General features: G+C 57.3%; 57 protein-coding genes and 1 pseudogene (2 of these 58 running past the window's edge). 35 read left to right on the forward strand and 23 right to left on the reverse strand.

Translation table 11 applies throughout. The features are described from left to right. The 4 genes in view from ACI7MX_RS04880 to pilG are tightly spaced (at most 47 nt apart) and all read right to left on the reverse strand, a layout consistent with a single transcriptional unit that may run on beyond the window. A protein-coding gene (locus ACI7MX_RS04880) for a methyl-accepting chemotaxis protein (RefSeq protein WP_405584485.1) crosses the window boundary here: on the reverse strand, positions 1 to 894 show its start. It extends 1,161 nt beyond the left edge of the window; 894 of the gene's 2,055 nt are visible here — the first part of the coding sequence; the start codon lies at positions 892 to 894; the stop codon falls past the left edge of the window. Between the two features lie 47 nt (positions 895 to 941). Then, positions 942 to 1,481 carry a chemotaxis protein CheW gene (locus ACI7MX_RS04885; RefSeq protein WP_314486690.1) on the reverse strand — a complete coding sequence of 180 codons (540 nt, stop codon included), beginning with the start codon at positions 1,479 to 1,481 and terminating at the stop codon, positions 942 to 944. A 10-nt stretch (positions 1,482 to 1,491) separates the two neighbouring features. After that, complete coding sequence (pilH, locus tag ACI7MX_RS04890; RefSeq protein WP_314486692.1) at positions 1,492 to 1,863, reverse strand: twitching motility response regulator PilH; 372 nt, start codon at positions 1,861 to 1,863, stop codon at positions 1,492 to 1,494. Positions 1,864 to 1,904: 41 nt separating this feature from the next. After that, entirely contained in the window at positions 1,905 to 2,312 is a 408-nt protein-coding gene (gene pilG, locus ACI7MX_RS04895) for a twitching motility response regulator PilG (protein WP_405584480.1), read from the reverse strand. A 246-nt stretch (positions 2,313 to 2,558) separates the two neighbouring features. Between pilG and gshB the strand changes: the two genes are divergently transcribed. From gshB to ACI7MX_RS04930, 7 genes are all read left to right on the forward strand, one after another. Next, a complete protein-coding gene (gene gshB, locus ACI7MX_RS04900; protein WP_314486697.1) occupies positions 2,559 to 3,524 on the forward strand; it encodes a glutathione synthase in 966 nt (321 codons plus the stop codon). A gap of 123 nt (positions 3,525 to 3,647) precedes the next feature. Continuing rightward, positions 3,648 to 4,547 (forward strand): energy transducer TonB, encoded by a 900-nt coding sequence (locus ACI7MX_RS04905; protein WP_314486699.1) that lies wholly within the window; start codon positions 3,648 to 3,650, stop codon positions 4,545 to 4,547. A gap of 63 nt (positions 4,548 to 4,610) precedes the next feature. Further along, on the forward strand, positions 4,611 to 5,183 hold the full coding sequence (locus ACI7MX_RS04910) for a YqgE/AlgH family protein (protein WP_314486701.1): 573 nt from the start codon (positions 4,611 to 4,613) through the stop codon (positions 5,181 to 5,183). Then, a complete protein-coding gene (gene ruvX, locus ACI7MX_RS04915) occupies positions 5,183 to 5,617 on the forward strand; it encodes a Holliday junction resolvase RuvX (RefSeq protein WP_122785485.1) in 435 nt (144 codons plus the stop codon). The genes ACI7MX_RS04910 and ruvX overlap by 1 nt, the downstream gene beginning before the upstream one ends. Before the next feature lie 89 nt (positions 5,618 to 5,706). Then, positions 5,707 to 6,225: a bifunctional pyr operon transcriptional regulator/uracil phosphoribosyltransferase PyrR gene (pyrR, locus tag ACI7MX_RS04920; protein ID WP_314486704.1), complete on the forward strand. Its 519-nt coding sequence runs from the start codon at positions 5,707 to 5,709 to the stop codon at positions 6,223 to 6,225. Between the two features lie 12 nt (positions 6,226 to 6,237). Beyond that, positions 6,238 to 7,242 carry an aspartate carbamoyltransferase catalytic subunit gene (locus ACI7MX_RS04925; protein ID WP_314486706.1) on the forward strand — a complete coding sequence of 335 codons (1,005 nt, stop codon included), beginning with the start codon at positions 6,238 to 6,240 and terminating at the stop codon, positions 7,240 to 7,242. Continuing rightward, positions 7,239 to 8,510, forward strand: a complete 1,272-nt coding sequence (locus ACI7MX_RS04930; protein WP_314486708.1) for a dihydroorotase — start codon at positions 7,239 to 7,241, stop codon at positions 8,508 to 8,510. Before ACI7MX_RS04925 ends, ACI7MX_RS04930 begins: the two co-directional genes overlap by 4 nt. Positions 8,511 to 9,259: 749 nt before the next feature. On the opposite strand, the gene ACI7MX_RS04935 is transcribed toward ACI7MX_RS04930, so the two are convergent. Then, positions 9,260 to 9,664, reverse strand: coding sequence for an NINE protein (locus ACI7MX_RS04935; protein ID WP_405584473.1), 405 nt, complete (start codon positions 9,662 to 9,664; stop codon positions 9,260 to 9,262). Between the two features lie 251 nt (positions 9,665 to 9,915). On the opposite strand from ACI7MX_RS04935, the gene ACI7MX_RS04940 reads away from it, so the two are divergent. After that, positions 9,916 to 10,575, forward strand: a complete 660-nt coding sequence (locus ACI7MX_RS04940) for a C40 family peptidase (RefSeq protein ID WP_405584470.1) — start codon at positions 9,916 to 9,918, stop codon at positions 10,573 to 10,575. Between the two features lie 85 nt (positions 10,576 to 10,660). On the opposite strand, the gene ACI7MX_RS04945 is transcribed toward ACI7MX_RS04940, so the two are convergent. Continuing rightward, positions 10,661 to 11,659 (reverse strand): type IV pilus twitching motility protein PilT, encoded by a 999-nt coding sequence (locus ACI7MX_RS04945; protein WP_405584467.1) that lies wholly within the window; start codon positions 11,657 to 11,659, stop codon positions 10,661 to 10,663. A gap of 57 nt (positions 11,660 to 11,716) precedes the next feature. On the opposite strand from ACI7MX_RS04945, the gene ACI7MX_RS04950 reads away from it, so the two are divergent. From ACI7MX_RS04950 to ACI7MX_RS04995, 10 genes are all read left to right on the forward strand, one after another. Then, on the forward strand, positions 11,717 to 12,403 hold the full coding sequence (locus ACI7MX_RS04950; protein ID WP_405584464.1) for a YggS family pyridoxal phosphate-dependent enzyme: 687 nt from the start codon (positions 11,717 to 11,719) through the stop codon (positions 12,401 to 12,403). A 35-nt stretch (positions 12,404 to 12,438) separates the two neighbouring features. After that, positions 12,439 to 13,257, forward strand: coding sequence for a pyrroline-5-carboxylate reductase (gene proC, locus ACI7MX_RS04955; RefSeq protein ID WP_405584461.1), 819 nt, complete (start codon positions 12,439 to 12,441; stop codon positions 13,255 to 13,257). A 10-nt stretch (positions 13,258 to 13,267) separates the two neighbouring features. Beyond that, a complete protein-coding gene (locus ACI7MX_RS04960) occupies positions 13,268 to 13,855 on the forward strand; it encodes a YggT family protein (RefSeq protein WP_405584458.1) in 588 nt (195 codons plus the stop codon). Then, complete coding sequence (locus ACI7MX_RS04965; protein WP_405584455.1) at positions 13,855 to 14,154, forward strand: DUF167 domain-containing protein; 300 nt, start codon at positions 13,855 to 13,857, stop codon at positions 14,152 to 14,154. Before ACI7MX_RS04960 ends, ACI7MX_RS04965 begins: the two co-directional genes overlap by 1 nt. Before the next feature lie 121 nt (positions 14,155 to 14,275). Further along, a complete protein-coding gene (locus tag ACI7MX_RS04970; RefSeq protein WP_122785496.1) occupies positions 14,276 to 15,415 on the forward strand; it encodes a homoserine O-acetyltransferase in 1,140 nt (379 codons plus the stop codon). 7 nt (positions 15,416 to 15,422) lie between these two features. Beyond that, on the forward strand, positions 15,423 to 16,043 hold the full coding sequence (gene metW, locus ACI7MX_RS04975) for a methionine biosynthesis protein MetW (RefSeq protein ID WP_314492203.1): 621 nt from the start codon (positions 15,423 to 15,425) through the stop codon (positions 16,041 to 16,043). Positions 16,044 to 16,067: 24 nt separating this feature from the next. Beyond that, positions 16,068 to 16,490, forward strand: coding sequence for a DUF4426 domain-containing protein (locus tag ACI7MX_RS04980; RefSeq protein ID WP_314492200.1), 423 nt, complete (start codon positions 16,068 to 16,070; stop codon positions 16,488 to 16,490). Then, positions 16,487 to 17,083: an RdgB/HAM1 family non-canonical purine NTP pyrophosphatase gene (rdgB, locus tag ACI7MX_RS04985; protein ID WP_314492197.1), complete on the forward strand. Its 597-nt coding sequence runs from the start codon at positions 16,487 to 16,489 to the stop codon at positions 17,081 to 17,083. The genes ACI7MX_RS04980 and rdgB overlap by 4 nt, the downstream gene beginning before the upstream one ends. Further along, positions 17,080 to 18,294 (forward strand): radical SAM family heme chaperone HemW, encoded by a 1,215-nt coding sequence (gene hemW / locus ACI7MX_RS04990; RefSeq protein WP_405584449.1) that lies wholly within the window; start codon positions 17,080 to 17,082, stop codon positions 18,292 to 18,294. Before rdgB ends, hemW begins: the two co-directional genes overlap by 4 nt. A 9-nt stretch (positions 18,295 to 18,303) precedes the next feature. After that, positions 18,304 to 18,630, forward strand: coding sequence for a DUF3392 domain-containing protein (locus ACI7MX_RS04995; protein ID WP_405584446.1), 327 nt, complete (start codon positions 18,304 to 18,306; stop codon positions 18,628 to 18,630). A gap of 167 nt (positions 18,631 to 18,797) precedes the next feature. Here ACI7MX_RS04995 and trmB read toward each other — a convergent pair whose 3' ends face one another. The 4 genes from trmB to ACI7MX_RS05015 form a co-directional block, all read right to left on the reverse strand. After that, positions 18,798 to 19,520 (reverse strand): tRNA (guanosine(46)-N7)-methyltransferase TrmB, encoded by a 723-nt coding sequence (gene trmB, locus ACI7MX_RS05000; RefSeq protein WP_146385846.1) that lies wholly within the window; start codon positions 19,518 to 19,520, stop codon positions 18,798 to 18,800. Between the two features lie 9 nt (positions 19,521 to 19,529). Further along, positions 19,530 to 20,324, reverse strand: coding sequence for a thiazole synthase (locus tag ACI7MX_RS05005; protein ID WP_122785503.1), 795 nt, complete (start codon positions 20,322 to 20,324; stop codon positions 19,530 to 19,532). Between the two features lie 58 nt (positions 20,325 to 20,382). Further along, the gene (gene thiS, locus ACI7MX_RS05010) at positions 20,383 to 20,583 is read right to left on the reverse strand and encodes a sulfur carrier protein ThiS (RefSeq protein WP_405584442.1); all 201 of its coding nucleotides are present in this window, start codon (positions 20,581 to 20,583) and stop codon (positions 20,383 to 20,385) included. Positions 20,584 to 20,663: 80 nt separating this feature from the next. Continuing rightward, complete coding sequence (locus ACI7MX_RS05015) at positions 20,664 to 21,035, reverse strand: DUF423 domain-containing protein (protein WP_314492787.1); 372 nt, start codon at positions 21,033 to 21,035, stop codon at positions 20,664 to 20,666. A 44-nt stretch (positions 21,036 to 21,079) separates the two neighbouring features. On the opposite strand from ACI7MX_RS05015, the gene mtgA reads away from it, so the two are divergent. Next, positions 21,080 to 21,835: a monofunctional biosynthetic peptidoglycan transglycosylase gene (mtgA, locus tag ACI7MX_RS05020; RefSeq protein WP_405584438.1), complete on the forward strand. Its 756-nt coding sequence runs from the start codon at positions 21,080 to 21,082 to the stop codon at positions 21,833 to 21,835. A gap of 305 nt (positions 21,836 to 22,140) precedes the next feature. On the opposite strand, the gene rpoH is transcribed toward mtgA, so the two are convergent. The 4 genes from rpoH to ftsY form a co-directional block, all read right to left on the reverse strand. Beyond that, positions 22,141 to 22,995: an RNA polymerase sigma factor RpoH gene (gene rpoH / locus ACI7MX_RS05025; protein WP_016782598.1), complete on the reverse strand. Its 855-nt coding sequence runs from the start codon at positions 22,993 to 22,995 to the stop codon at positions 22,141 to 22,143. A gap of 114 nt (positions 22,996 to 23,109) precedes the next feature. Further along, entirely contained in the window at positions 23,110 to 24,132 is a 1,023-nt protein-coding gene (ftsX, locus tag ACI7MX_RS05030) for a permease-like cell division protein FtsX (protein WP_314492794.1), read from the reverse strand. Next, on the reverse strand, positions 24,129 to 24,800 hold the full coding sequence (gene ftsE, locus ACI7MX_RS05035) for a cell division ATP-binding protein FtsE (RefSeq protein ID WP_122785508.1): 672 nt from the start codon (positions 24,798 to 24,800) through the stop codon (positions 24,129 to 24,131). The genes ftsX and ftsE overlap by 4 nt, the downstream gene beginning before the upstream one ends. After that, on the reverse strand, positions 24,797 to 26,200 hold the full coding sequence (gene ftsY, locus ACI7MX_RS05040; protein WP_314492803.1) for a signal recognition particle-docking protein FtsY: 1,404 nt from the start codon (positions 26,198 to 26,200) through the stop codon (positions 24,797 to 24,799). Before ftsY ends, ftsE begins: the two co-directional genes overlap by 4 nt. 355 nt (positions 26,201 to 26,555) lie before the next feature. Here ftsY and ACI7MX_RS05045 point away from each other — a divergent pair, with 355 nt between their 5' ends. The 5 genes from ACI7MX_RS05045 to ACI7MX_RS05065 all read left to right on the forward strand — a co-directional run bounded on the left by ACI7MX_RS05045 (position 26,556) and on the right by ACI7MX_RS05065 (position 32,701). Beyond that, positions 26,556 to 27,911 (forward strand): pitrilysin family protein, encoded by a 1,356-nt coding sequence (locus ACI7MX_RS05045; RefSeq protein WP_314486786.1) that lies wholly within the window; start codon positions 26,556 to 26,558, stop codon positions 27,909 to 27,911. After that, positions 27,904 to 29,394 (forward strand): M16 family metallopeptidase, encoded by a 1,491-nt coding sequence (locus ACI7MX_RS05050; protein WP_405584431.1) that lies wholly within the window; start codon positions 27,904 to 27,906, stop codon positions 29,392 to 29,394. The genes ACI7MX_RS05045 and ACI7MX_RS05050 overlap by 8 nt, the downstream gene beginning before the upstream one ends. Next, positions 29,394 to 30,002 carry a 16S rRNA (guanine(966)-N(2))-methyltransferase RsmD gene (gene rsmD / locus ACI7MX_RS05055; RefSeq protein WP_314486784.1) on the forward strand — a complete coding sequence of 203 codons (609 nt, stop codon included), beginning with the start codon at positions 29,394 to 29,396 and terminating at the stop codon, positions 30,000 to 30,002. The genes ACI7MX_RS05050 and rsmD overlap by 1 nt, the downstream gene beginning before the upstream one ends. A gap of 156 nt (positions 30,003 to 30,158) precedes the next feature. After that, positions 30,159 to 31,412, forward strand: coding sequence for a M16 family metallopeptidase (locus ACI7MX_RS05060; protein WP_405584428.1), 1,254 nt, complete (start codon positions 30,159 to 30,161; stop codon positions 31,410 to 31,412). Between the two features lie 266 nt (positions 31,413 to 31,678). Further along, complete coding sequence (locus ACI7MX_RS05065) at positions 31,679 to 32,701, forward strand: hydrolase (protein ID WP_405634555.1); 1,023 nt, start codon at positions 31,679 to 31,681, stop codon at positions 32,699 to 32,701. Positions 32,702 to 32,734: 33 nt separating this feature from the next. On the opposite strand, the gene ACI7MX_RS05070 is transcribed toward ACI7MX_RS05065, so the two are convergent. Further along, entirely contained in the window at positions 32,735 to 33,589 is an 855-nt protein-coding gene (locus tag ACI7MX_RS05070; protein WP_405584422.1) for a sulfurtransferase, read from the reverse strand. A gap of 29 nt (positions 33,590 to 33,618) precedes the next feature. After that, positions 33,619 to 34,287: a TetR/AcrR family transcriptional regulator gene (locus ACI7MX_RS05075; RefSeq protein WP_405584419.1), complete on the reverse strand. Its 669-nt coding sequence runs from the start codon at positions 34,285 to 34,287 to the stop codon at positions 33,619 to 33,621. A 138-nt stretch (positions 34,288 to 34,425) separates the two neighbouring features. Here ACI7MX_RS05075 and ACI7MX_RS05080 point away from each other — a divergent pair, with 138 nt between their 5' ends. The 3 genes from ACI7MX_RS05080 (at position 34,426) to ACI7MX_RS05090 (ending at position 36,862) form a co-directional block, all read left to right on the forward strand. After that, positions 34,426 to 35,856 carry a coniferyl aldehyde dehydrogenase gene (locus ACI7MX_RS05080; RefSeq protein ID WP_314486775.1) on the forward strand — a complete coding sequence of 477 codons (1,431 nt, stop codon included), beginning with the start codon at positions 34,426 to 34,428 and terminating at the stop codon, positions 35,854 to 35,856. 171 nt (positions 35,857 to 36,027) lie between these two features. After that, positions 36,028 to 36,510 (forward strand): pantetheine-phosphate adenylyltransferase, encoded by a 483-nt coding sequence (gene coaD / locus ACI7MX_RS05085; RefSeq protein ID WP_016782612.1) that lies wholly within the window; start codon positions 36,028 to 36,030, stop codon positions 36,508 to 36,510. 100 nt (positions 36,511 to 36,610) lie between these two features. After that, positions 36,611 to 36,862 (forward strand): YfhL family 4Fe-4S dicluster ferredoxin, encoded by a 252-nt coding sequence (locus ACI7MX_RS05090; RefSeq protein WP_122785518.1) that lies wholly within the window; start codon positions 36,611 to 36,613, stop codon positions 36,860 to 36,862. Between the two features lie 165 nt (positions 36,863 to 37,027). Here ACI7MX_RS05090 and mutM read toward each other — a convergent pair whose 3' ends face one another. Continuing rightward, positions 37,028 to 37,840, reverse strand: coding sequence for a bifunctional DNA-formamidopyrimidine glycosylase/DNA-(apurinic or apyrimidinic site) lyase (gene mutM, locus ACI7MX_RS05095; RefSeq protein WP_405584414.1), 813 nt, complete (start codon positions 37,838 to 37,840; stop codon positions 37,028 to 37,030). Beyond that, positions 37,841 to 38,707: an HDOD domain-containing protein gene (locus ACI7MX_RS05100; protein ID WP_314486770.1), complete on the reverse strand. Its 867-nt coding sequence runs from the start codon at positions 38,705 to 38,707 to the stop codon at positions 37,841 to 37,843. It lies immediately after the preceding gene. A 147-nt stretch (positions 38,708 to 38,854) separates the two neighbouring features. Here ACI7MX_RS05100 and ACI7MX_RS05105 point away from each other — a divergent pair, with 147 nt between their 5' ends. After that, positions 38,855 to 40,051, forward strand: a complete 1,197-nt coding sequence (locus ACI7MX_RS05105; RefSeq protein ID WP_314486768.1) for a class I SAM-dependent rRNA methyltransferase — start codon at positions 38,855 to 38,857, stop codon at positions 40,049 to 40,051. Positions 40,052 to 40,189: 138 nt separating this feature from the next. Here the strand turns inward: ACI7MX_RS05105 and ACI7MX_RS05110 are convergent, their stop codons facing one another. Beyond that, entirely contained in the window at positions 40,190 to 41,875 is a 1,686-nt protein-coding gene (locus tag ACI7MX_RS05110) for a DUF4153 domain-containing protein (protein WP_405584409.1), read from the reverse strand. 274 nt (positions 41,876 to 42,149) lie between these two features. Here ACI7MX_RS05110 and ACI7MX_RS05115 point away from each other — a divergent pair, with 274 nt between their 5' ends. The 3 genes from ACI7MX_RS05115 to ACI7MX_RS05125 all read left to right on the forward strand — a co-directional run bounded on the left by ACI7MX_RS05115 (position 42,150) and on the right by ACI7MX_RS05125 (position 46,988). Beyond that, positions 42,150 to 43,295 carry an MFS transporter gene (locus tag ACI7MX_RS05115; protein ID WP_314486764.1) on the forward strand — a complete coding sequence of 382 codons (1,146 nt, stop codon included), beginning with the start codon at positions 42,150 to 42,152 and terminating at the stop codon, positions 43,293 to 43,295. 235 nt (positions 43,296 to 43,530) lie between these two features. Continuing rightward, a complete protein-coding gene (gene ilvD / locus ACI7MX_RS05120; protein ID WP_405584406.1) occupies positions 43,531 to 45,378 on the forward strand; it encodes a dihydroxy-acid dehydratase in 1,848 nt (615 codons plus the stop codon). Positions 45,379 to 45,596: 218 nt separating this feature from the next. Beyond that, entirely contained in the window at positions 45,597 to 46,988 is a 1,392-nt protein-coding gene (locus tag ACI7MX_RS05125; protein ID WP_314486760.1) for an L-cystine transporter, read from the forward strand. A gap of 297 nt (positions 46,989 to 47,285) precedes the next feature. Here ACI7MX_RS05125 and aroE read toward each other — a convergent pair whose 3' ends face one another. Both aroE and hemF read right to left on the reverse strand, forming a co-directional pair. Beyond that, positions 47,286 to 48,119: a shikimate dehydrogenase gene (gene aroE / locus ACI7MX_RS05130; protein ID WP_405584403.1), complete on the reverse strand. Its 834-nt coding sequence runs from the start codon at positions 48,117 to 48,119 to the stop codon at positions 47,286 to 47,288. Next, positions 48,119 to 49,039, reverse strand: a complete 921-nt coding sequence (gene hemF, locus ACI7MX_RS05135; RefSeq protein WP_314486756.1) for an oxygen-dependent coproporphyrinogen oxidase — start codon at positions 49,037 to 49,039, stop codon at positions 48,119 to 48,121. Before hemF ends, aroE begins: the two co-directional genes overlap by 1 nt. A 173-nt stretch (positions 49,040 to 49,212) precedes the next feature. On the opposite strand from hemF, the gene ACI7MX_RS05140 reads away from it, so the two are divergent. Continuing rightward, positions 49,213 to 50,190: an NADPH:quinone reductase gene (locus tag ACI7MX_RS05140; protein WP_405584399.1), complete on the forward strand. Its 978-nt coding sequence runs from the start codon at positions 49,213 to 49,215 to the stop codon at positions 50,188 to 50,190. A gap of 164 nt (positions 50,191 to 50,354) precedes the next feature. Here ACI7MX_RS05140 and ACI7MX_RS05145 read toward each other — a convergent pair whose 3' ends face one another. Together ACI7MX_RS05145 and dprA are read right to left on the reverse strand one after the other, a co-directional pair. Further along, positions 50,355 to 50,912 (reverse strand): L-threonylcarbamoyladenylate synthase, encoded by a 558-nt coding sequence (locus ACI7MX_RS05145; protein ID WP_405584396.1) that lies wholly within the window; start codon positions 50,910 to 50,912, stop codon positions 50,355 to 50,357. Between the two features lie 36 nt (positions 50,913 to 50,948). Next, positions 50,949 to 52,045, reverse strand: a pseudogene (dprA, locus tag ACI7MX_RS05150) (DNA-processing protein DprA). A 397-nt stretch (positions 52,046 to 52,442) separates the two neighbouring features. Between dprA and def the strand changes: the two are divergent. From def to rsmB, 3 genes are all read left to right on the forward strand, one after another. Beyond that, positions 52,443 to 52,949 (forward strand): peptide deformylase, encoded by a 507-nt coding sequence (def, locus tag ACI7MX_RS05155; RefSeq protein ID WP_405584393.1) that lies wholly within the window; start codon positions 52,443 to 52,445, stop codon positions 52,947 to 52,949. A gap of 228 nt (positions 52,950 to 53,177) precedes the next feature. Next, positions 53,178 to 54,128, forward strand: coding sequence for a methionyl-tRNA formyltransferase (gene fmt / locus ACI7MX_RS05160; RefSeq protein ID WP_405584390.1), 951 nt, complete (start codon positions 53,178 to 53,180; stop codon positions 54,126 to 54,128). Further along, a protein-coding gene (rsmB, locus tag ACI7MX_RS05165; RefSeq protein WP_314486745.1) for a 16S rRNA (cytosine(967)-C(5))-methyltransferase RsmB crosses the window boundary here: on the forward strand, positions 54,125 to 55,428 show its 5' portion. 7 nt of this gene lie beyond the right edge of the window; only the first 1,304 of its 1,311 coding nucleotides appear in the window; its start codon is at positions 54,125 to 54,127; its stop codon lies off the right edge, out of view. The genes fmt and rsmB overlap by 4 nt, the downstream gene beginning before the upstream one ends.

The raw sequence follows: 55,428 nt of genomic DNA on the forward strand, positions 1-55,428 counted from the left end.
TCCATTGGCCAGTACCGAGGCTTCATCGAGCAAGGTTTGCGACAGGCTGAAAATCTGGTCGGCGGCGGCGCGCACATGGGACAGCTGCGGCGACGTCTCCAGAATCTCGTCTACCGAGCCTGAGACGAATTGGAACAGCTCTGCAATCTCCAGCAGGCGGGCGCGGGCATCCTTCTCTTCAACTTCGGAAATCCGCAACCCGTCATTGCCCTCCAGCATGCCGTTCAACACTTGGCCAAAACGATTGGCATCCCGGCCAAAAGTACTGGCGGCCTGCGCCGCATTCTCGTCGCCAGCCAGTATGGTATTCACAGCCCCCAGAATTCGCTCGGCCAACAAGGATTGACGCTGCGCCAGCGCCACCTGCCCGGCAGGCGCACCCCGCTGCAGGAGGATTTCTACGACCTTTTCATACTCGACCTGTAACTGCGGGATGGTCTCAGCCAATGTGGCGGCCACCTGATGCAGGGACAACACGGTTTGTTCGCTGGCAAGAATCGCGTTGGTGCTGTTGAGTAATTGCTCCCAGTCCCGCTGTACCGCCTTCATTTCTTTGTGAACAGCTGATGGCGCCGGGGGCAGGCCGGTGGCCGGGTCACCCTCCTTCAAATACCCCCAGCGCTGGCTGAAATCGTTGCGCGCATCGCTCAGTAATTTGAAAGCAGCCGCTTTGCCTGCGGCGGCTTCGGTCGCGTTTTTGGCAATGCGCTGCGACAGCACACGTAACTCACCGGCGTGACTGATGTACTGCTTGTCGTAATTGGACTGGGTATTGAGGTAAGCAAAGTTGGCAAACAGCAGCATGATAAACACGATCAGGGCTACAAATAGCACCATGATCTGCGCACGACTGCGTGAGCCTTCCATGGATTTGGCGCTACTTGTGGTGGTCATCGATCAAGCCCCGAAGGTTGAAACAGAAGGTGAAGCAGGTCGGCCAATCACACGGCCACCGCCCAAAATTGGGGGGCCTGCGCCAAGGCAAACGGGCTGAATACCCACCACGTGTTCTCGCCGGTAAAATGCCCTTTTACATAGGGTGCCAGCAGTGCCGGGGGCAATACCTGCGCATTGGCATCCAGATCGGCCTGTGCAAAATGCTGCATGCCCAGCACCTCATCCACCTGCAAGCCGACAAACACATCTTTGTATTCCAGCACCAGCACGCGACGCTGCTTACGGACAAGTGAGGAGTCAATTGCGAAGAAGCCGCACAAGTCCATGATCGGCAGTAATTGCCCGCGCAAATTGGCCACACCCCGAACCCAGGGTTTGACCCCAGGCAACGCGGTGAAACGCGGCTCATGAAGGATTTCGGCAATTTCAGCGATCGGCGCCACACAGGTGTGCTCGCCGATGCGAAAACCGATGCCGCTCCACGTATTGTCCTGTGCTTGGGCAGGCACCAGGCCAGCGGCCAATGAACGGCAGCGCTGGTCTATCTCAAGCAGCATCTCGTAGGCGGTCAGTGAACCGGGCATAAAGACTAAATCACTCGGTCAGCGATAAAACGCGGTTGATCTCTTTGACCAAGGCCTCTTCTTCGACCGGCTTGGTCAAATAGCCCTTCGCCCCTTGGCGGGTGCCCCACACCTTGTCAGTTTCCTGGTCTTTGGTGGTCACCATAATGACCGGAATGTTTTGGGTCATGGAGTCTTTGGTTAACTGACGCGTAGCCTGAAAACCGTTAAGGCCCGGCATCACAATATCCATCAACACCGCATCCGGTTTTTCCTGTCGCGCCAACGCGACGCCATCGGCACCGTGTTCGGCCTTGAGCACGACATGACCGTGCTTTTCCAGCATGACGGTCAATTTGTACATTTCAGTCGGCGAATCATCGACGATCAGAATGCGAGCCATGGTGTTCCCCATTTATCAGGTGAGCGGCCAGCGGCCGAGGGTCATTGCGTGCCTAGAGCGATGTTAAAGCCGGGTACATGGGCCTTGATGGCACTCAGCAGTTCATCCCGGCTGAAAGGCTTGGTCAAAAATTGATCAGAACCCACTATTCGCCCCTTGGCCTTGTCAAACAATCCGTCTTTGGATGACAGCATAATGACGGGTGTCAGCTTGAACGCCCGATTGTTTTTGATCAGCGCGCAGGTCTGATAACCGTCCAGACGCGGCATCATAATGTCGACAAAAATGATATGTGGATGATGGTCGAAAATCTTGGCCAGCGCATCGAAACCGTCAATGGCTGTAATAACCTCACAACCGACGTTTTTCAGCAGCGTTTCGGCCGTGCGGCGGATGGTTTTCGAGTCGTCAATGACCATCACCTTCAAGATGCTGGAGTGTTTTTCCATATGTGCTCTACCATCGCCACAGCGACCCAATTTGTTACAACTGTTCGGCCAAAAACCCCAACTCCTTGATGGACAAGGGCTGTCAGCACGGTGCGAGCCTTTTTAGCACAGTCTCTACCGGCAATCCATGAACGCGGTCCGACCCGGCTGGAGCAGGCGTTTTTTTCTTGACCGAGCCCGCGCTCAGCGCCACTCTGGCGGCACTTTTAAAGCCTTTGCGCCCACTATTTACTTGAGGAATTTGCCATGAGCGTTCGAGTCGGGATTGTCATGGACCCCATTGCGGGCATCTCCTATAAGAAGGACAGCTCGCTGGCCATGCTACTGGCCGCACAGGACCGCGGCTGGACGTTGTTCTATATGGAGCAGCAAGACCTCTACCTGAACGAAGGTAAGGCCCGGGCGCGGATGAAACCGCTTAACGTGTTCGCCAACCCTGAGAAATGGTTTGAGCTGGGCAACGAGACCGATACCGCCCTGAGCGATCTGGACGTCATCCTGATGCGCAAGGACCCGCCCTTCGACATGGAGTTTGTGTACTCCACCTACTTGCTCGAACAGGCTGAACGCGACGGCGTGCTGATCGTCAACAAGCCGCAGAGTCTGCGTGACTGCAACGAAAAACTGTTCGCCACGCAATTCACCCAGTGCACACCACCGACAGTTGTCAGCCGCCGCGCCGATGTCTTGCGTGAATTCGCCGCCTTGCACGGTGACGTGATCCTCAAGCCGCTGGACGGCATGGGCGGCACCTCGATTTTCCGCCACCGGGTCGGCGATCCGAACCTGTCGGTTATCCTTGAAACCCTGACGGCCAACGGCACGCAACAAATCATGGCGCAGGGCTACTTGCCCGCGATCAAGGACGGCGACAAGCGCATCCTGATGATCGACGGCGAACCGGTGGATTACTGCCTGGCGCGGATTCCGGCGCACGGCGAAACCCGTGGCAACCTGGCGGCAGGTGGTCGTGGAGAAGCCCGGCCACTGAGCGAAAAAGACCGCTGGATCGCTGCACAAGTTGGCCCTACCCTGCGTGAAAAAGGTCTCTTGTTTGTCGGCCTGGACGTGATCGGTGAGCACCTTACCGAAATCAACGTCACCAGCCCGACCTGCATCCGCGAAATCGACAACGCCTTCGGTACCAACATCGGTGCCCTGCTGATGGATGCGATTCAGCGCAAGCTGGAGGGCAGCAGCCGCAAGCGTTAAGACAGATGCTGCACGCTGCAAGCGGACCGCCTTTAACTTGCAGCGTGCAGCTTTCCTCCTTGCCGCTAAAAACCAACATTGCGGTATCATGCCGAACCGTAAAACCTGCGATGTTGGTTTTTTATGCCTCTCCCCAGCGACCTGCCCCCTGAACTGAGCCATAGCGGCGTGCGCGCAGCCGACCGGCTGGGTTTTACCCTGTTTATCGCGGCGTTGATTCACATCGCCGTGATTCTGGGGGTGGGCTTCAGCATGAGCGAGCCTAAACAGATCAGCAAAACCCTAGAAATCACCCTCTCGACCTTTAAAAGCGACAAAGCCCCGGAAAAAGCTGATTTTCTGGCACAGGACAATCAACAAGGCAGCGGCACCCTGGACAAGAAAGCGGTGCCCAAAACCACCGAAATTGCACCGTTCCAGGACAACACCGTAAAAAAAGTTACGCCGCCCCCGGCTGCCAAGCCCGAGCAACCCCAGGCCGCGCCCAAGCCGTCAGTGACCACTGTGGCACCCAAGCCGAAAAAAGCCGCCAGCGAACCGCACAAGGTCAAAACCGAAGCGGCGCCCAAAGCCAACATTCCCACGTTTGACAGCTCGCAACTGTCCAGCGAGATTTCCAGCCTTGAAGCCGAACTGGCCAATGATCAGCAGCTGTATGCCAAGCGTCCCAAGATTTACCGCATGAGTGCGGCATCGACCATGCGCGACAAAGGCGCCTGGTACAAAGAGGACTGGCGCAAAAAAATCGAACGCATCGGCAACCTCAACTACCCGGAACAGGCCCGTCGCGAGAAAATCTACGGCACCTTGCGCTTGCTGGTCTCGATCAATCGCGACGGCTCGCTGCACGAAGTGCTGGTGCTTGAATCCTCCGGGCAACCGTTGCTGGATCAAGCCGCACAACGAATCGTCAGGCTGGCAGCCCCTTTTGCGCCGTTCACCGGCGACTTGGCAGACATTGATCGGCTGGAGATTATCCGCACCTGGAAGTTTACTCAGGGTGATCGATTGTCGAGTAATTAGCCGGCCAGGCTTTTATCATCCGCCAACTTGTCAGTTCACGTTGCCAGCGCCACACTAAGGCTCATGAAAAACCACGCCCCGACTTACCTCAAGCATCAATTTCTGATCGCCATGCCGCACATGGCCGATCCAGACTTTGCCCAGACCTTGACCTACATCGTCGAGCACACGGCCAATGGGGCCATGGGGCTGGTGATCAACCGACCCTCAGACCTCTCGCTGGCCGATATTCTGGAGCAACTGCGCCCGGACAAAGTGCCTTCGCCCTTATGCCAGCATGTACCGATCTACATTGGCGGGCCGGTGATGGTTGACCGTGGCTTTGTGCTGCATCCTGCCGGCAACACATTTGATGCGACCGTCGAGCTTGAAGACGGACTGGCCCTCAGCACCTCGGCCGACGTGCTCTCCAGCATTGCTGACGGCCACGGCCCGCAACGCAGCCTGATTTGCCTGGGTTATGCCGGGTGGGATGCCGGTCAGCTTGAGGCCGAGCTTGCCGACAACGCGTGGCTAACCTGCCCGTACGCGGCGCACATCCTCTTTGAAACACCCTGCGAACTGCGCCTTGACGCTGCCGCCAAACACCTCGGAGTCGACCTCAATTTGTTAACCCGTCAAGCAGGCCATTCCTGATGGCCAGCCTTCGTTTACTGCTGGGTTTTGACTACGGCACACGCTCCATCGGCGTTGCTGTCGGCCAGATGATCACCGGCCAGGCACGCGAGTTGTGCAACCTGAAAGCCGAAAATGGCATTCCCAAATGGGAAGAGATCGAAAAGCTCATCAAGGAATGGCAACCCGACGCGCTGGTGGTCGGCATGCCCTTGAACATGGACGGCACACCGAGCGAGTTCTGCGCCCGTGCGCAAAAGTTTGCCAATCGCCTCAATGGCCGTTTCAATTTGCCCGTGTTTACCCACGACGAACGCCTGACCACCTTCGAGGCCAAGGGCGAACGCCGGGCCCAGGGCGGGCAGCGGGGCAGTTACCGCGACAACCCCGTCGATGCCATTGCCGCCAAACTGGTGCTGCAAGGCTGGCTCGACGAGCACCCGGCTGAATCTTGAGTCTGATACTGCGTTTGTCATGATGACGCGGTCCACTGTTTGCGCCCGCCGCGGCCGGTTGTGCCGCGCGCAGCTTTTAAGGAGCCACCATGATCCTGCCTGTCCCGACTGAACTGATCGCTCAGATGGCGCTTGATCTCAAAGCCCATCTGACCCGTCGCAACATCACTGAACCACGCTTTATCGGCATTCGCACCGGCGGCATCTGGGTGGCTCAAGCGCTGCTGGATGCCCTGAACTGCGATGCGCCGCTGGGCACGCTGGATGTGTCCTTTTACCGCGACGACTTCAGCCAGAATGGCCTGCACCCGCAAGTGCGCCCCTCCAATTTGCCTTTCGAAATCGACGGCCAGCATCTGGTGTTGATTGACGACGTGCTGATGAGCGGACGCACCATTCGCGCCGCGCTCAACGAACTATTCGACTATGGTCGTCCGGCCAGCGTCACGCTCGTCAGCCTGCTGGACCTGGACGCTGCAGAATTGCCCATTCGTCCGGACGTCGTGGGCGCCACCTTGGCCCTCAAACCGAACGAGCGGATCAAATTGTCCGGCCCCGCGCCGCTGATTCTGGAACTGCAAGATTCATCCGTAAACCCTGCCCAATAAGAGACCATTGCGATGACGCCTACAGACGCCAAGCGCCCGCTGCAGCTCAATGATCAGGGCCAGTTGCGCCACTTTCTGTCGCTCGACGGCCTGCCCCGCGAACTGCTGACGGAAATCCTCGACACCGCCGACTCGTTCCTTGAAGTCGGCGCAAGAGCGGTGAAAAAAGTACCGTTGTTACGCGGCAAGACCGTGTGCAATGTGTTCTTTGAAAACTCCACGCGCACGCGTACGACCTTTGAGATGGCAGCCCAGCGGTTGTCCGCTGACGTGATCACGCTCAACGTGTCCACCTCGTCGGCAAGCAAGGGAGAAACCTTGCTCGACACCCTGCGCAACCTGGAAGCGATGGCGGCCGACATGTTCGTGGTGCGCCACGGCGATTCCGGCGCCGCGCACTTCATTGCCGAACACGTGTGCCCGCAGGTGGCAATCATCAACGGCGGCGACGGACGGCACGCGCACCCGACCCAGGGCATGCTCGACATGCTGACCATTCGTCGTCACAAGGGCGGCTTTGAAAACCTCTCAGTCGCCATCGTCGGCGACATTCTGCACTCGCGTGTAGCGCGCTCGAACATGATTGCGCTCAAGACCCTGGGCTGTAAGGACATTCGCGTGATCGCACCGAAAACCTTGCTGCCCATCGGCATCGAACAATACGGCGTGAAGGTCTACACCGACATGACCGAAGGCCTGAAAGACGTCGACGTGGTGATCATGCTGCGCCTGCAACGCGAGCGTATGTCTGGTGGTCTGCTGCCGAGTGAAGGTGAGTTCTATCGCCTGTTTGGCCTGACCACTGCACGGTTGGCCGGCGCCAAACCGGACTGCATCGTGATGCACCCCGGCCCGATCAACCGGGGTGTAGAAATTGAATCGGCGGTAGCCGACGGCCCGCATTCGGTCATTCTCAATCAAGTGACCTACGGTATCGCCGTGCGCATGGCGGTGTTGTCCATGACCATGAGCGGGCAAACGGCCCAGCGCCAATTTGAACAGGAGAAAGCACAGTGAAGCTCAGCATTCTCGGCGCCCGCGTCATTGATCCGAGCAGTCAACTGGATCAAGTGACTGACCTGCATCTGGAAGCGGGCAAAATTGTTGCCATTGGCGCTGCACCCGCTGGTTTCAGCCCAACCCAAACCATCGACGCCAAAGGCCTGGTGGCTGCCCCGGGGCTGGTCGACCTGAACGTAGCGTTACGCGAGCCGGGTTACAGCCGCAAAGGAACCATCGCCAGCGAAACCCGTGCAGCTGCTGCCGGCGGCGTGACCAGCCTGTGCTGCCCCCCTCACACCAAACCGGTGCTGGACACCTCCGCCGTGGCCGAGCTAATCCTTGACCGCGCCCGTGAAGCCGGGAACTGCAAAGTGTTCCCCATTGGCGCACTGAGTAAAGGGCTGGAAGGCGAGCAACTGGCCGAGCTCATAGCCCTGCGCGACGCGGGCTGTGTTGCATTTGGCAACGGCCTTAACAGCTTCACCAATGCCCGTACCCTGTGCAGGGCATTGGAATACGCGGCCACCTTTGATCTGACCGTGATTTTTCACTCACAGGATCGTGATCTGGCTGAAGGTGGTTTGGCGCATGACGGCCCGATGGCGGCCTTCCGTGGTTTGCCGGGCATCCCGGAGACGGCTGAAACCGTGGCGTTGGCGCGTGATCTGCTGCTGGTAGAGCAAAGCGGCGTGCGTGCGCACTTCAGTCAGCTGACCAGTGCACGCGGTGTAGCCCTGATTGCTCAAGCTCAGGCGCGGGGGCTTAAAGTCACCGCTGACGTGGCGCTGTATCAATTAATTCTGACGGATGAAGCGCTGGTGGATTTCTCCAGCGTGTACCACGTGCAACCGCCGCTGCGCACCCGCGCAGACCGTGACGGTTTGCGTGAGGCGGTGAAGTCGGGAGTGGTGCAAGCCATCTCCAGCCATCATCAGCCGCACGAGCGTGATGCCAAGCTGGCGCCATTCGGTGCAACCGAACCGGGCATGAGCGGCGTTGAGTTGCTGTTGCCATTGGCAATGACTCTGGTGGAAGACGGCTTGCTCGATTTGCCCACGTTGCTGGCGCGACTGAGTGCGGGCCCGGCTGATGCGTTGCGCTTGCCAGCCGGTCGGTTGAGCGTAGGCTCACCCGCGGATCTGGTGTTGTTTGACCCTGCGTCGTCGACCGTAGCGGGCGAGAAATGGCTGTCCAAGGGCGATAACTGCCCATTCCTGGGCCATTGCCTGCCGAGTGCCGTGCGCTACACGTTGGTAGACGGCCGGATCAGCTACGAAGGCTAAGAGCACCCTCACCCCAACCCTCTCCCAGAGGGAGAGGGAGCTTGATGTGTGGCGTTACGAAGATCTGCTGAAGACCTGTTGTTGCTTTTAGTCCCCTCTCCCTCCGGGAGAGGGAGCTTGATGTGTGGCGTTACGAAGATCTGCTGAAGACCTGTTGTTGCTTTTAGTCCCCTCTCCCTCCGGGAGAGGGAGCTTGATCTAGGGCATTGCGAAGATCTGCTGAAGACCTGCTGTTGCTTTCAGTCCCCTCTCCCTCCGGAAGAGGGAGCTTGATCTGGGGCATTGCGAAGATCTGCTGAAGACCAGTTGTTGCTTTCAGTCCCCTCTCCCTCCGGGAGAGGGAGCTTGATCTAGGGCATTGCGAAGATCTGCTGAAGACCTGCTGTTGATTTCAGTCCCCTCTCCCTCCAGGAGAGCGAGCTTGATCTGGAGCATTGCAAAGATCTGCTGAAGACCTGTTGTTGCTTTTAGTCCCCTCTCCCTCCGGGGGAGGGAGCTTGATGTGTGGCGTTGCGAAGATCTGCTGAAGACCTGCTGTTGCTTTCAGTCCCCTCTCCCTCCGGAAGAGGGAGCTTGATGAGTGGCGTTGCGAAGATCTGCTGAAGACCTGCTGTTGCTTTCAGTCCCCTCTCCCTCCGGGAGAGGGAGCTTGATCCGGGGCGTTGCGAAGATCTGCTGAAGACCTGTTGTTGCTTTTAGTCCCCTCTCCCTCCGGGAGAGGGCTAGGGTGAGGGGCTTTTGACTTTGATCTACCGCCGTTCTGCATTCTTGATCGAAATCTGTTCGTTTAATGTCCAGAAGTCATAAAGAATACCAATCAAGAACAAACCGCCAGTGAGCAGGTAGATAACCCCCGTAATCCATTTACCCATATACATGCGGTGCACGCCAAACAACCCGAGAAACGTCAACAGAATCCAGGCCACACTGTAATCCGTATCCCCAGAGGTAAACCGCAAGTCCGCCTCACGGTCCATACTCGGTATCAAGAAAAAGTCGATCACCCAGCCGATACCCAGCAAGCCCAATGTAAAAAACCAAATCGTCCCGGTCACCGGCTTGCCGTAATAGAAACGATGTGCCCCCAGAAAACCAAAAATCCACAGCAAATACCCCATGACTTTGCTGTGCGTATCTTCTCGATAGCCGCTCATAAATACCCTCTTTGCCGTCGATAGAAAAAAATACTGAAGTTTTTTGTGACTTTTTTATTGTCGCGCAACAGGTAAAAGTGTCTTACAAGATTTGGCGCAAAGCCTTGTGGTACCTGACCTGCACAGCTACCAAGCGACAATTTGTCACCTCTGTGGCTTTTTTGACCCCCAAGTCCAATCGACAAACGGACTGAGAAAGGACAAAAAAGCTGTTATAAAGTTTCGCGCTAACCACCAACGAGCCCTGCCGAATGCGTCCTTTATTCAAGACATGGCTAACCATTTGCCTATTAATGCCACTGGCCGCCCACGCCACCAATCGTGAGCAACATCTTCCTTCTGGCTTCACTGGCTACACCGCAAAATCATCTGCGAGTGCTGCTTTTGTTGCAACTAACAGCAAGACCACGGTTAAAACCGTAGCACGTCCTGCGTCCAGTAAAGCCCATCGCAAAGCCCCCGGCAAAATAGCGACGGCTTCACTGGCGGCTGCCAACAAGCAAAGCAGCACGGTCCTGAGCCGCGCTGTCAATGTGTTGGGCACCCCGTATCGTTGGGGCGGCAGCAGCCCAAGTAAAGGGTTCGACTGCAGCGGTCTGGTCAAATACGCCTTTAATGATGTGGCCGCGATTGATCTGCCTCGTACCTCCAGCGAAATGGCCAGCGGTCACGGGCAAAAGGTCGACCGCAAGGATCTGAAGCCCGGCGATTTGCTGTTCTTCAATATCAAAAGCCGCAAGGTCAACCACGTCGCCATCTATTTGGGCAACGACCGCTTTATTCACGCACCCCGCCGTGGCAAATCGGTGACCATCGACACCCTGAAAAAGCCTTACTGGCAGAGCCACTATGTGGTTGCCAAGCGGGTTCTGCCGAAAGAAAAAGCCAATTTGCAGGTCGTTCAACGCTAAACCTGTAATCGCTGCTGCAGGCTGCGATACGGCCCTTTAGCCTGTAGAGGGCCGCTTTGCGGCCCATCGCAGCCTGCGGCAGTGACTACATACGTTCTACCCACCCCTTTTCTACCAACCTGTTCAGGCTCATCTCCAGCGTCTGCATGCCAACGGTTGCACCTGTCTGGATCGCTGACACCATCTGCCCCGCCTTGTTCTCCCGAATCAGATTCCGAATCGCCGGCGTCGCCAGCATGATTTCGTGAGCAGCCACCCGTCCGCCGCCGATTTTCTTGATGAGTGTCTGGGAAATAACAGCCTGCAAGGACTCGGACAACATCGTGCGAATCAGGGCTTTCTCGCTTGCGGGAAACACCTCGACCACCCGATCAACTGTCTTTGCCGCTGACGACGTGTGCAGGGTGGCGAACACCCAATGTCCGGTTTCTGCGGCGCTCAACGCCAGCCGAACGGTCTCCAGATCACGCATTTCACCCAGCACAATCACATCGGGATCTTCACGCAATGCCGAACGCAGGGCGGCGCTAAAACTACGGGTATCGCGGGACACCTCGCGCTGGTTAATCAGGGACTGACACGACTCATGAATAAACTCGATCGGGTCTTCTATGGTCAGGATGTGCAACTGGCGAGCTCGGTTGAGGCAGTCAATCATCGCCGCCAACGTGGTGGACTTGCCCGATCCCGTGGCGCCCGTAACCAGCACTAGACCTGGCCGCTGCTGGCACAACCGTTCAAAAAAAGCGCTCAGGCCCAACGATTCAAGACTCGGTACTGCCTGAGCGATAGCACGGAACACCGCGGCTACCCCTCGCAACTGCTCAAAGGCATTGACTCGAAACCGCCCCAGGCCGACCACCACGCAGGCAAAATCCGCTTCATGCGTGGCTTCAAAGGCTGTGCGTTGAGCCTGACTCATCACGCTGTAAATCAACGTACGCACTTGATCCGGCTCCAGTGCTGGCCATTCACTACGATACATATCGCCATCAATCCGAAACATCGGCTCCACACCCGCCGACAGGTGTACATCCGAAGCGCCCCGATCAATGCCCGACAGCAACAACTCGGCGATATCCATCCGCCCTCCCAATTCCAGTAGAATGCCGCAGACTTTCACAACGGCGGGCTTAAAAGAATGTCCACGATAGCTGACAACATTGTCGAAGTTGAGGCTCGCATCCGTGCCGCGGCACTGGCTGTGCAACGTGATGTAACCAGCATTCACTTGCTCGCAGTCAGCAAGACCAAACCTGCCGCTGCGCTGCGTGAAGCCTATGCCGCTGGGATTCGCGACTTTGGCGAAAACTACCTGCAAGAAGCCCGGGCCAAACAGGTCGAATTAGCCGAACTGCCCTTGTGTTGGCACTTCATCGGCCCCATTCAATCGAACAAGACGCGCGACATCGCCGAGCATTTTGCGTGGGTGCATTCGGTAGACCGCCTGAAAATTGCCCAACGCTTGAGTGAACAGCGTCCGGCAGAATTGCCACCGCTGAACATCTGCATTCAAGTCAATGTGAGTGGCGAAGACAGCAAATCCGGCTGCACACCACACGACTTGCCAGCGCTGGCAGCCGCTATCAATGCACTGCCCCGCTTGAAGTTGCGCGGGTTGATGGCGATTCCTGAACCCACCGATGACCGGGCGGCACAAGACGCTGCCTTTGCGACCGTTCGCCAGCTGCAAGAAAGCCTGAACATGGGGCTCGATACACTTTCCATGGGCATGAGCCACGACCTGGAGTCAGCCATTGCCCAAGGGGCAACATGGGTGCGCATAGGTACTGCATTATTTGGCGCCCGGGATTACGGTCAAGCCTGAGCAGACCGACCTCAATTTTTTTTTAAGGATCTGTAATGAGCAAAACGCGTATTGCCTTTATCGGGGCCGGTAACATGGCTTCCAGCCTGATCGGCGGCCTGCTGGCCAAAGGGTTTGGCACCTCACAGATCTGCGCCAGCGCACCCAGCCCTGAGACGCGCGCCAAAGTAGCGGCTGAGCACGGGATTGAAGCCTTTGCCGATAACGCGCAAGCGATCAGGGACGCTGACGTCATTGTGCTTTCGGTTAAACCCAAGCTCATGAAAGACGTCTGCCAAACCTTGCGTTCGAGCCTCAAGCCCGGCCAATTGCTCATCTCCGTGGCGGCAGGCATTACGTGCTCCAGCCTGCGTAATTGGGTCGGTGAACAACCGGTGGTTCGTTGCATGCCAAACACACCCTCTCTTGTAGGTAAAGGCGCTAGCGGTCTATATGCCACTGCTGATGTCACCGCTGAACAACGCCAGCAGGCTGAACAATTGCTGAGCGCCGTCGGTATTGCGCTCTGGGTCGACGAAGAAGTCCAGCTGGATGCTGTAACCGCCGTCTCCGGCAGCGGCCCAGCGTACTTCTTCCTGCTGATTGAAGCCATGACCGCCGCTGGCGTAAAACTTGGCCTGACCCGCGAAATGGCTGAGACACTGGCCGAACACACCGCCTTGGGCGCTGCACAGATCGCCATTGACAGCGATGTCGATGCCGCAGAATTGCGCCGCCAGGTCGCCTCACCGGGCGGCACGACTGAAGCGGCGATCAAATCATTCCAGGCCGACGGCTTTGCCGCCACGGTCGAAAAAGCATTGAGTGCCGCCGCGCACCGCTCGGCCGAAATGGCCGAACAACTGGGTCAATAAGGAGCACATGATGTCTGGACTTAATGGCGCTGCCATTTTTGTAATTCAAACCCTGGGTAGTCTCTACCTGCTGATCGTTCTGTTGCGTTTCATCCTGCAACTGGTGCGGGCGAACTTTTACAACCCGATCTGCCAATTCACCGTCAAAGCCACCCAGCCACTGCTTAAGCCGCTGCGTCGCGTGATACCGAGCATGTTCGGTCTGGACATGTCGTCGCTGGTCTTGGCCATCATCGTACAAATGGTGATTTTCGCCGTCGTACTGATGCTCAGCTATATCCCGTTCACCGTGCTGGGCCTGTTTCTCTGGGCAATAATTGGCGTGCTGAAGCTGTTCCTGAACGTGTTCTTCTACGCCCTGATCATCAGCGTGATCCTCTCCTGGGTAGCACCCGGCAGCACCAGCCCGGGCGCAGAACTGGTCAACCAGATCACCGAACCTGCACTGGCACCGTTTCGTCGTTTTCTGCCGAGCATGGGCGGCCTGGACATCTCGCCGATCCTGGCATTCATGGTGATCCAGCTGTTCCAGAGCTTTGTCATCCCGCCATTGGCCATGAGCGTCAACATGCCGCTTGAGCTGTTCGGCCTGATCTGATGAGTTATTTCCGTTGGGACGGTGAGGACCTGATTCTCGACTGCCACCTGCAACCCAAAGCCAGCAGCGACGAGTTTGCTGGCCTGCACGGTGACCGTTTGAAGATTCGCCTCACCGCCCCGCCGGTCGAAGGCAAGGCCAACGCCCACCTGATGGCCTTTCTGGCCAAGGCGTTTGGCATCTCCAAAAGTCAGGTGAGCCTGATCAGCGGCGAACTCAATCGCCAGAAGCGCGTGCGCCTGCATGCCCCGAAAAAGCTGCCTGATCTGCCCGATTTGGTAAAACCCCTGCATTCGTAGCAGCTGCCGCAGGCTGCGTCCGACGGCAAAGCCGTCGTATGCGAAATCATCCCAGACCATTGCTTGCCGCTCTGCCCCCCGCTCATTAGACTTACGCCTCATTTAAATGAGAGCAGGGTCGATGCCAGCTGCCTTTCCCCCCGATTCCGTTGGTCTGGTTGTGCCGCAAATGGCGCACTTCAGCGAACCCCTGGCGCTCGCCTGCGGCCGTTCACTGCCGGCCTATGACCTGATTTACGAAACCTATGGCCAGCTCAACGCTGACGCCACCAACGCCGTACTGATTTGCCACGCGCTTTCCGGCCATCACCATGCCGCTGGTTTTCACAGCGTCGATGATCGCAAGCCCGGGTGGTGGGACAGCTGCATCGGCCCCGGCAAGCCTATCGACACCGACAAGTTCTTCGTCGTCAGCCTGAATAACCTGGGCGGCTGCAATGGCTCAACCGGCCCGAGCAGCATCAACCCTGAAACGGGTCGCCCGTTTGGCGCCGACTTCCCGGTGTTGACCGTGGAAGACTGGGTGCACAGCCAGGCTCGTCTGGCCGATCGCCTGGGCATCCACCAATGGGCCGCCATCATCGGCGGCAGTTTGGGCGGGATGCAGGCCTTGCAGTGGAGCATCAGCTACCCGGAGCGCCTTCGCCATTGCCTGGCCATTGCCTCGGCACCCAAACTGTCAGCGCAAAACATCGCCTTTAACGAAGTCGCACGCCAAGCCATCCTCACCGACCCCGAATTCCACGGCGGTTCGTTCCAGGAAAAAGGCGTGATCCCCAAGCGCGGTCTGATGCTGGCGCGCATGGTCGGCCACATCACTTACCTGTCTGATGACTCGATGGGTGAGAAATTCGGCCGTGGTCTGAAAAACGAAAACCTCAACTACGACTTCCACAGCGTCGAGTTTCAGGTCGAAAGCTACCTGCGTTATCAGGGTGAAGAGTTCTCCGGGCGTTTCGACGCCAATACCTACTTGCTGATGACCAAAGCTCTGGACTACTTCGACCCGGCAGCAAATTTTGACGACGACCTGGCCAAAACCTTTGCCAATGCCAAGGCCCGCTTTTGCGTGATGTCGTTCACCACCGATTGGCGTTTCTCGCCCGCCCGCTCGCGGGAGCTTGTGGATGCCTTGATGGCCGCCAAGAAAGACGTCTGCTACCTGGAGATCGATGCTCCACAAGGCCATGACGCCTTCCTGATTCCGATCCCGCGTTACCTGCAAGCCTTCAGCAACTACATGAACCGCATAGAATTGTGAGAACGCCATGAGAGCCGACCTGGAAATCATCCAAGACTGGATCCCCGCCGGCAGCCGCGTGCTCGACCTCGGTTGTGGTGATGGCGAACTGCTGAGCTGGCTGCGCGACAACAAGCAAGTCACCGGCTATGGCCTGGAAAACGACCCGGACAATATCGCCGAATGCGTCGCCAAAGGCATTAACGTTATCGAGCAAGACCTCGACAAAGGGCTGGGCAACTTCGCCAGCAACAGTTTCGACATCGTGGTCATGACCCAGGCGCTGCAAGCCGTGCACTACCCCGACCGGATTCTTGACGAAATGCTGCGCGTAGGCCGCCAGTGCATCATCACCTTTCCAAACTTCGGCCACTGGCGTTGCCGCTGGTATCTGGCGAGCAAGGGCCGCATGCCGGTGTCCGAGTTTCTGCCGTACACCTGGTACAACACGCCGAACATCCACTTCTGTACGTTCGAAGACTTTGAAGAGCTGTGTCGCGAGCGTGATGCCCAAGTCATCAATCGCCTTGCCGTCGATCAACAACACCGACACGGGTGGGCGAGTAAGTTATGGCCTAACCTGTTGGGCGAGATTGGCATTTACCGTGTCAGCACTCCTGGCCTTCAGGATCATAAAGTCGCCGTATAACAGGTTCACTCAAGGAGAAAGGCAATGGGTCGTATCGCATTACTGCTGCTGTCGATGGGCTTCGCCTTACAGGCTGTAGCAGCCGGTGCCGTCGACGTTGGCGGCACGATCGTTAATTACAATGCCTTCATGTCCAACTTCTTGAGTCCCCAGATCACTGAAAAGTATGGGTTGCAGCGCAGCCCTCAACTAGGTGCGTTGAATATCAACCTGTCCAGGGCCGAGCAAAAACTATCGAGTACGGTGAAAGGCACATTCCGCGAAGTCGGCGAGACCAAGGCCCGGCCTCTGACCTTTAAACAGGTGATCAATGACAGTGGTGCCATTGATTACTTCGCTCAATTTCCAGTTAAACCGTCTCAGGTTTATGTTTTTGACATCCAGCTCAAAATCAATGGCGAGACGAAAGACATCGATTTTTCCCAAGAGATTGCTCCCATCCAATGATCAACTTCACGCAACTGGTACTGGCTAGCCACAACGCCGGCAAACTCAAAGAACTTCAGGCCATGCTCGGCGAGTCGGTGCAGTTGCGCTCGATTGGAGAATTCAGTCAGGTCGAACCGGAAGAAACCGGTTTGTCGTTTGTTGAAAATGCCATTCTCAAAGCCCGTAACGCGGCGCGCATTTCGGGCTTGCCAGCCTTGGCGGACGATTCCGGGTTGGCGGTGGATTTTCTCGGCGGCGCGCCGGGCATTTACTCCGCGCGCTACGCCGAGGGGCAAGGCGATGCGGCCAACAACGCCAAGCTGCTAGAAGCGCTCAAAGACGTGCCCGAAGCGGAGCGTGGCGCCCAGTTTGTGTGTGTACTAGCGCTGGTGCGCCATGCCGATGATCCGTTGCCGATCATTTGCGAAGGTTTGTGGCACGGTCGCATTCTGCCTGCGGCCAGTGGCGAGCACGGCTTTGGTTACGACCCGCTGTTTTGGGTGCCCGAGCGCAACTGCTCCAGCGCCGACCTCACCCCGGTCGAAAAAAACCAGCTCAGCCACCGCGCCCGCGCCATGGCCTTGCTGCGTCAGCGTCTGGGCTTGAAATGACCCACGATACCCCGCCACAGCCGCTCTATCTGGGTGAGGCCGGCTTTACTCAGCAGGCGCCGCGCACGCCACTGACGCAACTGCCACCGCTGTCGCTGTACATCCATATTCCGTGGTGTGTGCGTAAATGCCCGTATTGCGACTTCAACTCCCACACCGCAAGCCCCGTACTGCCTGAAGAGGAGTATGTGGACGCGCTGCTGGCAGACCTTGATCAAGACCTGCATGCCGTCTATGGCCGTGAATTGAGTTCGATTTTCTTTGGCGGCGGCACCCCGAGCCTGTTCAGTGCAAACGCTCTGGGCCGACTGCTGAAAGGCGTCGAAGCACGTATCCCGTTTGCCAGCGATATTGAAATCACCCTCGAAGCCAACCCCGGTACCTTCGAGCAAGAGAAGTTCATGGCTTACCGAAAACTGGGCATCAATCGCCTGTCGATTGGTATCCAGAGCTTTCAGCAAGAGAAGCTCAAGGCGCTGGGCCGCATCCACAACGGTGACGAGGCCGTACGTGCCGCCGGCATGGCGCGTCAGGCGGGCTTTGACAACTTCAACCTGGACTTGATGCACGGGTTGCCCGATCAGTCGCTGGACGACGCCCTGAGCGATTTGCGCCAGGCCATCGCGCTCAAGCCGACCCACCTGTCGTGGTATCAGCTGACGCTGGAACCCAACACGGTGTTCTGGAACAAGCCGCCTGAGCTGCCCGAAGACGACACCCTGTGGGACATTCAGGAAGCAGGGCAAGCGCTGCTCGCCGAGCATGGTTACCGCCAATACGAAGTGTCTGCCTATGCCCAACCCGGCCGAGCAGCGCGGCACAACCTTAACTACTGGAGCTTTGGCGACTTTATCGGCATCGGCGCTGGCGCCCACGGCAAATTGAACCATCCTGATGGCCGTATCGTGCGCACTTGGAAAACCCGACTGCCTAAGGACTACTTGAATCCAGCCAAAAACTTTCAAGCAGGTGAGAAAACTCTGACTGCCGAAGAGCTGCCATTTGAGTTTCTAATGAACGCCTTGCGCCTGACTGATGGTGTCGACTCATCACTGTACCCAGAGCGCACCGGTTTATCGCTTGAGAGTTTAAGTGCTGGGCGCACAGCGGCAGAACAAAGTGGCCTATTGCAGGTCGAACCGACACGCCTGGCGGCAACCGCTAGAGGCCAGCTGTTTCTCAACGACCTGTTGCAGCATTTTTTGATCTAAGGAACTCGAATGGACTTGGTACTCGACCTGCTTGCTAACGTATCGCGCTGGAGCCGCAGTCACCTCTCGGAGATTTCTCTGGCCCTGATTGGTTGCTTGCTGGTGCTGTTTGGTGCGGACTTCAAAGGGTGGGTCGAGCAGCGTCTGGGCAGTGTCGCAGGCGCGTTGCGCATCCCGGCCATCGCAGCCCTGTGCCTGATCGGCAGTGGCGCAGCGCTCATCTATGCCACACCGTGGGTAGAGCGCGGCCTGAGCCAGTTCAACAACTACAGCCTGGCGCCGGTGTTGTTGGTGGTGCTGGTATTGATCGGGGTGGTGGCGGATCGGCGGGGGTAGTCGTGACTGAACTGTAGCCGCTGCCGCAAGCTGCGATAAGGGCCGCAGGACCTCGTTTCAATTGGACGCTAAAGGGTCACTGCGCAACCCATCGCAGCCTTCGGCAGTGGCTACATGTTGTAACAACCGACCTCCAGGCGGGGGGAGGCCGGTCACTGAAAAACCGTTTACGCCAGTTTTTCGAACTTCAAATCCCACACGCCATGCCCAAGACGTTCGCCACGGCGCTCGAACTTGGTCACTGGGCGCTCAGGTGGACGCGGGACGCAACGACCGTCTTCTGCCAGGTTGCGATAACCCGGCGCGACGTTCATGACTTCCAGCATGTACTCAGCGTAGGGTTCCCAGTCGGTGGCCATGTGCAGCACGCCGCCCACTTTAAGTTTTGAACGCACCAGTTCAGCAAAAGACGCTTGAACGATGCGGCGCTTGTGGTGGCGGCTCTTGTGCCATGGGTCCGGGAAGAACAGCAGCAAGCGATCAAGGCTGTTATCCGCGACACAACGCGTGAGGACTTCGATCGCATCGCAATCGTAAACCCGCAGGTTGGTCAGGCCTTGAGTCAGCACGCCATTGAGCAGCGCACCCACACCCGGACGGTGAACCTCTACGCCGATAAAATCCTGCTCCGGCGAAGCCGCGGCCATTTCCAACAGGGAGTGCCCCATGCCGAAGCCGATTTCCAGCGTACGCGGTGCAGAACGACCAAACACCTGATCGAAATCGACCGGCGCATCGGCCAGTGGCAGTACGTAAAGCGGCGCACCTTGATCGAGACCGCGTTGCTGGCCTTCGGTCATGCGACCGGCACGCATCACGAAACTTTTGATGCGACGGTGTTGGCGATCGTCGCCTTCTTCCGTGATTGGGGTGTCGAGTGATTCAGTCATCAGTGGCTCTTACTTGATCAGACCATCCAGCGGCGAAGAGGCGCTGGCATAGAGTTTTTTCGGCATGCGCCCGGCCAGATAGGCCAGACGGCCCGCCTCAATGGCGTATTTCATGGCTTGGGCCATGATAATTGGATGCTGGGCATTGGCGATGGCCGAGTTCATCAGCACCGCTTCGCAGCCCATTTCCATGGCAATAGTGGCGTCGGAGGCTGTGCCTACTCCCGCATCCACCAGCACCGGAATTTTTGCTTCTTCAAGAATGATGCGCAGGTTGTAGGGGTTGCAGATCCCCAGCCCTGTACCAATCAAACCGGCCAATGGCATCACGGCGATGCAGCCCATCGCCTCCAGTTCGCGAGCGATGATCGGGTCATCACTGGTGTAGACCATGACGTCGAAGCCTTCCTTGACCAGCACTTCAGCGGCCTTGAGGGTCTCGATCACATTCGGGAACAGGGTTTTCTGGTCGGCCAGCACTTCCAGTTTGACCAGGTTGTGACCATCAAGCAGTTCACGGGCCAGACGGCAGGTGCGCACCGCTTCAACGGCGTCGTAACAACCCGCCGTGTTGGGGAGGATGGTGTAGCGATCCGGCGGCAAAATATCCAGCAGGTTCGGTTCGCCCGGGTTCTGACCGATGTTGGTACGACGCACAGCGACAGTGACAATTTCAGCACCTGAGGCTTCGATGGCCAAGCGGGTCTCTTCCATGTCACGGTACTTGCCGGTACCCACCAGCAGACGCGACTGGTACGTACGGCCGGCCAGTACAAACGGCTTGTCGCTGCGAACAGTGTTCATCGGGAATCCTCTTCAAATATGTGCGTTGTGGAACAGGTATGAAGCACAAGCCCGGCGACTAACCACCACCGATGGCATGCACCACTTCAACCTTGCTACTTTCTTTGAGTACGGTCTCGGCGTGTTGACTGCGCGGGACAATATCAAGGTCAAGCTCGACTGCCACGCGGCGCCCGGTCAGGTCGAGACGCGTCAGCAGGCCCGCGACGGTTTCACCGTCCGGCAGTTCAAAGGGTTCACCGTTCAACTGAATGAGCATGCGCGACGCTGCCTTCGTTTTAAGGGGCCAGCATTCTAGCCCAGTCGGTCAGGCCGACCCAAGCCATTCATCTTGCGGGCTCAGCCCAAACGCCAGGCGGCAAGCCCCAGGCACAGCCAGCCGGCCAAAAAAGCGGCTCCACCGATGGGCGTAATAATCCCCAGCTTGCTAATGCCGGTCAGAGTCAGCACGTACAGGCTGCCGGAAAAAAGCACGATACCTACTGCGAAAAAGGCTCCTGCCCATACCACCAAACGACCCGGTAGATGAGTCAGCAACAAGGCAACCCCGAACAAAGCCAAAGTGTGAACCAATTGGTAAGTAACACCTGTATGGAAAATAGCCAAATACTGCTCAGTCAGGCGGTTTTTCAGACCATGAGCCGCGAATGCGCCAAGCGCTACACCGGTAAAGCCGAAGAACGCAGCCAGCATCAAAAAAACACGCAACATGGGTACCTCCTGTCTAGATCATCGAATGACGCAGGGTCTGTATAATGGCCCGCTCAACGGGTTCGGCCAAGCCATCTATGCTGCGTATTATCGTTCACCGCTTTCTTAAAGCCCTGCTCTGGTTCGCAGTGGGCAGCGTTGTGTGGGTGCTGATTTTGCGTTGGGTGCCACCACCTGGCACCGCGCTGATGGTTGAGCGCAAGATTGAATCATGGCTTGATGGACAGCCCATTGACTTGCAGCGCAGCTGGCGGCCATGGGATGAAATATCCAATGAACTTAAAGTGGCGGTTATCGCTGGGGAAGACCAGCATTTTGCCGAGCACTGGGGGTTTGATTTCAGTGCGATACGAGCGGCCTTCGTGCATAACGAAAAAGGTGGGACGTTGCGCGGGGCCAGCACCTTGAGCCAGCAAGTTTCGAAGAACCTGTTTTTATGGTCGGGGCGCAGCTGGTTGCGCAAAGGGCTGGAAGCCTGGTTTACGGCACTGATTGAAATACTGTGGCCCAAGCAGCGAATTCTTGAGGTATACCTCAACAGTGCTGAATGGGATAACGGGGTGTTTGGTGCAGAAGCGGCGGCGCAGCATCATTTTGGCGTGAGTGCGAAAAACCTGTCGCGCCAGCAGGCCAGTCAGCTGGCGGCTGTATTGCCCAATCCGCGTAACTGGAACGCCAGCCATCCAAGCCCGTATGTCAGCCGACGTGCCAGCTGGATCCGCCAGCAAATTCGCCAGTTGGGCGGGGACAGTTATCTCGATACGATCAATGACTCGCGCAAGGCGCCTTGGGCGCGGTGACTGGGCAGATCAAAAGCCCCTCACCCCAACCCTCTCCCAGAGGGAGAGGGGGCAGACTGAGGTGTCTGTAGCTTTAGCGCACTATCTGCAAGCCCCATTATTTCCAGTAGCCCCAATCAGTTTCCTCTTCCGAGGGAGAGACAGCTAGCCCAAAGTGTCTGTGGCTTTAGCGCCCTATCTGCAAGCCCCATTATTTCCAGTATCCCCAATCAGTTCCCTCTCCCTCTGGGAGAGGGCTAGGGTGAGGGGCATTTATTCACACCAAAAAAAACGCCCCGATCGGGGCGTTTGTTTGTCGGGCCGGCTTAGGCGGCAATCGACAGTTTAAGCTTGTTCATCGCACTTTTTTCCAGCTGACGAATCCGCTCAGCGGACACGTTGTACTTCTGCGCCAAGTCATGCAGCGTGGCTTTGTCTTCAGCCAGCCAACGCTGATACAAAATGTCGCGACTGCGATCATCGAGCACTTCCAGCGCTTCATGCAAATTGCTGGTGGAGTTGTCAGTCCAGTCAGCATCTTCAAGCTGACGCGCCGGGTCATACCGGTGATCTTCCAGATAGTTGGCTGGCGACTGGAAAGCACTGTCATCGTCAGCTTCAGCAGCCGGGTCGAACGCCATGTCATGGCCGGTCAGGCGACTTTCCATCTCTCGCACTTCGCGAGGTTCTACACCCAGGCTTTCAGCCACACGATGTACTTCATCATTGTTCAGCCATGCCAGACGTTTTTTCTGGCTGCGCAGGTTGAAAAACAGTTTGCGCTGAGCCTTGGTGGTCGCGACTTTCACGATGCGCCAGTTGCGCAGGATGAATTCGTGAATCTCTGCCTTGATCCAGTGGACAGCAAACGAAACCAGACGCACGCCCATTTCAGGGTTAAAGCGTTTGACCGCCTTCATGAGGCCGACGTTACCTTCCTGGATCAGGTCAGCCTGAGCCAGGCCATAGCCCGAATAACTACGGGCAATGTGTACAACAAAACGCAGGTGGGCGAGCACCATCTGCCGAGCCGCCCCAAGATCCTGCTCATAGTAGAGACTCTCGGCCAGTTCACGCTCCTGCTCCGGTGTCAGCAATGGAATGCTGTTCACCGTATTGACATAGGCCTCGAGGTTCGCACCGGGGACCAACGCATACGCAGGTTGCAAAGAAGTGGTCATACGAATAAACCTCCGTCTCACATAACTCGTGCAGTTCAGCACTGCGAAAGTTGACCGGAAACTTGAAAAAAAGTTCCCAAAAAAAGCTGAAAAAGTCAACAGGTGTAAAAGAAACTACTTAGGCGAAAGCTCACGTAAGTGACGCGCGACTGCAATCCATGCACCGATATACCCTAACAGCACCGCGCCAAGCAAGAGAGATAGACCATCGGCCACCGGCACTCCTGCCAAGGCAAAATTACTGCCATACAAGCCCGCCAAACCGACAACCGCGTCGTTGAGCCAGTTCAAGCCAAAGGCCAAAACGCCCCAGGAAAGCACCCCGGCGCCAAGGCCATAAAGCGCCCCCATATATAGAAACGGCCTACGCACATAGCTATCTGTACCACCGACCAGCTTGATCACTTCGATTTCGATACGACGATTCTCGATATGCAGACGAATCGTATTACCGATCACCAGCAGCAACGCCGAGACCAGCAGCACCGTCAGACCAAATACAAAGCGATCACCCAATTTCAGAATGGCCGCAAGACGCTCGACCCAGACTAGATCAAGTTGCGCCTGTTGCACCTTCGGCAACTCAGAAAGTCGTGTACGCAAGGCTTCAAGGGCAGCTTTATCCACCTCATCCGGGGTCACCAGCACCACTCCCGGCAACGGGTTGTCGGGGAGCTCTTTTAGCGCTTCGCCCAAGCCGGACTGGGCTTGGAACTCTTCGAGGGCTTTGTCTCGGCTGATAAATTCAGCGTCAGCCACCCCGGCCATACCTTTTATCTGATTGCTCAGTTGTTCGCCTTGGTCGTTGCTGGCATCCATCTGCAAATATAACGAAATCTGCGCCGCACGCTGCCAAGAACCGCCCAAGCGTTCCACATTGTTGAGCAACAGCGACAACCCCATGGGCAAGCTCAATGCAACGGCCATCACCAAACAGGTAAAAAAGCTGCCAATCGGCTGTTTGCCCAAGCGGCGCAAGCTGTCGAGCAAGCTGGCGCGATGGGATTCAATCCAGGCACTAAACAGCATGCCGAAACTGGGACCATCGTCCTCGTCATGTTTCTTCTTCGGTGGCTGCGGGTCTGCGGCCTTTGGCGCCACGCGCTCGGAAACCTTGGGGCTGCGAGTCGCACTCATTGCGCAGCCTCCCCGTCACCGATCAAGCGCCCGCGCTGCAACGTCAGCATGCGGTGACGCATGCGGGCGATCAGGGCCAGGTCGTGACTGGCGATAAGCACGCTGGTGCCCAAACGATTAATGTCTTCAAAAACGCCCATGATTTCTGCCGCTAAACGTGGATCCAGGTTGCCGGTGGGTTCATCGGCTAGCAACAATGCTGGACGATGGACGATGGCCCGGGCAATCCCGACGCGTTGTTGTTGGCCTGTGGACAAGTCGCCAGGGTACAAATCGGTTTTATCCGACAGCGCTACGCGCTCCAGCGCGGAATCGACCCGTTTGGCGATTTCGGGCTTTGACAAGCCGAGAATCTGCAGCGGCAAGGCGACGTTATTGAACACAGTGCGATCAAACAGCAGTTGGTGGTTCTGAAACACCACGCCTATCTGACGACGCAAGAAAGGAATCTGTGCATTGCTGATCTGGCCAAGATCCTGCCCCGCCAACAGCAGCTTACCGCTGGTTGGGCGCTCCATCGCCAGCAACAATCGCAGCAACGTACTTTTACCGGCGCCAGAGTGACCGGTCACAAATAGAAATTCACCGCGACGAACCCGGAAACTCAGCTCGTGCAGGCCCACATGTCCATTTGGATAGCGTTTACCGACCTGCTCGAAACGAATCATGGGCGCTCCCGCTCCGCAAACAGAGCCTGGACAAAGGGTTCGGACTCAAAATCACGTAGGTCATCAATGCCTTCGCCGACACCGATATAACGAATCGGAATATTGAACTGCTTAGCCAATGCGAAGATCACCCCGCCTTTGGCCGTGCCATCGAGCTTGGTCAGCGCCAATCCCGTCAGTGCCACAGTCTGGTTAAATTGCTTGGTCTGGCTGATCGCGTTCTGGCCAGTACCGGCATCAAGCACCAGCAACACCTCGTGCGGCGCGTCTTCGTCCAGCTTGCCCATGACCCGGCGAACTTTTTTCAGTTCTTCCATCAGGTTGTCTTTGGTGTGCAAACGCCCGGCGGTATCGGCGATCAGCACGTCAATGCCTCGCGCTTTGGCAGCCTGCACCGCATCAAAAATCACAGAGGCCGAGTCAGCACCTGTGTGCTGGGCAATGACCGGAATGTTGTTGCGTTCACCCCATACCTGCAATTGCTCAACGGCCGCAGCACGGAAGGTATCACCTGCCGCCAGCATGACTTTCTTGCCTTCAAGCTGAAGTTTCTTCGCCAGCTTGCCGATGGTCGTGGTTTTACCCGCACCATTGACGCCCACCACTAAAATGACGAACGGTTTGTTCTGCGCTTCGATTTTCAGTGGCTGCTCGACCGGCTTGAGCATGGCAGCCAGTTCATCCTGCAAAGACTTGTACAACGCATCAGCGTCGGTCAATTGCTTGCGGGCAACCTTTTGCGTCAGATTCTTGATGATGACCGAGGTGGCCTCAACCCCCACGTCTGCCGTCAGCAGGCGGGTTTCGATCTCGTCCAGCAAGTCGTCATCAATGGTTTTTTTGCCCAGGAACAGGCTGGCCATACCTTCGCCAATGCTGGCGCTGGTTTTAGACAAACCTTGTTTGAGACGGGCAAAGAATCCGACTTTAGTTTCAGCCGCCTGGGGCACGGGGGCTGGCGATTCGACAACAGGCGCAACAACCACGGGCTCTGGCACCACCACAGGTGCGACTACAGCAACAGGCTCTGGCTCTGGCTCTGGCTCTGGCTCTGGGGTGACAGCCTCAACAATTAATACGGCCTCCTCAACCACAGGCTCAGGGATAGGCGGCACGATATGCGGCGCCTGCACATCTTCAACCAGTGCAACGGGCTCTTCAGGCACGGGCAATGGCGGCCAGGGCTGTTGCTCGATGGCAGGCGCTGTCACTTCAACCACTTCAGGCGTCGTCTCGACAACCACGTCAGTGGTCTCGATCAACGGCTCAGGCGTGATCTCGGGTGCTGGGACAGGCTGTTCGACGACGGTTTCCTGCGGCTTTCTGCGCAGCCATCCGAACAGGCCTTTTTTCTCACCAGCCGCAGCTGGGTTCTTCTTGTCGTCGTTGGAACCAAACATGGAGGACGGCTATCTCATCGTAGCGACGCGCCACTGTGGCGCCCCGGCAAATAATAATGGGTGTGACAAAGACTGTTTATTTGTCAGCTTGTTCGCATAAAACAAGTTCAGAGGGTCAATAACACCTCTCAAACTTCGCTATAACGCGGATATGCGGAGGAAAAATCGGCAAAAAACCGCAACTTCCCCGGATACCCCCACATTTCTGGACAAGCTCCTATACTGCCCGATCAAACATCGCCTGATCGTCAAAAGCTTGATAGACATGGCCGCCAGTAAAACGGATCAGTATCCTAGCACCTCCTCACCCGCAGACGCTAAGGCCAAGCGGACAGCCCAACAGGTTTAAAAACGAATGAATGCTCTAGCCCGCCGCGCTGCTGGCCTGTTGCTCAGCACAGTTTTAGTTCCGCTTTCGGCCATCGCGGCCGAACCCCAGCCGACCCATGAGTTCAGTCTGGACAATGGTCTTAAAGTCATCGTGCGTGAAGACCACCGCGCACCGGTGGTGGTCTCCCAGGTCTGGTACAAAGTGGGCTCCAGTTATGAGACCCCGGGCAAGACCGGCTTGTCACATGCACTTGAGCACATGATGTTCAAAGGCAGCAACAAGGTCGGCCCCGGCGAGGCCTCGCTGATCCTGCGCGACCTCGGCGCTCAGGAAAACGCCTTCACCAGTGATGACTACACCGCTTACTACCAAGTACTGGCCCGCGACCGTCTGGGCGTTGCCTTTGAGCTCGAAGCCGACCGCATGGCCAGCCTTCGCCTGCCGCCAGAAGAATTCAAGCGCGAGATCGAAGTGATCAAAGAGGAGCGCCGCCTGCGCACCGACGATCAACCGATGAGCAAAGCGTTTGAGCTGTTTTCCGCCATGGCCTTTCCGTCCAGCGGTTATCACACCCCGACCATCGGCTGGATGGTTGACCTGGAGCGCATGAGCGTCGGCGAACTGCGTGCCTGGTATGAAGAGTGGTACGCACCTAACAATGCCACACTGGTGGTGGTAGGTGACGTGACACCGGATGAAGTCAAATCCTTGGCTCAGCGTTACTTCGGCACTGTACCCAAGCGTGAAATCCCTATCGCCAAAATTCCGCTGGAGCTGGCCACCCCCGGCGAGCGCCTGCTTAAGATCCATGTGCAGACCCAGCTGCCAAGCCTGATGCTGGGCTTCAACGTACCCAGCATTGCTACCGCCAAAGACCCAGTGAGCGCCAATGCCCTGCGCCTGATCTCTGCGCTGCTGGACGGTGGCTACAGCGCCCGCATGCCGACCCAATTGGAACGCGGCGAAGAGTTGGTATCCGGTGCGTCTTCCAATTACAACGCATTCACCCGTGGCGACAGCCTGTTTATGCTTTCGGCAATGCCCAACAGCCAGAAAAACGTCACGTTGGCCCAAGCTGAAGCCGGCTTGTGGCGCCTGATTGATGACCTCAAGAAAACTCCGCCTACGGCCGAAGAGCTGGAGCGTGTACGAGCCCAGGTCATTGCCGGGCTGGTCTACGAGCGCGACTCGATTAACAGCCAGGCCACTTCGATCGGCCAGCTCGAAAGCGTCGGTCTGTCATGGAAGCTCATGGACACCGAACTGCAAGACCTGCAAAAGGTGACGCCAGCCGATATTCAACAAGCGGCCCGCACTTACTTCACTCGCGAGCGCCTCAGCGTTGCGCATGTACTGCCTGAGGAGAAAACCCATGAGTGAGCGTAAAGGTCCCCGCTACGCCCTGCTCGGCCTGAGCGCCGCAATTCTGGTCGGAGTGCTTGGCTATTACTTCGCCAACCCCGGTGAGTCGGTGGCCAGCCAGGCTCTCGATCAGGCTAAAACCGAGCACAAGCTCGAATCTCTGAGTGAGCTGGACGGTAAGGCGCCCAGCCATCGCGCCCTGAATGTACAAACCTGGAAAACCGCCGAAGGCTCTAAAGTGCTGTTCGTTGAAGCGCGGCAATTGCCGATGTTCGACGTGCGCCTGACGTTCGCTGCCGGCAGCAGCCAGGACGACAACACGCCTGGTCTGGCCTTGCTGACAAACGCCATGCTCAATGAAGGCGTAGCCGGTAGAGACGTTGGCGCTATCGCACAAGGTTTTGAAGGCTTGGGCGCCGACTTCAGTAATGGCGCCTACCGTGACATGGCCGTTGCCTCATTACGCAGCCTGAGCGATGTGGATAAACGCACCCCCGCGCTGAACCTGTTTGCTGAAGTGGTTGGCAAACCCACCTTCCCGGCCGATTCTCTGGCACGGATTAAAAACCAGTTGCTCGCCAGCTTTGAGTACCAAAAGCAGAACCCCGGAAAACTGGCCAGCGACGAGCTGTTCAAGCGTTTATACGGCAACCATCCGTATGCGCACGCCAGTGATGGCAATGCCGAAAGCATCACCTCAATCACCATCGACCAGCTCAAGGCCTTTCATAACAAGGCCTACACCGCAGGTAATGCTGTGATTGCCATCGTGGGTGATTTGTCTCGCGAAGAGGCCGAGGCTATCGCGGCTCAAATATCTGCCGCGCTGCCAAAAGGCCCTGCAGTCGCCAAAACCGCACAACCGACAGAGCCTAAAGCGGGCCAGACACATATCGAATTCCCGTCCAAACAAACCCACTTGCTGCTCTCGCAGCTGGGCATTGACCGTGATGATCCCGACTATGCGGCCCTGTCACTGGGCAACAGCATCCTGGGTGGCGGTGGTTTCGGTACGCGCTTGATGACTGAAGTGCGTGAAAAACGCGGCCTGACCTATGGCGTGTATTCCAATTTCAGCCCCATGCAAGCGCGTGGCCCGTTCATGATCAATCTGCAAACACGTGCAGAATTGAGTGAAGGCACGCTCAAGCTGGTGCAAGACATTCTGTCTGACTACCTGAAAAACGGTCCGACACAAAAAGAACTCGACGATGCCAAGCGTGAACTGGCTGGCAGCTTCCCGCTGTCCACCGCCAGCAACGCAGCCATCGTCGGCCAACTGGGCGCAATGGGCTTCTACGATTTGCCTTTGGACTATCTCGAAACCTTCATGCAGCAGTCTCAGAACCTGACGAAAGAGCAGGTCAAGGACGCCATGAACAAGCACCTGAGCGCCGACAAAATGGTCGTAGTGACCGCCGGCCCGACTGTGCCGCAAAAACCACTGCCACCTCCTACCGATAAACCTTCAGAGCAACCTCTTGGGGTTCCGGAGCATTAATGGCAAAGCCAAAAAACACATCGCACTCGGGTGCAGGTCAGCTACGCATCATCGGCGGGGAATGGCGCAGCCGCAAGCTCGACTTCCCCCATGTAGAAGGCCTGCGTCCGACGCCGGACCGTGTACGTGAAACCCTGTTCAACTGGCTGGCCCCAACTATCATCGGCGCCAAGGTGCTGGACGTGTTTGCGGGCAGCGGGGCACTGTTTTTCGAAGCACTGTCTCGCGGTGCCGCCAAAGGCGTCGCACTGGACAGCAGCCGCGATGCGATTTCCAATATTCGTGAAAACATGGGCCTGCTGCGTTGTACCGTCGGTGAGGTTCAGCAGACCGATGCGCTGCGCTTTCTGGATGCGACACCGAGCGAGACATTTGATGTCGTATTCCTCGACCCTCCATTCAACAAGGAACTGCTGAAGCCAGCGTGTGACTTGCTGGAACAACGCGGATGGTTGACGGATAACGCCTGGATTTACACAGAAAGCGAACGTCGTCCTTCTGAGCTGGGCCTGCCTGCCAACTGGCGTCTTCACCGCGAGCAAAAAGCCGGGGGCGTAAACTACGCCCTGTGGCTACGCGAAGCGCCGCAATCGACGATTGCCGAGTAACACCGGTACCGCGTGGGGGCTGGCCTGAACGGCTCCCACCGTCTTGTTTGCATCTCCTATATATCTACCGCCCCCCGCTTCAAGTGCTGACGCATCCTGCCTGTTCACTATAAACGGACGTGTTTAAACACTGCCTCGAACAACGGAATGTGAAGAATGACGCTATCTAATCCAAAAGTGACCTGCGAGTTCACCCTCGATAACGGCTTGAAAGTCATAGTGCGTGAAGACCATCGCACGTCTGCGATTTGCTCCACGCTCTTCCATAAAGCGGGCATCCAAAATGAACAACCCAATCAGCGAGGTGTGGCGTATATCACTGGGGGCGCCGCTTTCAAGGATAAAAAACGCGAGCACCAAATAGGTGCTGTGGCCAATGGCTGGCTCGATTACGATGTCAGTACCTACAGCCTCGAAGCCCCTCGCGCTTCCGTTCAGTCTGTTTTGGAGATGCTGGCGGCTAGAATGCAACCGCCCGCTCTGTCACAAGATCGCCTGAAGGTCGGGATCCAGAAAACAAAAGAAATGGAGCTGGCCAATCCCTATTTCAGCTCCAATTTCTGGATAACGCCCGAATTTGAGTCCCTCATATTCCCCCACACAGGCACAGTGTTTAAATTCGGCGATGTCGACCATCTGGATCAACTCACAGTGAGCGATGTGTTGAGCTGGCATAAACATCACTACGCGCCCAACAACTCAATATTGGTGATTGTGGGCGATACCTCGCTTGAAGAAATCCAACCGCTGGTCCAGCAAATCTTTGCCAAAGCCCCGCGACTCAACGATCTCACACCTGCGAATCCGGCACCTGCCCCGATGTACGAAGGTGAGCGCAAAATCACTCAGTTTCTCGATACACCGTTTCCACGGTTGCAAATAGCTATCAACACACCGAGCCTGGCAACCGCCACTGACCCACTTGATATTCCTGCCTTGCATATCATCAGCGCGTTGCTGACCTCGGGCCCAGAGGCCTGGATTCCACATCTCATGATGGATGACAGTGAAGCACTGAGCAGCGTGGTTTCACGCCTGCCGGCCTATCGCCTTGAAGATGACATCCTGTTGATTGCCCTGACCACCAGCGAGCGCAACGTGATGCCTCTGCCGCAAATTCAAGGAAACATACAGGCACTGCTTGAATCGTTGAAAACAACCCAACTCGATGCTCAGACACTGGAATATGGTCGCGCCCAAGCACTGGCTAAGCTCGAAAGTCTGGACACGCTTGAAATACAAGGCTCAATCATTGGCAACCTTGAGGTCATAGGCCAGCCATGGCAACTGATTGACACGCAAGTCCAGGCACTACAGAGCGTGATCGCCAAGGATATTCAACGCGTTGCCACTGCCTGGTTTACACCTGAACGCATGAGCGTGGCGCACATCCTTGCGCGTAAGGATTGATCCTGCGAAGCCGCTAAAGACCGCACTTCACAGCCCTCACAACGCCAACCTGTCCTGATGATCCATTGTCAGGATCTACACCTGCAACACACCCGCCGCCGCAATGCGCGGCTCATGCTGCACCCGCTGATAGCCTTGGCTATCAGCCCAGCAGCCGCTGACACCTCATTGGGCAATGAACCGGCCAACACACTAAATTTGGGCGCCGACCACTCTTGTGGCAACTTATACACAACACCGAATCCGCCGCCCTAATGAGACCCCAAGTGCCCCAATCAGCAAGTCCGACATTGCCGCGTGAACCCTTCGCTCCGGCCTTTGGCCTCGGCAATCCCCATATACAAACCCTTTGGGGTCCACTGTGGCGTACCAAACCGACCGTTGAGCATCAACGTGAACGGCTGTGGCTTGAAGATGGCGACTTTCTCGACCTGGACTGGCTTGGCACGCCATCAGCCTATGCACCGGTGGTGCTGGTGCTGCATGGGCTCACCGGCTCTTCAGGTTCGCACTATGTAGTGGGCCTGCAAACAGCTCTTGCCAAGCGTGGCTGGACCAGCGCGGCCCTGAACTGGCGCGGCTGTTCCGGCGAACCTAACTTGCTGACCCGAAGCTATCACTCGGGCGCCAGCGAAGATCTGGCTGAAGTCGTGGGGCAATTACGGGCCCGGTATCCGCTGGCGCCGCTGTATGCCGTCGGCTATTCATTGGGCGGTAATGTATTGCTCAAATACCTCGGTGAACGTGGCAGTGACAGCGGCCTGCACGGTGCTGTCGCGGTGTCCGTACCTTTTAGGCTTGATCAGTGTGCCGACCGGATTGGTATGGGGTTTTCCAAGGTCTACCAAGCGCATTTCATGCGCGAAATGCTCGACTACCTGAGAAAAAAACAACGCCAGTTCCACCACGACGCCAAACATGAAGGTCTGGCGACCTTGAGCCGGCTGGGAACACCGCAATCACTCGGCAAAATGCGCACTTTCTGGGAGTTTGATGACCGGGTGACAGCGCCACTCAACGGCTATATCAATGTGGCTGACTACTATCGGCGAGCTTCGAGTCGTTATTATCTGAAGTCGATTGAAACACCGACCCTGATCATCCATGCCGAAGACGATCCGTTTGTGTTCAAACACAGCATCCCTGACGCTGATGAGCTGTCAGCCTCCAGCTGCCTGGAGCTGCACGCCCAGGGTGGGCATGTGGGCTTTGTTGAAGGCAGCCCACGCAAACCGGTTTACTACCTTGAAAGACGTATTCCGCAATGGCTGGCCGCGCTACAGGTATAGCGCCGCCACACCACAATCACCCCATAAGCGTTCTTAAGCTCCGGTAGCAATCTCTCGCTGCGGGTCGTTGATCCACTCGCTCCACGAGCCGGCATAGAGCTTACCTACCGGATACCCCGCCAACGCCAATGCAAACAGGTTATGGCACGCGGTGACGCCCGAGCCACAGTAGGCCACCAACTCCTCTGGCGAACGCTCACCCAGTTGCTCGGCAAAACGCTGTTTAAGTTGCTCGGCAGGCAAGAAGCACCCGTTGCTGTGGAGATTTGCGCTGAAGGCTGCGCATTGCGCGCCCGGAATATGCCCGGCAACCGGATCGATAGGCTCAACGTCACCACGAAAACGCGCCTCAGCCCGCGCATCAATCAAGGTCAGCCCAGCACTGCCCAGGCGCTCCAGTAATTGCTCGGCACTGATCAACAAACAGTCATCCGGTTTGCCATTGAAGGAGCCACGTGGCCGTGACACGGCGTCAATACTCAAGGGAAAACCAGCGGCATGCCAAGCCTTGAGCCCGCCATCCAGAATAAATACACCGTCGCGCTTGCCCAGCCACATCAATAACCACCACGCCCGAGCAGCAAAAGCGCCGGGGCCGTCATCATAGAGCACCACATCGCTGTCTTCGTTGATGCCCCACGAGCGCAGTTGCTCGAGCAAGGCCTGAGCGTCGGGCAGCGGGTGACGGCCCGTGACACCTTTGGTTACCGGCCCACTCAAGTCACGCTCCAGATCCGCGTACTGAGCACCTTCAATATGCCCTTCGGCATAGCTGCAACGCCCATAGTCCGGGTCTTCAAGCGCAAAACGGCAATCGAGAATAATCAGGCCGGGCTGCTCTTGACGTTCCTTTAGGGCTTGGGGGCTGATCAATTGCGCAATGGGCATGGTGAACTCCTGTGAAGGGTGAAAGGCGGTTAATAACCGTCCAGCGTGTCTTTAAGCGGGACGTAAAATTCCTTGATGAGCTCATCGACTTCAGCACGGGCGTGTTCGGTGGTAAATCCTGAGGTCAGCTCCAGCACTTGGTACACCCCGCGCTTGAGCGCCTGCTCACTGAGCGAGTCGCTGTTTTCGCGGGTCACACACAGAAAACTGACCCACGAGGTGAGAATAATCCAGGCGTTGAGGGTTAAGGACTCGACTTGCTGCGAGCTCATTCGCAGGATGCCAGCCTCAACAAAATTACTGTAAATAACCTGGGCTCGAGCCAGGCACGCCAATGAAAAGCGGCGGTAACTGGCCGCCAACTCAATGTCACTGCGCAGCAAATGCTCAATATCCCGGTAAATGAAGCGATAGCGCCACATGGCATCCAGCAAATGCTGCAAGTAGTCGCGTTTGTCGGCAATGACCACTCTGCGTCCTTGCGGCGGATGTAGAAAGCCCAGCACCAACGCTTCAAATTCAGCGAACAGCACCGAGATAATCGCCTGTTTATTGGGGAAGTGGTAATACAGATTGCCCGGAGAGATCTCCATATGGGCTGCAATGTGATTGGTACTCACACTTCGCTCACCCAACTGGTTAAACAGCTCCAGACTGGTCTCGACAATACGCTGGCTGGTTTTGATTCGTGCGGTCATGAGCCGGACCTTAATGTATGACGAAATCCATCTTACGACTTAACGGGGCTCGCGATACACCACAGGCACCCATCTCGTTTGACAAGTGTGCCTGCACGACCTAAAAGCAAACGAGCCTAATTAAGTCTGGAGCACGCCATGCCTGTCGTCAGCGCCCTCTATCAAGCGCCTGCTACCTCTATAAGCGAACTCCAGACTCTGCTCGACCGACAACGCCGGGCGTACGGCGCTGATCCATACCCGCCCCTTGAGCATCGCCAGCAATGGTTAAAAAGCCTGCGCCAATTATTAAGTGATGAGCGGGAGGTGTTGATTGACGCCATCAGTCAGGATTTCAGCCATCGCAGCCCGGACGAAACCCTGTTCGCCGAGTTGATGCCAAGCTTGCACGGCATTGATTACACCCTCAAACACCTCAAGCGCTGGATGAAGCCTTCACCCCGGCACGTTGGGGTGATGTTCCAGCCTGCCAGCGCCAAAGTGGTGTATCAACCTTTAGGGGTCATCGGCATTATCGTGCCGTGGAACTATCCGCTGTACCTGGCCATTGGCCCTCTGGTGGGAGCGCTGGCGGCAGGTAACCGGGTCATGCTCAAGCTCAGTGAATACACCCCGGCCACCGGGCATTGGCTCAAAGAGTTGCTGGGGCGCATTTTCCCCGAGGACAGGGTGGCTGTGGTGCTGGGCGAAGCCGATGTGGCCGTCGCCTTCTCAGGGCTTGCGTTTGATCATTTGCTGTTCACCGGTTCTACCCAGGTGGGCAAACAGGTGATGCGAGCGGCCGCAGAAAACCTGACCCCGGTCACGCTGGAGCTGGGCGGTAAATCCCCCGCCATCGTATCGGCAGAAGTACCACTCAAAGAGGCCGCGCAACGCATTGCTTGGGGCAAAACCCTGAATGCCGGGCAAACCTGCATTGCTCCTGATTATGTGCTGGTGCCACATAACAGGGTCGAAGGTTTCGTGGAAGCCTATCGCACGGCGGTTCATGGTTTTTATCCGACCCTGACCGATAATCCGGACTACACCGCCATCATCAACGAGCGGCAAGTGATGCGCCTCGAACATCTGCAAACGGACGCCGAACGTAAAGGCGCCCGGTTGATTACGTTGTATGACCATGGGCAAGGACGGCGTATGCCTCATACGTTATTGCTGGACGTCAGCGACGACATGCAGGTGATGCAGGAAGAAATCTTTGGCCCGCTGCTGCCCATTGTCACGTATCACCGTCTGGACGAAGCGCTGGCCTACATAAATGCCAGACCACGCCCGTTAGCGCTTTATTACTTCGGCTACAACAAGGCGGAACAAGAACACGTCATTCAGCACACCCACTCCGGTGGCGTGTGCATCAACGAGACGCTGCAACACGTGGCCATCGACGACCTGCCATTTGGTGGTGTCGGGCATTCAGGCATGGGTCATTACCACGGTCACGAAGGCTTTTTAACGTTCAGCAAAGCCAAAGGGGTGTTGATTAAACAGCGGTTGAACAGTTCGATGGCGGCCTACCCACCTTATGACAGACAACGGGTGCGACTGGTCCAAAAGCTGTTTATTCGGTAGGCACAGAATCACTCGGCAGCAGCTCTGGCGGCCTATAAGCCCCCGAAAATCTGCGAAAAAGGAGAGTTTTTGCCACGTCTATAGTGCTTTCTTCTGCGAATGGCGACTTGGCCGACCGGTAAGGCTGCGATACCATCCGACTCCCCAACGGATTCCCGCCAGGACGACGCGATGAACCGAGTGTTGTACCCAGGTACATTTGACCCTATTACCAAGGGCCACGGCGATCTGGTCGAACGCGCTTCGCGCCTGTTCGATCACGTGATCATTGCTGTCGCTGCCAGCACCAAAAAAAACCCGCTGTTCCCTCTGGAACAACGTGTGGAGCTGGCTCGTGAAGTCACCAAGCACCTGCCCAATGTTGAGGTAGTCGGCTTTTCGACACTGCTTGCCCACTTCGCCAAAGAACAGAACGCCAATGTGTTTTTGCGTGGATTAAGGGCGGTCTCTGACTTCGAATACGAGTTCCAACTGGCGAACATGAATCGTCAATTGGCCCCGGATGTCGAGAGCCTGTTTCTCACGCCTTCTGAGCGTTATTCGTTTATTTCGTCGACGCTGGTCCGTGAAATTGCGGCATTGGGCGGAGATATCACCAAGTTTGTGCACCCGGTTGTGGCTGACGCCCTGACCGAACGCTTTCGCAAGAAGTAACCGCTGAAGCGGCGCCCGCGTGCACTACGGGCGCCAATGCGGCACAATTGCGCGCATTCGATTTCAGTTGCCCGGGCTGACTGCCCCGGCCGGAGTACCCATGTCCCTGATCATTACCGACGATTGCATTAACTGCGACGTCTGCGAACCCGAGTGTCCGAACGCCGCGATCTCACAGGGTGAAGAGATTTATGTGATCGACCCTAACCTGTGCACCCAGTGCGTAGGCCATTACGATGAGCCGCAATGCCAGCAGGTGTGCCCGGTTGACTGCATCCCGCTGGATGAAGCCCACCCGGAAACCGAAGAGCAGTTGATGGCCAAGTACCGGGCAATCACCGGTAAAGCCTGACGCATCCTGCTTTCGTAGCAGCTGCCGAAGGCTGCGTCCGGCGACGAAGTCGTCGTAAATTCGCAGACTTCGATTTATCAGGCACACCGAGTGCTGGGGTTTTACGATCGCTTCGCAATCGGACGCAGCCTGCGGCAGCTGCTACGGGATGAAATTCTAACGCGGTTACTTTTGGCAACGCGGGCAGAACACGCTGGCGCGCTGGCCCAGTTTGACTTCGCGCAACTCAGTGCCACAGACCTTGCACGGCTCGTGGCCTCGGCCGTACACAAACAGTTCCTGCTGAAAGTATCCTGGCTGGCCGTCACCGCCGATAAAGTCGCGCAAGGTGGTACCACCGCGTTCAATGGCGGCTGCCAGAATCCGCTTGATCTCAATCGCCAGTTTCAAATAACGCGTGCTGGAAATACTGCCCGCCTCGCGGCGCGGGTCAATGCCTGCCGCAAACAACGCTTCGGTCGCGTAAATATTCCCCACCCCCACCACCACGGCGTTATCCATGATGAATGGTTTGACCGCCATCGAGCGTTTGCGCGACATCTGAAACAGCCGGTCACCCTCAAACAGATCGGTCAGCGGCTCTGGCCCTAGCTTTAGCAGCAGCTCGTGGTTGAGTGGGTCAAGGCTCCAGAGCATGGCACCAAAGCGCCGCGGATCGGTGTAGCGCAAGGCCAGCCCCGACTCCAGTTCAATGTCCACATGCTCGTGCTTGGCCGCTGGCAAACCGGCCTCCACCAGACGCAAATTGCCAGACATGCCCAAATGACTGATCAACGTGCCCACCTCAGCGTTGATCAGCAGGTACTTGGCGCGACGCTCGACCTTGATGATCTTCTGCCCCGACAGGCGCACATCCAGATCGTCTGGAATCGGCCAGCGCAGGCGTCTTTCACGCACGATCACCCGGCTGACCCGCTGCCCTTCGAGGTGCGGAGCAATGCCACGGCGGGTTGTTTCGACTTCTGGCAGTTCAGGCATCTAATGCATCCCCAAGTCGCGAATACTTTCTTTCAGGTTGTCAAAGTCGTACTCGGACAGCCCTACGTAATCCAGCACCAAGTGGCTGATGCTGTTCCATTCATGATCATCACGCTGATTACCCAGCACCTTGTGCGAAGCACAAATGTGCTCGGCCATCTTCAAGGTCGCCAGCAGGTTTTTAAGCTGGCTTTGACGTGACGAATCATCGCTGAAAATCGCCAGCGCATTGTGGTGATTGGCAATGGCGTGCGTCAGGTGTTCAGGCAGACGCCAGGACTTGGCCGTGTAGTAGCCCACCACAGCATGGTTGGTGTTGAAGTGCCGATTTTCAATGTCCACCACGCGGCTGTCTGGCCCGGCATCGGCATAGCCCTGTTCCAGCACGCGCATGTAATCGGGGAAACGCTTGAGCATCAGCGGGATGCCGCAATCGTGGAACAAACCTAATGCATAGGCTTCATCCACCGCCTGGGTGCCCGTGCGTTTGGCCAGCGTCATGCTGGTCATGGCCACATCCTGCGCGGAGTCCCAAAAACGGTTGAGGGTCACGATGGTGTCATCACTCATCTCGCCCTTGATCGACTGCGCATTGATCAAATTGATCACGGTACGGCTGCCCAGCAACGTCACAGCCCGACGAATGGAGGCAATTTTATTGGTCAGGCCGTAATACGGCGAGTTGACGATTTTCATCAGCGCACCGGACAACCCCGGGTCTTGAGCGATCAAACCGGCGATCACCTCAAGATCAGGGTCGGGCATGTATTGCTCCATCTGCAAGTCCACCATGATTTGCGGCTGAGGCGGTACGCTGATCCCTTGCAGGGCAACGCTGATCTGTTCGGATGAAAGCTCGGGAGGCATGGGGACTCACTCTGGAATAGCGGGCGATTCTAGCGGAATTCTCTGACCCCGAGGGCAGGTAATCCGACGCAATACCGCGAATCAACTGAGCTTGAAGGCCGTGTCTAGGGCTATAATCGCGCCCTTTTCAATACCCGGAGCGACGTCATGTCCCTGCCAAGCCTGCGCCTTAAAGCCAATGCCGATCGACGCCTGCGCGCCGGCCACTTGTGGGTCTACAGCAACGAAATTGATGTAGCCGCCACCCCACTTCACGGTTTCAAGGCCGGTGATCAGGCGCTGCTCGAAGCAGCCGGTGGCAAGCCACTGGGCATCGTGGCCATGAGCCCGAATAACTTGATCTGTGCGCGTTTGTTGTCGCGTGACGCCAAACTGCCTTTGGACAAATCGCTGTTGGTACACCGCCTCAACGTGGCCTTGTCTCTGCGCGAGCGACTGTTCGACAAGCCTTTCTACCGCCTGGTGTACGGCGATTCCGATTTGCTGCCGGGTCTGGTGGTTGATCGTTTCGGCGACATTCTGGTGGTGCAACTGGCTTCTGCCACGATGGAGCAGCACAAAGCTGACGTGATCGCAGCACTGGTTCAAGTGATCAAGCCAAGCGGCATTCTGTTCAAGAACGACTCAGCCGCCCGTGACGCGGAAGGCCTGGAGCGCTATGTTGAAACCGTCTTCGGCCTGGTGCCGGAGTGGGTGGCGCTGGAAGAGAACGGCGTGAAGTTCGAAGCGCCGGTGATCGCCGGCCAGAAAACCGGCTGGTTCTACGACCACCGCATGAACCGCGCGCGTCTGGCCCCTTACGTTAAAGGCAAACGCGTTCTGGACTTGTACAGCTACATCGGCGGCTGGGGAATTCAAGCCGCGGCCTTCGGCGCCAGCGAAGTCTTCTGTGTAGACGCCTCGTCGTTTGCACTGGACGGTGTTGAACGCAATGCTGCACTGAACGGCTTTGCCGAGAAAGTGACCTGCATGGAAGGTGACGTGTTTGAAGCCCTCAAAGAGTTGAAAGCCAACGAAGAGCGTTTCGACGTGATCGTGGCCGATCCGCCTGCCTTCATTAAGCGCAAGAAAGACATCAAAAACGGCGAAGGTGCCTATCGCCGCCTGAACGAGCAAGCCATGCGTCTGCTCAACAAGGACGGGATTCTGGTCAGTGCTTCGTGCTCGATGCATTTGCCTGAGGATGACCTGCAAAACATCCTGTTGACCAGCGCTCGCCACCTGGATCGCAACATGCAGTTGCTGGAGCGCGGCGGCCAAGGCCCGGATCACCCGGTGCACCCGGCCATTGCTGAAACCCGTTACATCAAGAGCATCACCTGCCGTTTGCTGCCTAACAGCTAAGCTGTCGGGTTCGCCGCAAAACCCTTGTGGTAGCGAAGCTGAAAACAATGTAGCCGCTGCCGAAGGCTGCGATGGGCTGCGAAGCAGCTCTGAAGGCTCTTCGAGGCCTTATCGCAGCCTGCGCCAGCGGCTACCTGTTTATTGTCGATCCACCCTTGGGCTCAGCTCGACGCCCCCCATCTCCAACGATTGATAACGCGGCTTCACCACCTTCGCTTTCCCTTCCCGGATCAGCTCAATCAGTTCCAGCGGATTGCCGTCGACCTCAAACATGCCCGCGAGCTGCCATTTGCCCTGATCATCGCGTTTGAAGAAGTACAAGGGGCCAGACCACTTCTGCTTGGGCACCTGCAGCACTTCGTTTTGCCCATCCTGATCCAGATCGACTGCCCACATCGCGCACCCTGGAAACAGGCACAGATGGCCTGGTATTCCCCGCGTTTCGAACTGCTCACTGCCGTCCACGGCAGGCCCGATCCACTCCAGAAACCTGTCCTTCGAGGCGCGTGCGCCCTGATCGGTTTTCACTTCCTTGAGTCGCTTCAACAACACCTGCCGTGCAGGCTCAACCAGCACCTCGCCTTGTTCGACTTGGGCTAATAAAGCTTCATACGCCTGCTTGCCCGGCAAGCCCAATTGATAGCGCAACGTGTGGGCATCGAAGGCATCAACCGCCGTTTTACCGCTCAGCAAGCGCTGCACCTGATTCTTCGCACTGATCTGTAGCGGGCTGAACCAAGGCGTATGGATTGCCAGTAACACCACCACGCACACCAGTGCGATCCATGGATTGCTGACACGCAAACTGCCCAACCAATTGGATCGCGACGCAAACACGGCCCAGGCCGCAGCGACACTATGGGCAAAGACCACCAGCACCAGCAGCATCGCCAACATACGGCTCGGGGTCAGGCCATATTGCTCAATTCGCAACCAGCTCGAATACCCTGCCAGCATCACGAGTACAGGCAAACACAGCAGGCACAGATCAACCATGCGCACCAGCCACAACGGGTAACCACTGCTTTGATGCCCGTCCTGAAATACACCGTTGAGAAAGAACAGATTGACCGCCACCAGACACAGCATGATCGGCGTCGAATAACCCGTATCCCATATCGGCTCCAGCCCGGTGAAGGGCAACGCGCAGATAAAAACAATGGCGATCATCGAACTGAAGGGCAGCAAAAAGCGGCAAAGCGTGAGCAAAATACCGCGCAGCAGGCCAATCACCCGATCATTCTCACGACCCATGTGCAGGCCCAGCGCGAACACCATCATTGAACTGACGCAGATAAACCCGGTGGTTGAGAACAGATTATTCAGCGCGACCACTCCGAGCATCTTGAACAAGCTGCCCCACAACAGCAGAAGCGCCCAAAATACGGCATTCAGCAGCAAGCCCAGCAACACAATAAATACCGTGTCCCAGGCATTGCGAAACAAGTCTTCGTAACGCGGGAAAGCCCCTTCACGGGTGGGCCAACTGAGGATAAACACCGTCACGATGTAGGTAATGACCACCGAAAAAAACAGCCAACTGCCTTCCAGCCAATTATTGGAGCGCCAAAGCTCTCCACCGTCTTGGAACACCCAAGCGCTTATAGCCGTCATCAGCAGGGTAAAAGCAGCCACCAGCCAAATCGTGCCCCGCTGGAAAATACTCCCCCCCAGCAATATCAAATTAATACCACCCACCAGGGTGAAGGCGATCAAGGCATGTTTGAGACTCGCCCCGCCAAGATTGCTGGCCAGCCACAGTAAAAGCCCTTGGACTAAGCCAACGGCCAGACACGTATAAACGGATCGGTTTAACGTGAGCATTCAGAATCCCTGCTGAAAAAAATTATCCCTCACTCTATCGCCTGAATGTCGATAACAGCTAGGGCCTGCAGGAAAACCTCCAGACATCCGGTCTAGAGAGCGGCAAGGACGATAAAAGTATTTTCTTACAGAAATACAGGCACGGACCTACCTAATAGCGCGTTGAAAAAGTCCACATCGAGGGCAACACTGCCAGCCTTAATCAAAACCGGGACTGTCCGTGCACCCTTCTCCTGAAAACACCTCAAAACGCCGCGCCGCGATTGTTCTTCTCATGAGTATGGTGCTGCTCGCGGTCTTCCCGCTGGATGTGGTACTCCCGTCTTTCTTCGCACTCTCGAATCATTTCAATCGTTCGCAAAGCGATATCGCCTTCTCTGTCAGCCTGTTCGCCATCGTTATCTCCCTCTCACAATTACTGATTGGTCCGCTATCGGACAGGTTGGGGCGCAAAAAGCTGCTGCTAGCTGGCATGGTTGTCGCGATTATCGGCGCTGTCGGCTGTGTACTGGCGACCCACTTCACGGCATTTTTGTTGTTCAGGTGCATTCAAGCACTCGGTTGCGGTGTTTTTGTGCTGGCACAGGCACTGGTACAAGACCTCTTTATCGACAAACAACGTGACCAGTTGCGTATCGCGATGATCACTGCCAGCGGCCTGTTTATTTCACTTTCGCCTTTGGCCGGCACGTTGCTGCAACAGGTTTTTGATTGGCCCGGCAGCTTCTGGGTATTTGTTGTTCTGGCCTCGGTGGTATTTACCAAAGCCGTGTTCTTTCTGGATAACCCAGCCCCGGCCCAACACGTTTCACACGGCATTGTGCAGTCGTACTGGCTCGTGTGCCGCGACCCGGTTTTTATCGGTTACTGGCTCATCTCCGGCTTCGCTTTTGCCTGCCACTTCTCTTTCATCGTCATGTCACCGTTGTTGTTGATGGCGCATTTGCACCTGTCGCCCTACGCGTACTCACTGGTGTTGTTGATGTATGGCATGGCCTACCTGGGCGGGGGCCTTGTTGCGCAACTGATAAGCAACCGGCTGGCAGCCTCCACTCAAATTACCGCTGGACTGTTGCTGATAATGACTGCCGGCCTGTTAATGCTGGCTCTCTCAAGCACCACGGGCCTGTCGGCAGTGAAAGTGTTGGTGCCGATGATGATCTGTACAGTGGGCATCACCATTATTCGGCCAATCGCCACGTCAAAAGCGATGGACGTATTCCCCAAGCATGCGGGTACGGCCGCTTCGATGGGTGGGCTGCTGGTTTTGGCGTGCGCAGGGACCATCAGCGCACTCGTGAATCTCAGCGCCACAGACCTGCAAATCACATTGGCCATTTGCTTTCTTGTGCTTAGCACCGTCTCTTTGATCGTGCACTTCCTGATTAACCGCCGATCTGCCGCCCTGCTGCCCGAGTAAACCCTTTGTACTCAGGGCAGAGGGTTGCCCCATTCCTTCCCGTCGCCAGCCGTGTAGAATCGACGCATTCATCGCCAATCATCCCCGGCGGGTTTATGAGCTCAAGCCCAAGCGCGCGGCGATCCCGCAGCGTTCACGGCAACTCGCGGATACGTGGTCATTTTCTGTGTGATCCGCCAGTCATTAGAAGCTCACTTCCCTGTTTGTTACCTGATTAGCCGCCCGGAGTTGCTCCATGCCTGACTATCGTTCGAAAACCTCCACCCACGGCCGTAATATGGCCGGTGCCCGCGCTTTGTGGCGCGCCACGGGGATGAAAGATGCCGACTTCAAGAAGCCGATCATCGCCATTGCCAACTCCTTTACCCAGTTCGTACCCGGCCACGTCCACCTCAAAGACATGGGACAACTGGTGGCCCGCGAGATCGAACGCGCCGGCGGCGTTGCCAAAGAATTCAACACCATTGCCGTCGACGACGGCATCGCCATGGGCCATGACGGCATGCTCTATTCGCTGCCGAGCCGCGAGATCATCGCTGACTCCGTGGAGTACATGGTCAACGCCCACTGCGCCGATGCCATCGTGTGCATCTCCAACTGCGACAAAATCACCCCTGGTATGCTGATGGCCTCGTTGCGCCTCAACATTCCGGTGATTTTCGTCTCGGGCGGGCCGATGGAAGCGGGCAAAACCAAGCTGGCCAGCCACGGCCTCGACCTGGTAGACGCCATGGTGATCGCCGCCGACTCCAGCGCTTCTGACGAGAAGGTTGCCGAGTACGAACGCAGCGCTTGCCCGACCTGCGGTTCGTGCTCCGGCATGTTCACCGCTAACTCGATGAACTGCCTGACCGAAGCCCTTGGCCTGGCCTTGCCCGGCAACGGTTCGGCACTGGCTACCCACAGCGACCGCGAGCAATTGTTCCTGCAAGCTGGGCGCACCATCGTTGATCTGTGCCGCCAGTACTACATCGAGAACGACGATTCTGTTCTGCCGCGCAACATTGCCAATTTCAAGGCGTTCGAAAACGCCATGACGCTGGATATCGCCATGGGCGGTTCGACCAACACCATCCTGCACTTGCTGGCCGCTGCCCAAGAGGCCGAAATCGACTTCGACCTCAAAGACATCGACCGCCTGTCACGTCATGTACCGCAGCTGTGCAAAGTGGCGCCGAACATCCAGAAGTACCACATGGAAGACGTGCACCGCGCTGGGGGTATCTTCTCTATTCTGGGTTCGCTGGCCCGTGGTGGCCTGCTGCACACCGAACTGCCGACCGTACACAGCAAGACCATGGCCGAAGGCATCGCCAAGTGGGACATCACCCAGACTGACGACGAAGCCGTGCACACCTTCTTCAAGGCAGGCCCGGCCGGTATCCCGACGCAAACAGCCTTCAGCCAGTCGACCCGTTGGGAAACTCTGGACGACGACCGCGAAAACGGCTGTATCCGCAGTGTTGAACACGCCTACTCGCAAGAAGGCGGCCTGGCTGTGCTGTACGGCAACATCGCGCTGGATGGCTGCGTGGTCAAAACCGCAGGTGTCGACGAGTCGATCCACGTATTCGAAGGCAACGCCAAAATCTTTGAAAGCCAAGACAGCGCCGTGCGCGGCATTTTGGCTGACGAAGTGCAGGCCGGTGACATCGTGATCATCCGTTACGAAGGTCCAAAAGGCGGCCCTGGCATGCAAGAAATGCTTTACCCAACCTCGTACCTGAAGTCCAAAGGCCTGGGCAAAGCCTGTGCCCTGCTGACCGATGGTCGTTTCTCGGGTGGCACATCAGGCCTGTCTATCGGCCACGCTTCCCCAGAAGCCGCTGCCGGCGGTGCGATTGGTCTGGTGCAAGACGGCGACAAAGTGCTGATCGACATTCCGAACCGTTCGATCAACCTGCTGATCAGCGACGAAGAAATGGCAGCGCGTCGTGCCGAGCAAGACAAGAAAGGCTGGAAGCCGGTAGAAGTGCGCCCGCGCAAAGTCACCACGGCACTCAAGGCCTACGCTTTGTTGGCTACCAGCGCTGACAAGGGCGCTGTACGTGACAAGGCGCTGCTGGACAAGCTCGTTCCTTAAGCGGCAAGGCTCACGCGGCAAGTCGCAAGTTGAAGCAGACCGAGCTGTTCAACTTGTCGCTTGCCGCTTTGTAGCTCAAAGCTGCCCCTTCTCGCTTATTCCCAAAACCTAGGTCTCCATTCCACATCGGTATATTTGTCGATATATCAACCTGTTAGGATTTCCTGTTCGCAATTGTTGCATCCAAAGACTGGTACAAGTCGCCCCTCGGAGCTTTCATGAATTTCCCGCTGATCCTTAATCTGCTGGTGTTCCTCGCGTTGCTGTTCGGCTTGTCGCTGACCCGCCACACCGCGTGGAGCCTGGCAAAAAAAGTCTTGCTGGCGCTGGTACTTGGCGTGTTGTTCGGCCTAGGCCTGCACCTTATTTACGGGGGCGATAACCCGACCCTGAAAACGTCCATCGGCTGGTTCGACCTGGTCGGCAGTGGCTACGTGCAACTGCTGCAAATGATCGTGATCCCGCTGGTGTTTGCCTCGATCCTCAGTGCGGTCGCCCGACTGCACAACGCCTCTTCTCTAGGCAAGATCAGCTTTCTGACCATCGGCACACTGCTGTTCACCACCATGATTGCAGCGCTGGTGGGTATCGGCCTGACCAACCTGTTCGGCCTGACTGCCGAAGGCTTGGTGGCGGGTGCTGCAGAAATGAGCCGCCTGAACATCATCCAGAATGAGTACGCCGGTAAAGTGGCGGACTTGAATGTGCCGCAGTTGTTGCTGTCGTTTATCCCGCAAAACCCGTTTGCAGACCTGGCCCGTGCCAAGCCGACCTCGATCATCAGTGTGGTGATCTTCGCTGCTTTCCTGGGCGTCGCCGCGTTGCAGTTGTTCAAGGACGAGCCGGAAAAAGGCAGCAAAGTGCTGAACGCCATCGACACCCTGCAAGCTTGGGTGATGCGCCTTGTACGTCTGGTCATGAAGCTGACCCCGTACGGCGTGTTGGCATTGATGACCAAAGTGGTGGCCATGTCCAACCTGCAAGACATCATCAAACTCGGCAGTTTTGTGGTGGTGTCCTACATCGGTCTGGCTGTGATGTTTGTGATTCACGGCATGATTGTGTCGTTTGCCGGTATTAGCCCGCTGCGCTTCTTCCGCAAAGTATGGCCGGTGCTGACGTTTGCCTTCACCAGCCGTTCCAGTGCAGCGAGTATTCCGCTGAGTATCGAAGCACAAACCCGCCGCTTGGGGATCCCGTCCTCGATCGCCAGCTTTGCTGCCTCGTTTGGCGCCACCATTGGTCAAAACGGCTGTGCAGGCCTGTACCCGGCAATGTTGGCGGTGATGGTTGCTCCGACTGTGGGCATCAACCCGCTGGACCCGGTGTGGATCGCCACGCTGGTAGCCATTGTGACCTTGAGCTCGGCCGGTGTGGCGGGCGTGGGTGGCGGTGCAACCTTTGCCGCATTGATCGTACTGCCGGCGATGGGCTTACCGGTGTCGTTGGTGGCGCTGTTGATTTCGGTTGAGCCGTTGATCGACATGGGCCGCACAGCGCTGAACGTTAGCGGTGCAATGGTAGCCGGCACCGTGACCAGCCAGATCATGCACGAGACTGACAAGGCTGTATTAGCTGAAGACGATCACGGCGATTTGGCCCACGCGTAAACACTTTGCCCTCACCTCAACGCTCTCCCAGTGGGCATAGGCGGCGATCTTTTAAAGATAAAAGATCCCCGTCTGCGCCAGCTTTACAAAAGTGGGATGGTCGAGCCACAGCGAGGCACCGAGTGGAGGGGCAGGGACCTTTTGGTTTCTTTTGGGCCCTTCCAAAAGGGACGTGCCGTAAAGGCGCAACCTTAAGTAGCCGTGACCGCAGCAACGGATATGTCCCCAGCTTACAAAGGCTTAATGCACCACTTCAGAGTGGTCTAGATACCCATGCCCTGTGGGAGAGGGTCAAGTTTAGGCAGGCTTCTTAAGCGCCAGCAATCGACGCAATTCAGCCAGCGCAGGCGCCGTATCAGGACGCACGCCGCGCCACAGGTAGAAGGCTTCTGCGGCCTGTTCTGCCAGCATCCCCAAACCATCCATGACCTTGCCCGCGCCCTGCTCGCCCGCCCATACACAAAACGGCGTTGGCGCGCTTCCATACATCATGTCGTAGCACAGGGTTTTACCCGGCTCGATCAAGCTGCTGGCAATCGGCGGCACTTCACCGGCCAAGCTGGCTGACGTGGCATTGATGATCAGATCAACCGGCTCATGCAACCAGTCAAAACCACTGGCAGCTACCGACCCCAGATCACTGAACAGCTCGGCCAGCACTTCGGCTTTTTCCACGGTACGGTTGGCAATGGTGACCGCCGCAGGCCCTTCGGCCAGAATCGGCTCCAGCGCCCCGCGTACAGCGCCGCCTGCTCCCAGAATCAGAATACGTTTGCCCTTGAGGCTGAAACCGGCGTTCACGGTTAAATCACGCACCAGGCCAGCACCGTCGGTGTTATCGCCCAGCAAGCGGCCGTCTACCAGCTTGCTCAAGGTATTGACCGCGCCCGCGCGCTGCGCCCTTGCGGTCAACTGATCAGCCAAACGGTAGGCGTCTTCCTTGAAGGGCACGGTGACATTGGCGCCGCGCCCTTTTTCGAAAAAGGCCCGGGCGCAACCGGAAAAATCGTCCAGCGGCGCCAGCAAGGTGTCGTACTGCATGGCTTGGGCGGTTTGTTCGGCAAACAAGCGGTGGAGCACGGGGGATTTGCTGTGAGCAATCGGGTTGCCGAAAACGACGTAACGGTCCATCACGCTCGCTCCTCAGCCAACCAGTCGCGGTCTTGCAGGAAGTAATCGGTCAAACGCGCCTCCTCGCTACCCGGCAGCGCTTTCCAGTCATAACCCCAGCGCACTTGCGGCGGCAATGACATCAGGATCGATTCGGTGCGCCCCCCCGATTGCAGGCCGAACAGCGTGCCACGGTCGTACACCAGGTTGAATTCGACGTAACGGCCACGGCGGTATTCCTGAAATTCACGCTGTTGCGCGGTGAATTCGGTGGCTTTGCGGCGCTGAACAATCGGTAAGTAGGCGTCGATGTAGGCGTCACCAATCGCGCGAATAAAAGCGAAGCAGGTGTCGAAATCCCATTCGTTCAAGTCATCAAAGAACAAGCCACCAATACCGCGCGGCTCGTTGCGATGTTTGATGTGGAAGTAGCTGTCGCACCAAGCCTTGTAGCGCGGGTACACGTCAGCGCCGAACGGTGCACAGGCTTGCTCGGCTACGCGGTGCCAGTGCACACAGTCTTCTTCGACGGCGTAATAAGGCGTGAGGTCGAAGCCGCCGCCAAACCACCAGACCGGTTCTTCGCCCTCTTTTTCCGCGATGAAAAAACGTACGTTGGCGTGGGAGGTTGGCACATGCGGGTTGTGTGGGTGAATCACCAGCGACACGCCCAGGGCCTCAAAACCGCGACCTGCCAGCTCCGGGCGGTGGGCACTGGCAGAAGGCGGCAGGCCGCTGCCGAACACGTGGGAAAAATTTACGCCGCCTTTTTCAATGACGTTGCCGTCTGCGATCACGCGGGTACGGCCACCGCCGCCCGCCGGGCGTTCCCAGGCGTCTTCGATAAAATGGGCGCCGCCGTCTTCAATGTGCATCGCGTTGCAAATGCGGTCTTGAAGGTCGAGCAGGTAGGCTTTAACGGCCTCGGTGCGAGTAGTCATGACATCACCTTAAAATCGGGCAAAGCGACGCGGCACGCCGCTCAGAGCGGGGCCGGCGGCAAAGAAACGGGAACAGACCCTAGCATATCACCGCATAAAGCTTCGCCGCAGTTGACGAAGATCACGCCAGAGCGTTGGATAGGGGCTTCGTCAAACCAACGAGGACAGTGCAGATGGCTAAGCGTATCCAGTTTCGGGCCCACGGCGGGCCCGAAGTACTTGAGTATGTCGACTTCACACCCGCAGAGCCGGGTCCGCAGCAAGTCCGCGTAAGCAACAAGGCCATCGGTCTGAATTTTATCGACACCTATTACCGGGGCGGTTTGTACCCACTACCAGAGCTGCCGTCCGGGCTGGGCAATGAAGCCGCAGGCATCGTCGATGCCGTGGGCAGTGATGTGCACAACGTCAAAGTCGGCGACCGTGTGGCTTACGGCACCGGGCCGCTGGGCGCGTACAGCGAGTTGCACGTACTACCGGCCGCCAACGTGGTTAGGCTTCCCGACGATATTTCGTTTGAGCAAGCCGCCGCGGTGATGCTCAAAGGGCTGACGGTGCAGTACCTGTTGCGTCAGACCTATGAACTCAAGGGTGGTGAAACCATCTTGTTCCATGCGGCTGCGGGTGGCGTCGGCTCAATTGCCTGCCAGTGGGCCAAGGCGCTAGGCGTAAAGTTGATTGGCACGGTCAGCTCGCCTGAGAAGGCGGCTCTGGCGAAAAAGCTGGGGGCATGGGAAACCATCGACTACAGCCATGAAGACGTGGCCAAGCGTGTGCTGGAATTGACCGACGGCAAAAAATGCCCGGTGGTGTATGACGGCGTCGGCAAAGACACGTGGCTGACCTCTCTGGACTGCGCCGCACCGCGTGGTTTGGTTGTCAGTTTCGGCAACGCATCCGGGGCCGTGAGCGGGGTCAACCTGGGTATTTTGTCGCAGAAGGGATCGCTGTACGTGACCCGACCGACATTGGCCAGTTACGCCAATAACGCCCAAAACCTGCAGGCCATGGCGGACGAACTGTTTGAGATGATCCGCAGCGGCAAAGTGGCGGTCGATATCAACCAGCGCTTTGCGCTCAAGGATGCGGCCAAGGCCCAGACTGAGTTGTCGGCGCGACGCACTACCGGTTCGACCATCTTGTTGCCTTGATTCACGCCTGTAGCCGCTGCCGAAGGCTGCGATCGGCGGCGAAGCCGTCGTGAAATCGGATGTCTCGGTCATTCTGAACGACCGCGGTTTCAGGATTTACGACGGCTTCGCCGCCGATCGCAGCCTGCGGCAGCGGCTACAGGAAATTGTATTTCAAACCATCTTTAGGCCGGGCGCACCACCTTGCCCGTCGCCAGATCACGAATCAGACTCGGGTTTTTACGCCCACCCAGATTGCCGCCCAACACATGATCGATTTGACCTCGGAAATACTGCTCAACCTTGAGCCGCGTCCGTGCCGCCGGCAAACCGGCCGGATTGGCGGAGGTCGATACAATCGGTCCCACCAACGAACACAACTCACGCACCAACGGGTGGTCGCTCACTCGCAAAGCCACCGTGTCATGCACGCCAGTGATCCATTCTGGCAATAATCCTTGATGCGGCACTAGCCAGGTATTGGGCCCGGGCCAAGTGCTGCCCATGCGGTCGAGCCACTTTTGAGGAAAGTCTTCGAACAGAAAGTCGAACTGGCGAATGTTGTCGGCTATCAGAATCAGGCCTTTATCCACAGGTCGTGATTTGATCGCCAGCAAACGCTCCACCGCCTCTTCATCCCACGGGTCGCAACCCAGTCCCCACACAGCCTCGGTCGGGTAGGCAATCACCGCGCCCGCACGAATTGCTCTTGCTGCTTGCTGGACGCGCCAGGTGCTGATCATCAAATGTCTCCAAAATAGGTGCTGTGCGCAGTGTACTTAGCTGGCGCAAGCAAACCAACGCCCGCCCTCCAGCACCACGCGCCCCTCCAACTCAAGTTCGGTCAAGGCGGCCAATAACCGGGGAAGCTCCCAACCGCTGGCGCTGACCAGACCTTCACTGGTGTAAGGCGCCGCCTGCAACAATTGCACGAGCGGATGATAGCTGGGGGTGAACAGGTCCGCTGTGGCTAACGGTAAAGATCGCCAGCCACGCAGGCCTTCGAGAATATCGTCGACCGTTTCAACCAGCGTTGCGCCATCGCGAATCAACTGGTGACAGCCACGTGCCCCCGGATGGTGGATGGAACCGGGAATGGCGTAGACCTCGCGCCCTTGTTCGGCCGCCAGCCGGCCGTGATCAGCGAGCCACTCGCCACACTGGCTTCGACCACCAATACGCCGAGTGACAATCCGCTGATAATTCGATTGCGCCGTGGGAAGTTGCCGGGCAGCGGCCCGGCTTCTAACGGAAACTCTGAAACCACTGCGCAGCCGCCGTTAATCATCGCGTCAGCCAAGGCACGATGGCGCTGTGGATAAAGTTTTTCGAGTCCCGTGCCCAGCACCCCCACGGTAAGCCCGCCGGCATCAAGGGCTGCCCGATGGGCCACACCGTCGACGCCCAATGCCAAACCACTGGTGATGACAAATCCGGCACTGGCCAGGCTGCGTGAAAATGCACCGGTGGTATCCAGCCCAGGCCGGGAGGCGCGTCGGCTGCCGACGATTGCCAACTGGGGTTTCTCCAGTATTGAAGGATCACCGGCCACGAATAGCAGCGGCGGCGCATCGCACAATTCGCTTAATAACGCCGGGTAGTGCGCCTGATCATGCAACAAGAGATGCTGGCTTGAGCGCTCAAGCCAGCGTAATGCAGCGCTGGCGCCATTGCGAACCTGCGGACTGCGCCGGGCCTGCGCACAGGCGGCGGGCAAGCCTAACGCCGACCAGGCGCTGGCGGGCGCGCCCAGCGCCGAACTGGCGCAACCGAAGGCACGAAACAGCGTGTAATAACGCTTGGGCCCCACGTCGGGTAACAGGTGTAAGCGCAAGCGAGCCTCAAGCTCGGAAGGGGAAATATCGGGCAACGGCATGTGATCATCCTTGATCGTTCAAAGCGCTGGCAAGGCCGGCACAAGCTGTGGATAAGTCTGTGAACAAGTTGTTTGCCAAGCCATGAAAAACCCCAGCTTGAGCATCCGGCCGGCACTTGAAATGGCGCATGGAAACCCAACTTTAGTTGAGGGTTACAGGCAGGCGCCGCACGTTGGTTTCAAACTGCGACAGCGCGCGCTCGGCTCATGCCCTGTGCACTCCGGCAGCTAGTCGTTTCATCCGCAGGGGAATCCCTTTATTATGTGCGTTCGCGTAAAACGCCAGAGCCCGAGCGGGCTGTCTTCTGAAGGGGACGTTTTGCACAGGTTGCCCGAAGTCCTCAGGACCACCTGACAACCGTTTTTGAATCTTTCACACAGTGCATCAAACAAACTTATGGCTATTTTAAACATCCTCGAATTCCCAGACTCGCGACTGCGCACCATCGCCAAGCCCGTGGCGGTTGTGGACGACGAAGTCCGTCAGTTGATCGATGACATGTTTGAAACCATGTACGAGGCGCCGGGCATTGGCCTGGCCGCCACGCAAGTCAACGTGCATAAACGCATCGTGGTCATGGACCTGAGCGAAGACCGCAGCGAACCCATGGTGTTTATCAACCCTGAGTTCGAGGCCCTGACCGACGAGATGGACCAGTATCAGGAAGGCTGCCTGTCTGTTCCGGGTTTCTATGAAAACGTCGATCGACCACAACGTGTCAAAATCAATGCGCTGGACCGTGATGGCAAACCCTTTGAAATGATTGCCGAAGGCCTGCTGGCCGTGTGCATTCAGCACGAATGTGACCACCTCAACGGCAAGCTGTTTGTTGATTACCTGTCTAATCTCAAGCGTGACCGGATCAAGAAGAAGCTGGAAAAACTGCACCGCCAGAACGCTTGATCTCAAGATCCAATTATTGACGCGGCTCCGGTAGCCGCTGTCGAGGCACGAAGGCTGCGATCGGGCGCGAGGCGCGCCGTATCCACGCTCTACGGATATGCCTGATGTACTCTATCGCCGGGTTTTGCGACGGCTCTACAGCCGTTCGCAACCTTCGTACCTCGTCAGCGGCTACAGGTATTTCGAAGGATTACTCCAGCGCGTCACCCCATTCCAAGTGAGTAATTCATGACTGAGCCACTGCGCATCGTCTTTGCTGGCACCCCAGAATTCGCCGCTGAACACCTTAAGGCACTGCTAGACAGCCCTTACGAGATTGTCGCGGTCTACACCCAACCGGATCGCCCGGCAGGGCGCGGGCAAAAGCTGATGCCAAGCCCGGTCAAGCAATTGGCCCTTGAGCACCACATCCCTGTGATGCAACCGCCCACCCTGCGTGTTCCCGAAGCCCAAGCCGAACTCGCGGCATTGAAGCCCGATCTGCTGGTGGTGGTGGCGTACGGCCTGATTCTGCCCCAGGTTGTACTCGATATTCCGCGCCTGGGCTGCATCAACAGCCATGCCTCGTTGCTGCCACGCTGGCGCGGCGCAGCACCCATTCAACGCGCCATCGAGGCAGGCGACAGCGAGAGCGGTGTGACCGTCATGCGCATGGAGGCAGGTCTGGACACCGGCCCCATGCTGCTCAAGTCTGTGACCCCGATCAGCGCCGACGATACGGGCGGCAGCCTGCACGACCGTTTGGCCAAGCTCGGGCCGCCTGCGGTGATCGAAGCGATCGCCGGTCTGGCGGCCGGAACGTTACAAGGTGAAGTGCAGGACGACAGCCTGGCGACCTATGCCCACAAACTGAACAAAGACGAAGCCCGAATTGACTGGACGCGCCCGGCAGTGGAGCTGGAGCGAGTGATTCGCGCTTTCAATCCTTGGCCCATCTGCCACAGCACACTCAACGGTGAAGCCCTGAAAGTGTTGGCCGCCACTCTGGCTGACGCTCAAGGCGAACCGGGGCAGATTCTCGCCGCCAGCAAGGACGGCTTGATCGTAGGATGTGGAGAAGGCGCGTTGTGCCTGACCCGCCTGCAATTGCCCGGTGGCAAAGCGCTGAGTTTCAGCGATTTTTTCAACAGCCGTCGTGAGAAATTCGCCGTCGGTACGGTTTTGGGTGCCGCACAATGAATCCGCGTCTGGCCGCTGCCAAAGCCCTGACCGCCGTCCTGAACGGCAAGGCATCGCTCAACAGTTCGTTGCCGTTACAACTGGATAAAGTCGAGGTACGTGACCGCGGCCTGACTCAGGATTTGGCCTTTGGTACGGCGCGCTGGCAGCCACGCTTGTCGGCACTGGCCAACAAACTGCTGCAAAAGCCGTTCAAAGCCGCCGACGCAGACGTTGAAGCGTTGTTGTTGGTGGGCTTGTATCAACTGCTCTACACGCGCATTCCGGCCCACGCAGCCATCGGTGAAACCGTCGGCTGCGCTGACAAACTGAAAAAGCCCTGGGCCAAAGGCCTGCTCAATGCCGTCTTGCGCAATGCGCAACGCGAGAGCGAAGCCTTGCTCGCCGAACTGGAACACGACCCAGTGGTGCGTACCGCGCACCCACGCTGGCTGCAAAAATCGCTGAAAGCGTTTTGGCCCCAGCAGTGGGAAGCCATTTGCGCGGCCAACAACGCGCATCCGCCGATGATTTTGCGGGTCAATCGTCGCCATCATAGCCGTGATGCCTATCTGCAATTGCTGATCGAAGCAGGTATCGAAGCCCAGCCTTGCACCTTCAGCCAGGACGGCATCGTGCTGGCTGAAGCCTGCGATGTGCGCAACTTGCCGGGCTTTGCAGAAGGTTGGATCAGCGTTCAGGACGAAGCGGCGCAATTGGCTGCTGACCTGCTGGATCTGGCCCCCGGCCAGCGCGTGCTTGACGCCTGCTGTGCACCCGGTGGCAAGACCTGCCACATTCTCGAAGTCGAGCCCCAACTGGCCGGCGTGGTCGCCGTGGATCTGGAGGCCAAGCGTCTGGTGCGGGTTCGCGAAAACCTTGAGCGTTTGGGCCTGAGTGCCGAGTTAATTGCCGCCGATGGCCGCGACACCGCTGCCTGGTGGGACGGCAAACCGTTCCAGCGCATATTGCTGGATGCCCCTTGCTCGGCAACCGGTGTTATCCGTCGCCACCCGGACATCAAGCTGACGCGTCAGCCTGACGACATTGCAGCCCTCGCCGCTTTGCAAGGCGAGTTGCTTGACGCGATGTGGCCTACGCTGGAAGTCGGTGGCATCTTGCTCTATGCCACCTGTTCGACGTTACCGACCGAAAACACCGAAGTCATCGAAGCCTTTTTGGCCCGCACACCCGGTGCGCGGGAGCTGGATATTGCTGGCGCGTTCGGCATCAAGCAGCCGCACGGCCGACAATTGCTGGCTCAGGAAGGCGGGCACGACGGATTTTATTACGCCAAGTTGATCAAGATCGCTGCCGTTCG

The organism is Pseudomonas sp. 2024-210 (assembly GCF_045062345.1).
In the GTDB taxonomy this organism is placed as follows: Bacteria; Pseudomonadota; Gammaproteobacteria; order Pseudomonadales; family Pseudomonadaceae; genus Aquipseudomonas.

Bases quoted from the DNA above. Each gene is read 5' to 3' on its own strand.
- rsmD (WP_314486784.1), top strand. From the start codon at position 29,394: ATGGCAAAGCCAAAAAACACATCGCACTCGGGTGCAGGTCAGCTACGC.
- ACI7MX_RS04965 (WP_405584455.1), top strand. From the start codon at position 13,855: ATGAGTTATTTCCGTTGGGACGGTGAGGACCTGATTCTCGACTGCCAC.
- ACI7MX_RS04910 (WP_314486701.1), top strand. From the start codon at position 4,611: ATGAAAAACCACGCCCCGACTTACCTCAAGCATCAATTTCTGATCGCC.
- def (WP_405584393.1), top strand. From the start codon at position 52,443: ATGGCTATTTTAAACATCCTCGAATTCCCAGACTCGCGACTGCGCACC.
- ftsY (WP_314492803.1), bottom strand. From the start codon at position 26,200: ATGTTTGGTTCCAACGACGACAAGAAGAACCCAGCTGCGGCTGGTGAG.
- ACI7MX_RS04945 (WP_405584467.1), bottom strand. From the start codon at position 11,659: ATGGATATCGCCGAGTTGTTGCTGTCGGGCATTGATCGGGGCGCTTCG.
- ACI7MX_RS05075 (WP_405584419.1), bottom strand. From the start codon at position 34,287: ATGACCGCACGAATCAAAACCAGCCAGCGTATTGTCGAGACCAGTCTG.
- ACI7MX_RS04970 (WP_122785496.1), top strand. From the start codon at position 14,276: ATGCCAGCTGCCTTTCCCCCCGATTCCGTTGGTCTGGTTGTGCCGCAA.
- ruvX (WP_122785485.1), top strand. From the start codon at position 5,183: ATGGCCAGCCTTCGTTTACTGCTGGGTTTTGACTACGGCACACGCTCC.
- ACI7MX_RS04950 (WP_405584464.1), top strand. From the start codon at position 11,717: ATGTCCACGATAGCTGACAACATTGTCGAAGTTGAGGCTCGCATCCGT.
- mutM (WP_405584414.1), bottom strand. From the start codon at position 37,840: ATGCCTGAACTGCCAGAAGTCGAAACAACCCGCCGTGGCATTGCTCCG.
- mtgA (WP_405584438.1), top strand. From the start codon at position 21,080: ATGGCCCGCTCAACGGGTTCGGCCAAGCCATCTATGCTGCGTATTATC.
- gshB (WP_314486697.1), top strand. From the start codon at position 2,559: ATGAGCGTTCGAGTCGGGATTGTCATGGACCCCATTGCGGGCATCTCC.
- ACI7MX_RS04905 (WP_314486699.1), top strand. From the start codon at position 3,648: ATGCCTCTCCCCAGCGACCTGCCCCCTGAACTGAGCCATAGCGGCGTG.
- ACI7MX_RS05015 (WP_314492787.1), bottom strand. From the start codon at position 21,035: ATGTTGCGTGTTTTTTTGATGCTGGCTGCGTTCTTCGGCTTTACCGGT.
- pilH (WP_314486692.1), bottom strand. From the start codon at position 1,863: ATGGCTCGCATTCTGATCGTCGATGATTCGCCGACTGAAATGTACAAA.
- proC (WP_405584461.1), top strand. From the start codon at position 12,439: ATGAGCAAAACGCGTATTGCCTTTATCGGGGCCGGTAACATGGCTTCC.
- ACI7MX_RS05050 (WP_405584431.1), top strand. From the start codon at position 27,904: ATGAGTGAGCGTAAAGGTCCCCGCTACGCCCTGCTCGGCCTGAGCGCC.
- ftsE (WP_122785508.1), bottom strand. From the start codon at position 24,800: ATGATTCGTTTCGAGCAGGTCGGTAAACGCTATCCAAATGGACATGTG.
- ACI7MX_RS05060 (WP_405584428.1), top strand. From the start codon at position 30,159: ATGACGCTATCTAATCCAAAAGTGACCTGCGAGTTCACCCTCGATAAC.
- ilvD (WP_405584406.1), top strand. From the start codon at position 43,531: ATGCCTGACTATCGTTCGAAAACCTCCACCCACGGCCGTAATATGGCC.
- ACI7MX_RS05005 (WP_122785503.1), bottom strand. From the start codon at position 20,324: ATGAACACTGTTCGCAGCGACAAGCCGTTTGTACTGGCCGGCCGTACG.
- hemF (WP_314486756.1), bottom strand. From the start codon at position 49,039: ATGACTACTCGCACCGAGGCCGTTAAAGCCTACCTGCTCGACCTTCAA.
- ACI7MX_RS04960 (WP_405584458.1), top strand. From the start codon at position 13,268: ATGTCTGGACTTAATGGCGCTGCCATTTTTGTAATTCAAACCCTGGGT.
- fmt (WP_405584390.1), top strand. From the start codon at position 53,178: ATGACTGAGCCACTGCGCATCGTCTTTGCTGGCACCCCAGAATTCGCC.
- thiS (WP_405584442.1), bottom strand. From the start codon at position 20,583: ATGCTCATTCAGTTGAACGGTGAACCCTTTGAACTGCCGGACGGTGAA.
- coaD (WP_016782612.1), top strand. From the start codon at position 36,028: ATGAACCGAGTGTTGTACCCAGGTACATTTGACCCTATTACCAAGGGC.
- ACI7MX_RS05045 (WP_314486786.1), top strand. From the start codon at position 26,556: ATGAATGCTCTAGCCCGCCGCGCTGCTGGCCTGTTGCTCAGCACAGTT.
- ftsX (WP_314492794.1), bottom strand. From the start codon at position 24,132: ATGAGTGCGACTCGCAGCCCCAAGGTTTCCGAGCGCGTGGCGCCAAAG.
- ACI7MX_RS05100 (WP_314486770.1), bottom strand. From the start codon at position 38,707: ATGCCTCCCGAGCTTTCATCCGAACAGATCAGCGTTGCCCTGCAAGGG.
- ACI7MX_RS05145 (WP_405584396.1), bottom strand. From the start codon at position 50,912: ATGATCAGCACCTGGCGCGTCCAGCAAGCAGCAAGAGCAATTCGTGCG.
- pilG (WP_405584480.1), bottom strand. From the start codon at position 2,312: ATGGAAAAACACTCCAGCATCTTGAAGGTGATGGTCATTGACGACTCG.
- ACI7MX_RS05090 (WP_122785518.1), top strand. From the start codon at position 36,611: ATGTCCCTGATCATTACCGACGATTGCATTAACTGCGACGTCTGCGAA.
- pyrR (WP_314486704.1), top strand. From the start codon at position 5,707: ATGATCCTGCCTGTCCCGACTGAACTGATCGCTCAGATGGCGCTTGAT.
- ACI7MX_RS04925 (WP_314486706.1), top strand. From the start codon at position 6,238: ATGACGCCTACAGACGCCAAGCGCCCGCTGCAGCTCAATGATCAGGGC.
- ACI7MX_RS04940 (WP_405584470.1), top strand. From the start codon at position 9,916: ATGCGTCCTTTATTCAAGACATGGCTAACCATTTGCCTATTAATGCCA.
- ACI7MX_RS05140 (WP_405584399.1), top strand. From the start codon at position 49,213: ATGGCTAAGCGTATCCAGTTTCGGGCCCACGGCGGGCCCGAAGTACTT.
- ACI7MX_RS04885 (WP_314486690.1), bottom strand. From the start codon at position 1,481: ATGCCCGGTTCACTGACCGCCTACGAGATGCTGCTTGAGATAGACCAG.
- ACI7MX_RS05110 (WP_405584409.1), bottom strand. From the start codon at position 41,875: ATGCTCACGTTAAACCGATCCGTTTATACGTGTCTGGCCGTTGGCTTA.
- ACI7MX_RS05115 (WP_314486764.1), top strand. From the start codon at position 42,150: ATGAGTATGGTGCTGCTCGCGGTCTTCCCGCTGGATGTGGTACTCCCG.
- rdgB (WP_314492197.1), top strand. From the start codon at position 16,487: ATGATCAACTTCACGCAACTGGTACTGGCTAGCCACAACGCCGGCAAA.
- ACI7MX_RS05070 (WP_405584422.1), bottom strand. From the start codon at position 33,589: ATGCCCATTGCGCAATTGATCAGCCCCCAAGCCCTAAAGGAACGTCAA.
- ACI7MX_RS05080 (WP_314486775.1), top strand. From the start codon at position 34,426: ATGCCTGTCGTCAGCGCCCTCTATCAAGCGCCTGCTACCTCTATAAGC.
- rpoH (WP_016782598.1), bottom strand. From the start codon at position 22,995: ATGACCACTTCTTTGCAACCTGCGTATGCGTTGGTCCCCGGTGCGAAC.
- trmB (WP_146385846.1), bottom strand. From the start codon at position 19,520: ATGACTGAATCACTCGACACCCCAATCACGGAAGAAGGCGACGATCGC.
- ACI7MX_RS04980 (WP_314492200.1), top strand. From the start codon at position 16,068: ATGGGTCGTATCGCATTACTGCTGCTGTCGATGGGCTTCGCCTTACAG.
- hemW (WP_405584449.1), top strand. From the start codon at position 17,080: ATGACCCACGATACCCCGCCACAGCCGCTCTATCTGGGTGAGGCCGGC.
- ACI7MX_RS04995 (WP_405584446.1), top strand. From the start codon at position 18,304: ATGGACTTGGTACTCGACCTGCTTGCTAACGTATCGCGCTGGAGCCGC.
- ACI7MX_RS04935 (WP_405584473.1), bottom strand. From the start codon at position 9,664: ATGAGCGGCTATCGAGAAGATACGCACAGCAAAGTCATGGGGTATTTG.
- aroE (WP_405584403.1), bottom strand. From the start codon at position 48,119: ATGGACCGTTACGTCGTTTTCGGCAACCCGATTGCTCACAGCAAATCC.
- metW (WP_314492203.1), top strand. From the start codon at position 15,423: ATGAGAGCCGACCTGGAAATCATCCAAGACTGGATCCCCGCCGGCAGC.
- ACI7MX_RS05125 (WP_314486760.1), top strand. From the start codon at position 45,597: ATGAATTTCCCGCTGATCCTTAATCTGCTGGTGTTCCTCGCGTTGCTG.
- ACI7MX_RS05105 (WP_314486768.1), top strand. From the start codon at position 38,855: ATGTCCCTGCCAAGCCTGCGCCTTAAAGCCAATGCCGATCGACGCCTG.